The organism is Micromonospora sp. NPDC005163, assembly GCF_053599835.1.
Map to the genome: position 1 here is coordinate 1 of NZ_JBSFYP010000011.1, position 56,580 is coordinate 56,580.

50 protein-coding genes and 1 pseudogene are annotated in these 56,580 nt (G+C 71.5%); 18 read left to right on the forward strand and 33 right to left on the reverse strand.

Going from position 1 to position 56,580, the window contains the following annotated elements:
• The 8 genes from ACWD6N_RS10465 to ruvC all read right to left on the reverse strand — a co-directional run.
• The coding region (locus tag ACWD6N_RS10465; protein WP_449941798.1) for a RelA/SpoT family protein at positions 1-1,421 on the reverse strand (1,421 nt) is incomplete at its 3' end.
• Between the two features lie 170 nt (positions 1,422-1,591).
• Positions 1,592-2,158, reverse strand: coding sequence for an adenine phosphoribosyltransferase (locus tag ACWD6N_RS10470; RefSeq protein WP_354964204.1), 567 nt, complete (start codon positions 2,156-2,158; stop codon positions 1,592-1,594).
• A 106-nt stretch (positions 2,159-2,264) separates the two neighbouring features.
• A complete protein-coding gene (gene secF / locus ACWD6N_RS10475; protein ID WP_354964203.1) occupies positions 2,265-3,458 on the reverse strand; it encodes a protein translocase subunit SecF in 1,194 nt (397 codons plus the stop codon).
• Position 3,459: 1 nt separating this feature from the next.
• Positions 3,460-5,394 (reverse strand): protein translocase subunit SecD, encoded by a 1,935-nt coding sequence (gene secD, locus ACWD6N_RS10480; protein WP_450004675.1) that lies wholly within the window; start codon positions 5,392-5,394, stop codon positions 3,460-3,462.
• Between the two features lie 278 nt (positions 5,395-5,672).
• Entirely contained in the window at positions 5,673-6,029 is a 357-nt protein-coding gene (gene yajC / locus ACWD6N_RS10485; protein WP_354964201.1) for a preprotein translocase subunit YajC, read from the reverse strand.
• A 122-nt stretch (positions 6,030-6,151) separates the two neighbouring features.
• Complete coding sequence (gene ruvB, locus ACWD6N_RS10490) at positions 6,152-7,219, reverse strand: Holliday junction branch migration DNA helicase RuvB (RefSeq protein ID WP_354964200.1); 1,068 nt, start codon at positions 7,217-7,219, stop codon at positions 6,152-6,154.
• A complete protein-coding gene (ruvA, locus tag ACWD6N_RS10495; RefSeq protein ID WP_354964199.1) occupies positions 7,216-7,818 on the reverse strand; it encodes a Holliday junction branch migration protein RuvA in 603 nt (200 codons plus the stop codon). Before ruvA ends, ruvB begins: the two co-directional genes overlap by 4 nt.
• Complete coding sequence (gene ruvC, locus ACWD6N_RS10500) at positions 7,815-8,342, reverse strand: crossover junction endodeoxyribonuclease RuvC (RefSeq protein WP_354964198.1); 528 nt, start codon at positions 8,340-8,342, stop codon at positions 7,815-7,817. Before ruvC ends, ruvA begins: the two co-directional genes overlap by 4 nt.
• Positions 8,343-8,613: 271 nt before the next feature.
• Between ruvC and ACWD6N_RS10505 the strand changes: the two genes are divergently transcribed.
• Together ACWD6N_RS10505 and ACWD6N_RS10510 are read left to right on the forward strand one after the other, a co-directional pair.
• On the forward strand, positions 8,614-9,396 hold the full coding sequence (locus tag ACWD6N_RS10505; protein ID WP_354964197.1) for a 3-hydroxybutyrate dehydrogenase: 783 nt from the start codon (positions 8,614-8,616) through the stop codon (positions 9,394-9,396).
• A 14-nt stretch (positions 9,397-9,410) separates the two neighbouring features.
• The gene (locus tag ACWD6N_RS10510) at positions 9,411-11,330 is read left to right on the forward strand and encodes a helix-turn-helix domain-containing protein (protein ID WP_354964196.1); all 1,920 of its coding nucleotides are present in this window, start codon (positions 9,411-9,413) and stop codon (positions 11,328-11,330) included.
• Positions 11,331-11,348: 18 nt separating this feature from the next.
• Here ACWD6N_RS10510 and ACWD6N_RS10515 read toward each other — a convergent pair whose 3' ends face one another.
• From ACWD6N_RS10515 to ACWD6N_RS10550, 8 genes are all read right to left on the reverse strand, one after another.
• Positions 11,349-11,957, reverse strand: a complete 609-nt coding sequence (locus tag ACWD6N_RS10515; protein WP_354964195.1) for a TetR/AcrR family transcriptional regulator — start codon at positions 11,955-11,957, stop codon at positions 11,349-11,351.
• A gap of 11 nt (positions 11,958-11,968) precedes the next feature.
• Positions 11,969-13,537, reverse strand: a complete 1,569-nt coding sequence (locus ACWD6N_RS10520) for a DHA2 family efflux MFS transporter permease subunit (protein WP_354964194.1) — start codon at positions 13,535-13,537, stop codon at positions 11,969-11,971.
• A gap of 344 nt (positions 13,538-13,881) precedes the next feature.
• Positions 13,882-14,514, reverse strand: a complete 633-nt coding sequence (locus ACWD6N_RS10525; protein WP_354964193.1) for a transcriptional regulator — start codon at positions 14,512-14,514, stop codon at positions 13,882-13,884.
• 78 nt (positions 14,515-14,592) lie between these two features.
• Positions 14,593-15,606 (reverse strand): branched-chain amino acid ABC transporter permease, encoded by a 1,014-nt coding sequence (locus ACWD6N_RS10530; RefSeq protein ID WP_354964192.1) that lies wholly within the window; start codon positions 15,604-15,606, stop codon positions 14,593-14,595.
• A complete protein-coding gene (locus tag ACWD6N_RS10535; protein ID WP_121654462.1) occupies positions 15,603-16,484 on the reverse strand; it encodes a branched-chain amino acid ABC transporter permease in 882 nt (293 codons plus the stop codon). Before ACWD6N_RS10535 ends, ACWD6N_RS10530 begins: the two co-directional genes overlap by 4 nt.
• A 12-nt stretch (positions 16,485-16,496) precedes the next feature.
• The gene (locus tag ACWD6N_RS10540) at positions 16,497-17,747 is read right to left on the reverse strand and encodes an ABC transporter substrate-binding protein (protein WP_354964191.1); all 1,251 of its coding nucleotides are present in this window, start codon (positions 17,745-17,747) and stop codon (positions 16,497-16,499) included.
• Between the two features lie 53 nt (positions 17,748-17,800).
• Positions 17,801-18,493, reverse strand: coding sequence for an ABC transporter ATP-binding protein (locus ACWD6N_RS10545; protein WP_354964190.1), 693 nt, complete (start codon positions 18,491-18,493; stop codon positions 17,801-17,803).
• Positions 18,480-19,241 (reverse strand): ABC transporter ATP-binding protein, encoded by a 762-nt coding sequence (locus tag ACWD6N_RS10550; RefSeq protein WP_354964189.1) that lies wholly within the window; start codon positions 19,239-19,241, stop codon positions 18,480-18,482. Before ACWD6N_RS10550 ends, ACWD6N_RS10545 begins: the two co-directional genes overlap by 14 nt.
• Before the next feature lie 223 nt (positions 19,242-19,464).
• On the opposite strand from ACWD6N_RS10550, the gene ACWD6N_RS10555 reads away from it, so the two are divergent.
• Positions 19,465-20,322, forward strand: a complete 858-nt coding sequence (locus tag ACWD6N_RS10555; RefSeq protein WP_354964188.1) for an SPFH domain-containing protein — start codon at positions 19,465-19,467, stop codon at positions 20,320-20,322.
• Positions 20,323-20,370: 48 nt separating this feature from the next.
• On the opposite strand, the gene ACWD6N_RS10560 is transcribed toward ACWD6N_RS10555, so the two are convergent.
• A complete protein-coding gene (locus ACWD6N_RS10560; protein WP_387325716.1) occupies positions 20,371-21,570 on the reverse strand; it encodes an FAD-dependent monooxygenase in 1,200 nt (399 codons plus the stop codon).
• A 186-nt stretch (positions 21,571-21,756) separates the two neighbouring features.
• On the opposite strand from ACWD6N_RS10560, the gene ACWD6N_RS10565 reads away from it, so the two are divergent.
• Positions 21,757-22,713 carry a TetR/AcrR family transcriptional regulator C-terminal domain-containing protein gene (locus ACWD6N_RS10565; protein WP_354964186.1) on the forward strand — a complete coding sequence of 319 codons (957 nt, stop codon included), beginning with the start codon at positions 21,757-21,759 and terminating at the stop codon, positions 22,711-22,713.
• Here the strand turns inward: ACWD6N_RS10565 and ACWD6N_RS10570 are convergent.
• The 3 genes from ACWD6N_RS10570 to ACWD6N_RS10580 are packed head-to-tail and all read right to left on the reverse strand — an operon-like array spanning position 22,697 to position 25,985.
• Entirely contained in the window at positions 22,697-23,809 is a 1,113-nt protein-coding gene (locus tag ACWD6N_RS10570) for a zinc-binding dehydrogenase (protein ID WP_354964185.1), read from the reverse strand. The genes ACWD6N_RS10565 and ACWD6N_RS10570 overlap by 17 nt on opposite strands.
• Positions 23,806-25,263, reverse strand: coding sequence for an aldehyde dehydrogenase family protein (locus tag ACWD6N_RS10575; protein WP_387325719.1), 1,458 nt, complete (start codon positions 25,261-25,263; stop codon positions 23,806-23,808). The genes ACWD6N_RS10570 and ACWD6N_RS10575 overlap by 4 nt, the downstream gene beginning before the upstream one ends.
• A gap of 56 nt (positions 25,264-25,319) precedes the next feature.
• Positions 25,320-25,985, reverse strand: coding sequence for a TetR/AcrR family transcriptional regulator (locus ACWD6N_RS10580; RefSeq protein ID WP_354964183.1), 666 nt, complete (start codon positions 25,983-25,985; stop codon positions 25,320-25,322).
• 98 nt (positions 25,986-26,083) lie between these two features.
• On the opposite strand from ACWD6N_RS10580, the gene ACWD6N_RS10585 reads away from it, so the two are divergent.
• Positions 26,084-27,256, forward strand: coding sequence for an acyl-CoA dehydrogenase family protein (locus ACWD6N_RS10585; RefSeq protein ID WP_387325722.1), 1,173 nt, complete (start codon positions 26,084-26,086; stop codon positions 27,254-27,256).
• 21 nt (positions 27,257-27,277) lie between these two features.
• On the opposite strand, the gene ACWD6N_RS10590 is transcribed toward ACWD6N_RS10585, so the two are convergent.
• The 3 genes from ACWD6N_RS10590 to ACWD6N_RS10600 form a co-directional block, all read right to left on the reverse strand.
• On the reverse strand, positions 27,278-28,315 hold the full coding sequence (locus tag ACWD6N_RS10590) for an aminotransferase class V-fold PLP-dependent enzyme (protein ID WP_354964181.1): 1,038 nt from the start codon (positions 28,313-28,315) through the stop codon (positions 27,278-27,280).
• A gap of 194 nt (positions 28,316-28,509) precedes the next feature.
• On the reverse strand, positions 28,510-30,696 hold the full coding sequence (locus ACWD6N_RS10595) for an FUSC family protein (protein WP_387325725.1): 2,187 nt from the start codon (positions 30,694-30,696) through the stop codon (positions 28,510-28,512).
• Positions 30,697-30,798: 102 nt separating this feature from the next.
• Positions 30,799-32,910, reverse strand: coding sequence for a protein kinase domain-containing protein (locus ACWD6N_RS10600; RefSeq protein ID WP_387325728.1), 2,112 nt, complete (start codon positions 32,908-32,910; stop codon positions 30,799-30,801).
• A gap of 248 nt (positions 32,911-33,158) precedes the next feature.
• Between ACWD6N_RS10600 and ACWD6N_RS10605 the strand changes: the two genes are divergently transcribed.
• From ACWD6N_RS10605 to ACWD6N_RS10615, 3 genes and pseudogenes are all read left to right on the forward strand, one after another.
• Positions 33,159-33,740, forward strand: coding sequence for a hypothetical protein (locus tag ACWD6N_RS10605; RefSeq protein WP_354964179.1), 582 nt, complete (start codon positions 33,159-33,161; stop codon positions 33,738-33,740).
• A 149-nt stretch (positions 33,741-33,889) separates the two neighbouring features.
• Positions 33,890-34,981 carry a hypothetical protein gene (locus ACWD6N_RS10610; RefSeq protein WP_354964178.1) on the forward strand — a complete coding sequence of 364 codons (1,092 nt, stop codon included), beginning with the start codon at positions 33,890-33,892 and terminating at the stop codon, positions 34,979-34,981.
• A gap of 27 nt (positions 34,982-35,008) precedes the next feature.
• Positions 35,009-35,284, forward strand: a pseudogene (locus ACWD6N_RS10615) (XRE family transcriptional regulator); the annotation flags it as partial.
• A gap of 3 nt (positions 35,285-35,287) precedes the next feature.
• On the opposite strand, the gene ACWD6N_RS10620 reads toward ACWD6N_RS10615, so the two are convergent.
• Both ACWD6N_RS10620 and ACWD6N_RS10625 read right to left on the reverse strand, forming a co-directional pair.
• Positions 35,288-35,854 carry an NUDIX hydrolase gene (locus tag ACWD6N_RS10620; RefSeq protein ID WP_354964177.1) on the reverse strand — a complete coding sequence of 189 codons (567 nt, stop codon included), beginning with the start codon at positions 35,852-35,854 and terminating at the stop codon, positions 35,288-35,290.
• A gap of 112 nt (positions 35,855-35,966) precedes the next feature.
• On the reverse strand, positions 35,967-37,358 hold the full coding sequence (locus ACWD6N_RS10625; protein WP_354964176.1) for a cation:dicarboxylate symporter family transporter: 1,392 nt from the start codon (positions 37,356-37,358) through the stop codon (positions 35,967-35,969).
• A gap of 100 nt (positions 37,359-37,458) precedes the next feature.
• On the opposite strand from ACWD6N_RS10625, the gene ACWD6N_RS10630 reads away from it, so the two are divergent.
• Both ACWD6N_RS10630 and ACWD6N_RS10635 read left to right on the forward strand, forming a co-directional pair.
• On the forward strand, positions 37,459-39,045 hold the full coding sequence (locus ACWD6N_RS10630) for a sensor histidine kinase (protein ID WP_354964175.1): 1,587 nt from the start codon (positions 37,459-37,461) through the stop codon (positions 39,043-39,045).
• Positions 39,042-39,737, forward strand: coding sequence for a response regulator (locus ACWD6N_RS10635; RefSeq protein WP_354964174.1), 696 nt, complete (start codon positions 39,042-39,044; stop codon positions 39,735-39,737). The genes ACWD6N_RS10630 and ACWD6N_RS10635 overlap by 4 nt, the downstream gene beginning before the upstream one ends.
• A 168-nt stretch (positions 39,738-39,905) precedes the next feature.
• Here the strand turns inward: ACWD6N_RS10635 and ACWD6N_RS10640 are convergent, their stop codons facing one another.
• Both ACWD6N_RS10640 and ACWD6N_RS10645 read right to left on the reverse strand, forming a co-directional pair.
• A complete protein-coding gene (locus tag ACWD6N_RS10640; RefSeq protein WP_354964173.1) occupies positions 39,906-40,220 on the reverse strand; it encodes a transcriptional regulator in 315 nt (104 codons plus the stop codon).
• Positions 40,220-40,612 carry a type II toxin-antitoxin system RelE/ParE family toxin gene (locus ACWD6N_RS10645; protein WP_354964172.1) on the reverse strand — a complete coding sequence of 131 codons (393 nt, stop codon included), beginning with the start codon at positions 40,610-40,612 and terminating at the stop codon, positions 40,220-40,222. The genes ACWD6N_RS10640 and ACWD6N_RS10645 overlap by 1 nt, the downstream gene beginning before the upstream one ends.
• 267 nt (positions 40,613-40,879) lie before the next feature.
• On the opposite strand from ACWD6N_RS10645, the gene abc-f reads away from it, so the two are divergent.
• The gene (gene abc-f / locus ACWD6N_RS10650) at positions 40,880-42,517 is read left to right on the forward strand and encodes a ribosomal protection-like ABC-F family protein (RefSeq protein ID WP_354964171.1); all 1,638 of its coding nucleotides are present in this window, start codon (positions 40,880-40,882) and stop codon (positions 42,515-42,517) included.
• Positions 42,518-42,541: 24 nt separating this feature from the next.
• On the opposite strand, the gene dnaE is transcribed toward abc-f, so the two are convergent.
• On the reverse strand, positions 42,542-46,072 hold the full coding sequence (dnaE, locus tag ACWD6N_RS10655; RefSeq protein WP_354964170.1) for a DNA polymerase III subunit alpha: 3,531 nt from the start codon (positions 46,070-46,072) through the stop codon (positions 42,542-42,544).
• Between the two features lie 132 nt (positions 46,073-46,204).
• Between dnaE and ACWD6N_RS10660 the strand changes: the two genes are divergently transcribed.
• Positions 46,205-46,825: an L-threonylcarbamoyladenylate synthase gene (locus ACWD6N_RS10660; protein WP_354964169.1), complete on the forward strand. Its 621-nt coding sequence runs from the start codon at positions 46,205-46,207 to the stop codon at positions 46,823-46,825.
• 102 nt (positions 46,826-46,927) lie between these two features.
• Here ACWD6N_RS10660 and ACWD6N_RS10665 read toward each other — a convergent pair whose 3' ends face one another.
• The gene (locus ACWD6N_RS10665) at positions 46,928-47,827 is read right to left on the reverse strand and encodes a low temperature requirement protein A (RefSeq protein WP_354964168.1); all 900 of its coding nucleotides are present in this window, start codon (positions 47,825-47,827) and stop codon (positions 46,928-46,930) included.
• The gene (locus ACWD6N_RS10670) at positions 47,821-48,102 is read right to left on the reverse strand and encodes a low temperature requirement protein A (RefSeq protein WP_354964167.1); all 282 of its coding nucleotides are present in this window, start codon (positions 48,100-48,102) and stop codon (positions 47,821-47,823) included. Before ACWD6N_RS10670 ends, ACWD6N_RS10665 begins: the two co-directional genes overlap by 7 nt.
• A gap of 234 nt (positions 48,103-48,336) precedes the next feature.
• Here ACWD6N_RS10670 and ACWD6N_RS10675 point away from each other — a divergent pair, with 234 nt between their 5' ends.
• The 6 genes from ACWD6N_RS10675 (at position 48,337) to ACWD6N_RS10700 (ending at position 53,857) form a co-directional block, all read left to right on the forward strand.
• Positions 48,337-48,678 (forward strand): PadR family transcriptional regulator, encoded by a 342-nt coding sequence (locus ACWD6N_RS10675; protein ID WP_121676282.1) that lies wholly within the window; start codon positions 48,337-48,339, stop codon positions 48,676-48,678.
• Positions 48,675-49,622, forward strand: a complete 948-nt coding sequence (locus ACWD6N_RS10680) for a permease prefix domain 1-containing protein (RefSeq protein WP_354964166.1) — start codon at positions 48,675-48,677, stop codon at positions 49,620-49,622. The genes ACWD6N_RS10675 and ACWD6N_RS10680 overlap by 4 nt, the downstream gene beginning before the upstream one ends.
• A 148-nt stretch (positions 49,623-49,770) precedes the next feature.
• Positions 49,771-51,108 (forward strand): sensor histidine kinase, encoded by a 1,338-nt coding sequence (locus ACWD6N_RS10685; protein WP_354964165.1) that lies wholly within the window; start codon positions 49,771-49,773, stop codon positions 51,106-51,108.
• A complete protein-coding gene (locus ACWD6N_RS10690; RefSeq protein WP_354964164.1) occupies positions 51,105-51,824 on the forward strand; it encodes a response regulator transcription factor in 720 nt (239 codons plus the stop codon). The genes ACWD6N_RS10685 and ACWD6N_RS10690 overlap by 4 nt, the downstream gene beginning before the upstream one ends.
• An 81-nt stretch (positions 51,825-51,905) precedes the next feature.
• The gene (locus tag ACWD6N_RS10695) at positions 51,906-52,799 is read left to right on the forward strand and encodes an ABC transporter ATP-binding protein (RefSeq protein ID WP_354964163.1); all 894 of its coding nucleotides are present in this window, start codon (positions 51,906-51,908) and stop codon (positions 52,797-52,799) included.
• Positions 52,796-53,857 carry an ABC transporter permease gene (locus tag ACWD6N_RS10700; protein WP_387325744.1) on the forward strand — a complete coding sequence of 354 codons (1,062 nt, stop codon included), beginning with the start codon at positions 52,796-52,798 and terminating at the stop codon, positions 53,855-53,857. Before ACWD6N_RS10695 ends, ACWD6N_RS10700 begins: the two co-directional genes overlap by 4 nt.
• A gap of 129 nt (positions 53,858-53,986) precedes the next feature.
• On the opposite strand, the gene ACWD6N_RS10705 is transcribed toward ACWD6N_RS10700, so the two are convergent.
• The 3 genes from ACWD6N_RS10705 to pdxS all read right to left on the reverse strand — a co-directional run bounded on the left by ACWD6N_RS10705 (position 53,987) and on the right by pdxS (position 56,489).
• The gene (locus ACWD6N_RS10705) at positions 53,987-54,739 is read right to left on the reverse strand and encodes a YebC/PmpR family DNA-binding transcriptional regulator (protein ID WP_354964161.1); all 753 of its coding nucleotides are present in this window, start codon (positions 54,737-54,739) and stop codon (positions 53,987-53,989) included.
• A gap of 203 nt (positions 54,740-54,942) precedes the next feature.
• Positions 54,943-55,548: a pyridoxal 5'-phosphate synthase glutaminase subunit PdxT gene (gene pdxT, locus ACWD6N_RS10710; RefSeq protein WP_354964160.1), complete on the reverse strand. Its 606-nt coding sequence runs from the start codon at positions 55,546-55,548 to the stop codon at positions 54,943-54,945.
• Positions 55,549-55,571: 23 nt separating this feature from the next.
• On the reverse strand, positions 55,572-56,489 hold the full coding sequence (pdxS, locus tag ACWD6N_RS10715) for a pyridoxal 5'-phosphate synthase lyase subunit PdxS (RefSeq protein WP_354964159.1): 918 nt from the start codon (positions 56,487-56,489) through the stop codon (positions 55,572-55,574).
• Between the last annotated feature and the right edge of the window lie 91 nt (positions 56,490-56,580).

Genomic DNA, 56,580 nt, shown 5'->3' on the forward strand with positions numbered 1-56,580 from the left:
CGCAGCCAGGTCATCTCGTCGATGTGCGCCGGCGGGCCGACGATCTGGGTGCCCTTGTGCTCCTTGTACTTCCAGTGCGCGGCGATGCCGAACTCCGCGGTGCGGTGCATCGCGTACGTGCGGATCTGCATCTCCACCGGCTTGCCGGTAGGCCCGATGACCGTCGTGTGCAACGACTGGTACATGTTGAACTTGGGCATCGCGATGTAGTCCTTGAACCGGCCCGGCACCGGCTGCCAGTTGGCGTGGATCACGCCCAGCGCGGCGTAGCAGTCCCGAACCGTGTCGACCAGGATCCGCACGCCGACCAGGTCGTAGATGTCGTTGAAGTCGCGACCCCGCACGATCATCTTCTGGTAGATCGAGTAGAGGTGCTTCGGCCGGCCGGTGGTCTCCGCCTTGATCTTGGCGGCCTTGAGGTCGGTCTGCACCTTCTGCGTCACCTGCCGCAGCAGCGCCTCGCGCTGCGGCTGGTGCTCCCCGATCAGCCGGTTGATCTCCTCGTAGCGCTTCGGGAACAGCGTGCCGAAGGCGAGATCCTCCAGCTCCCACTTGATCGTGTTCATACCGAGCCGGTGGGCCAGCGGGGCCAGGATCTCCAGCGTCTCCTTGGCCTTCTGCTCCTGCTTAGGCCGGGGCAGGAAGGTCAGGGTGCGCATGTTGTGCAGCCGGTCGGCCAACTTGATCACCAGCACCCGCGGGTCCTTGGCCATGGCCACGACCATCTTGCGGATCGTCTCGGCCTTGGCCGCGTCGCCCAGCTTGACCTTGTCCAGCTTGGTGACGCCGTCGACCAGCAGGGCGACCTCGCCGCCGAAGTCGGCGCGCATCTGGTCGAGGGTGTATTCGGTGTCCTCGATGGTGTCGTGCAGCAGCGCGGCGACCAGCGTGGTGGTGTCCATACCGAGGTTGCCCAGGATGGTCGCCACCGCGAGCGGGTGGGTGATGTACGGGTCGCCGGACTTGCGGTACTGCCCGGAGTGCCACCGCGCGGCCGTGTCGAAGGCGCGCTGGAGCAGCCGGGCGTCGGCCTTCGGGTGGTTCTCCCGGTGGCTGGCGATGAGCGGTTCGAGCACCTCGCTGACCTGCGAGGTCTGCCACGGCGCGTTGAACCGCGCGAGCCGGGCCCGGACCCGCCGCCCGGTGGGCGCGTTGGACAGCCCGAAGCCGCCGCTGGGCAGCGGCTCGACGCCGGCGTCGGTCGGGAACGGGACCACGACCCCGTCGGCACCGGGGGACGCCTCCGCGCTCGGCACCGCCACGGTCGGACGCACCGCGCCCTCGGCCGGAGCCTTGCTGGTGCCGTTGCCGGCGCCCGTCACCCTGGTCGGCGCGTCACCGTTCCGCTCCGTCACCGAGCCGTCAGCGTCGCCTGTCGGGTGCACCGTGCCCTCCACCGGAGGGACGACATCGTGGGACACCGGCCTCCTCACCGCTCGCCGGAACGCACCGGCCGTACGTCGGCCGGCCTGGTCTCGCGCCGCCGGACGGCGTGACCGCCGGCGTCAGCAAAGGGCAATGCTACCCGCACGGACGGTCCCCTGCCGCTCCGCCGGACGGTCGGTGCCCGGTCCGTCCGACGGGCCCGGGTTCAAACGGTCAGCAGGGCATGGACGGGACGCGGGGCCAGCCGCTTGCGGGCACCCAGGAAGGCGAGCTCCAGCAGCACGGTGAAGCCGGTGACGGTCCCGCCGGCCCGCTCGACCAGATCCAGCGTCGCCTCGGCGGTGCCGCCGGTGGCCAGCACGTCGTCGACGACCAGCACCCGGTGCCCGGCGGTGAAGGCGTCCTCGTGCACTTCCAGGGTGGCTTCGCCGTACTCCAGGGCGTAGGACACCGCGTGTGCCGGGCGGGGCAACTTGCCGGCCTTGCGCACCGGCACCACGCCCACCCCGGCCGCGTACGCGACTGCCGCCGCGACGACGAACCCGCGAGCCTCGATGCCGACCACGACGTCGAAGCTGTCCCGCCCGTGGTACGCGACGATCCCGTCGGTCACCTCGCGGAACGCCTTACCGTCGGCGAACAGCGGCATCAGGTCCTTGAACATGACACCGGGCTGGGGGAAGTCGGGCACGTCCAGCACCCGGCTGGCCACCAGCCGGGCGGTCTCCGGGCCGCTGTCCCCGCGCGCCGCGGTGCTGTGGGTCTCCGTCACGGCTGTTCCGTTTCCTTCCAACGACGACGGCGTCCGGCGATGCTGCTCGCACAGCATGCCGGACGCCGTTCGGGTGTTTCCTCCCGGGTCCGCCCCGGGGCGCCGGTCAGCGCCGCTTGGCGCCACCCGGCCGGTTGCCGCCGCCACCGGGGCGACCGCCCCGGGCGCCGGTCGGCCGCTTACCCGTCGGCCGGGCGCCCACCTTGGGGGCGGCGCCGGCCAGCGCGGCGGAGTCCGGGTCGACCGGGGTCTCCGCACCGTCGGCCTGGCCCGGGCTCGGGGCACCCTTCGGCGTGATCTCGCCACGGGACAGCGCGCCCCGACGGGTCAGCACCCGCTTGTTGTGGGCCTGGATCCGCGGGTCGTAGTTCTTCAGCAGCGCCAGCAGCGGCGTGGCCACCAGGATGGAGGTCAGGAACGCCACCGCCATACCGACGAACAGCACCAGGCCGAGGTCCTTCAGCGTGCCGGCGCCGAGCAGGCCGGCGCCGATGAAGAGCAGACCACCGACGGGCAGCAGGGCGACCACCGAGGTGTTCAGCGACCGCATCAGGCTTTGGTTGACGGCCAGGTTGGCCGCCTCGCCGTACGTCTGGTTGTTGTTGGCGGTGATGCCCCGGGTGTTCTCCTGGACCTTGTCGAAGACCACCACCACGTCGTAGAGCGCGAAGCCCAGGATCGTGAGGAAACCGATGATCGTTGACGGGGTGACCTCGAAGCCGACCAGCGAGTAGATGCCGGCGGTGAGGATCAGGTTCATGAACAGCGAGGAGACGGCGGCGACCGCCATCCGCCACTCGAACCGCAGGATCAGGTAGACCATCACCAGCGCGATGAAGATGACCAGGCCGAGGACGGCCCGCTCGGTGACCTGGCTGCCCCACGCCTCGCTGACCTGGTTGCCGCTGATCTGGCCGACATCGATGCCGAGATCCTCGGCGATCTGGGCCTTGACGGCATTGGCCTGCTCGGCGGAGAGCTGCCCGGTGCGCAACTCGTAGGAGTCGCCGCCAGGGCCGCCGACCTTCTGCGCGGTGGCCACCTCGACGCCGGTGTTCTCGGCGGCGAGGGCGGAGTTGACCTCCTCCTCGGCCTGCTCCAGGGTGCCGACGCTGGCCGGCACCTGGAACGAGTTGCCGCCGGCGAACTCGATGCCGAGGCTGAACCCACGAATCGAGAAGCTGAGGATCGCGATCAGGACCAGGACCCCGGCGACGCCGAACCAGAGCTTGCGTCGACCGACGACGTTGAGACCGGCCTCGCCGTTGTAGAGGCGGCTCGCCAGACCGTTCTGAGCCATCTCAGGCCTCCTTGGCGCGCGGGTTGCGGGGTTGAGTCTGAGTCTGCTGGCTGCGGGCCGGAAGAGCCCGGCCCAGACCGCTGACCCGCGGGGACAGGAACGCCCGGGTCCGGGCGAACATCGTCATGATCGGGTGCCGGAAGAGGAAGACCACGACCAGGTCCAGCACGGTGGCCAGGCCGAGGGCGAACGCGAAGCCCTTGACCGTGCCGACCGAGACCACGTAGAGCACCACCGCGGAGAGCAGGGTGATCGCGTTGGCCGAGATGATCGTCCGGCGGGCCCGGATCCAGGCCCGGGGCACCGCGCTACGCGGACTGCGCCCCTCCCGGATCTCGTCCTTCAACCGTTCGAAGTAGATGACGAACGAGTCCGCCGCCACACCGAGCGAGACGATCATGCCGGCGATGCCGGCGAGGGTGAGCGTGAAGCCGATCTGCCGGCCGAGCACCACCAGCGCGCCGAAGACCAGCAGCGCGGAGAGGATCAGGCTCAGGAAGATCACCGAGCCGAGCAGCCGGTAGTAGAAGAACGCGTAGATGATGACCAGCAGCATGCCGATGCCGGCCGCGAGCAGACCGGCCCGCAGGTGGCTGGCACCCAGCGTGGCGGTGACGTTCTGCGACTCCTGCGGCTCGAAGGTCACCGGCAGCGCGCCGTAGCGGAGCTGGCCGGCGAGCGTGCTCGCGTCCTTCTGGGTGAAGTTGCCGGTGATCTGGGAGTTGCCGGTCAGCACGCCCTGGATCTCCGGCGAGGAGACGATCTCGTTGTCCAGCACGACGGCCACCCGGCACTTGCCGTCCTGGCCCAGCGCGGTCGCGTCGCAGGCCTGGCCCTCGTTGTTGAACGCCTCACGGGTGAGGGCGGTCCACTTGCCCTGGCCGTCGCCGGTGAAGTCCAGGCTGACCACCCAGGCGTTGGTCTGGTCGAGCACCGCGTCGGCGTCGTCCACGTCGGTGCCCAGCACCTTGGCCTGGTCGAGCAGGTACTTGGAAGCGCCGTCCTCGCAGGAGACCACCTGCTGCTTCGGGTCGGAGATCGACGCCGGCGGGCGCTTGTCGAGCTGTGCACAGCTGATCGTCGGCACGTTGAACTGTATCTGCGCCGGCAGCACCGCCACCTCCTGCGGCGACAGCGTGCCGAACGGCTTGAGCTTGTCGGCCAGCGACGGTTCGGCGGTCAGGTCGGCCGGCGCCTGCAACCCGCTGGCGGCCTGCCAGGTGGGAGCCCCGACCTTCTGCTCGACGGCCTTGCGCTGCTCCTCGATGCTGGCCGGCACCGGCTCCTCGCTGGCGCTCGGCGACGGGGTGGCGGCACTCGGCGAGGCCGAGGCCGACGGGGTCGGCGTGGCGCTGGCGCTGGCGCTGGCGCTGGGCGTCGGCGCCATCCCGCCCTGCCCGCCGCTCGGCGACGTGGTCACCTTCGGCGCGGCGCTGCCCGACGGGGTCGGCGACGCGCTGCCGGACGGGGTCGGGCTTGCGCTGCCCGAGGGGGCCGGCGTGGCGGCGGGCGGCGGCACCGCGGCCGTCCCGCTGCCGTCGGCGGCCTTGAGCACCTTGCGGAAGCGCAGCTCGGCGGCGCTGCCCACGTCGGTGAGGTCCCGGTTTTCACCGGGCAGGGAGATGACGATGTTGCGGTTGCCCTCGGTGACCACCTCGGCCTCGGCCACGCCGAACGCGTTGACCCGGCTCTCGATGATCTGGCGGGCCTCCTCGAGGTTTTCCGCCGTCGGGGGCTTGCCGTCGACGCTGTTGGTCGCCTCCAGCGTCATCCGGGTGCCGCCGATCAGGTCCAGGCCGAGCTTGGGCTCTAGCCGGTCCTTGAAGCTCCCGCTGGCGCCGCCCGCGAAGAACACCAATAGGTAGAGGACGACGAAGATGAACCCGAGCACGGCGAGCTGCCGGCCGGGCCGCATCTGTCCCTGAGGTGGTGCCACGGTTGTCCTGTCTCCCTGTACGGTCGCGCCGCTGCGCGCGGCGGCGGCGGGTGTCGGGCCGGGGGTCCCGGCCGACGGGTTTGACCTGGGCCGGCGAGGGGCCGACACGGTGGCCGTACGCGCCGGCGCGGGACGCCGACGGTCACGGGAACGTGCCGACGCCCGGCGTCGACCCAACTATCCAGTTTTCACGTCACGTCCGCTGCCCCGTCGGGCGCGGCGGCCCGAGGGCCGTGGGCCGGCCGTACGCCGGACCCGCCACCCCCGGGAGGGAGGGGTCACTCCTTGACGGTGTCCGCGTCCTCGGTGGCCGGCTCGCTCGGCAGCTCCGCGCGGGTGACCACCCGGGCGATGGCCGGCCGGGCGTACCGGGTCTGCACGCCCGGGGCGACCTCCAGCAGGACGCTGTCGTCCTCGATGCCGGTGACCGTGCCGTAGAGCCCGCCGATGGTCACGACCTCGTCGCCGGGGCCGAGGTTGGACTGCATCGACGCCGCCTCGCGGCGGCGCTTCTGCTGGGGACGGATCATCATGAAGTACATGACACCGAAGAGCAGGGCGATCATCAGGATCGGCGTGAAGCTGCCGGCCCCGCCACCCGCTGCTGCGTAATGCACGGTTACTGACCTTCCCATTGGCCACCTGCCCGGCACACGGGGTGCCGGAGCGGAGGCGGATTCTCACGTCCTGTACAGACCGCGGCGAAGTCTAATCCCTGCACCTGAGAACACCGAATGCGGTGCAGATCACGTTCACATCACGGCTGTTCGGCGTCCAACGAGAACAGATCGGGCGCCGGTGGGACATCCACCCCAAATGTACCATTCGGTGGTGTTCGGCCCAGATGCCGCCAGGCGGCCTCGGTCGCCACCCGGCCGCGCGGGGTACGGGCCAGCAGGCCGGCGCGGACCAGGAACGGCTCGCAGACCTCCTCGACCGTGTCCGGCTGCTCCCCCACCGCCACGGCGAGCGTGGACAGCCCCACCGGGCCGCCCCGGAACGAGTCGACCAGCGCGGTCAGCACCGCCCGGTCCAGCCGGTCCAGGCCGAGCGCGTCCACGTCGTACACGGTCAGCGCGGCCCGGGCCGTGCCCAGGTTGACCACGCCCTCGGCCCGCACCTCCGCGTAGTCGCGGACCCGGCGCAGCAGCCGGTTGGCGATCCGCGGGGTGCCCCGGGACCGGCCGGCGATCTCGGCCGCGCCCTCGGCGGTGATCGGCACACCGAGGATCCGCGCCGAGCGGTGCAGCAGGGTCTCCAGGTCCTTCGGGGCGTAGAAGTCCAGGTGCGCGACGAAACCGAACCGGTCCCGCATCGGCCCGGTCAACAGGCCCGACCGCGTGGTCGCCCCGACCAGCGTGAACGGCTCGACGTCCAGCGGGATGGCGGTGGCGCCCGGCCCCTTGCCGACAACCACGTCGACCCGGAAGTCCTCCATCGCGCTGTAGAGCAGCTCCTCGGCTGGCCGCGCGATCCGGTGGATCTCGTCGATGAACAGCACGTCACCCTCGGCGAGGCTGGTCAGGATGGCCGCCAGGTCGCCCGAGCGCTCGATCGCCGGGCCGCTGGTCACCCGGATGCCCGAGCCCAGCTCGGCGGCGACGATGTTGGCCAGGCTGGTCTTGCCGAGGCCGGGCGGGCCGGAAAGCAGGATGTGGTCCGGCGGGGAGCCCCGCCGCATGGCGCCCTGCAACAACAGGTCGAGCTGATCGCGGACCCGGTCCTGAGCGATGAACTCGGCCAGCCGCTTGGGCCGTACGGTGGCCTCCGCGTCCCGCTCCGCGTCGGTGACGTACGCCGAGACGAGCCCTTCGGTCTCACTCATCGGGTACGACCCAGCAGGCGGATGGCCTGCCTGAGCAGGACCGGCACGGGCGGGGTCTCGCCGTCGACGGTCTCCGCCACCGCGGCCACCGCCTGGTCGGCCTGCCCCGCCGTCCAGCCCAGCCCGACCAGCGCCTGGCGGACCTGATCGGGCCAGGCGCCGCCGGTCACCCCGCCCACGCCGTCGGCGCCGATCGACACCGGGCCGATCCGGTCGCGCAGCTCCAGCACCAGTCGCTCGGCGCCCTTCTTGCCGATCCCGGGCACCCGGGTCAGCGCGGCGGTGTCGGCGTTGGCGATCGCCTTGCGCACCGCGTCCGGGGTGTGCACGGCCAGCACCGCCTGGGCCAGCCTCGGGCCGACGCCGCTCGCGGTCTGGAGCAGCTCGAACAGCGCCTTGGCATCGTCGTCGGCGAAGCCGTAGAGGGTCAGCGAATCCTCCCGGACCACCAGGCTGGTGGCGAGCCGGGCACTCTGGCCGACCCGCAACTCGGCGATAATCCCGGGGGCGCAGTGCACGGCCAGGCCGACCCCGCCGACCTCGATCACGGCCTGGTCCGGACCCGTCGCGGTCACCGTGCCGCGCACGCTGGCGATCATCCCGCTCCTCCTCGTCGTGCCCGGTCGGCCGCCGCGGCCAGCTTGGAGCGGGTCCCGCCGCGCCACACGTGGCAGATGGCCAGGGCGAGCGCGTCGGCGGCGTCGGCCGGCTTCGGCGGCTCGGCCAGCCGCAGCAGTCGGGTCACCATGGCGGTCATCTGCGCCTTGTCGGCCTGACCGGAGCCGGTCACCGCCGCCTTCACCTCGCTCGGGGTGTACGTCTGCACCGGCAGCCCGGCGCGCGCCCCGGCCAGCACGGCGATGCCGCTGGCCTGCGCGGTGCCCATGACCGTGCGGACGTTGTGCTGGCTGAACACCCGCTCGACGGCGACGCTGTCCGGTTGATGCTCGGCCACCAACTCGGTCAGCGACCGGTCCAGGTGCAGCAGCCGCAGCGGCAGGTCGTCGGCCGGGTCGGTGTAGACCACGTAGTAGGCGATCAGGGTGCAGGGCCGGCCGGGCACGCCCTCGACCACGCCCACCCCGCACCGGGTCAACCCCGGGTCAACCCCGAGAACCCGCACGCCGCCCCCCTCCACCCGTCAGCAGTACGTGTGTTCGACACCCTACTGCCCCACCCCCAAGGGCACGGAAGAGACACGCCCGCCCCTGTCGATCATGGAGGTGTGGTGGGTCACGAAGGCCGCGAAAGCCCGCTGATCGGGCACCAGGACTCCATGATCGACGAGAGCGGCCGGGAGACCCGCCGTGCGCGGGGGGCCACACAGACTTGGTGTGGGATATGTGTTGTCGGAACATGTGCGCGGGGCCACACAGCTCGTAACTTCTTGCGCCATGACGGCAGAACCCGTGGCGGTCCCCCACGTCGTACACGTCGACCTCGCTGGTCGGACCGCCCTGGTCACCGGGGGTGGCAGCGGCATCGGGCGAGCCTGCGCCCTGCGGCTGGGCGCGGCCGGCGCCAAGGTGCTCGTGGTGGACCGCAACCTGGACGCGGCCAAGGCGGTCGCCGCCGAGGTCGGTGGCCGCGCCGAGGGCGTGGACCTGGCCGACGCCGCCGCGGTGGACCGGCTCGACGTGGACGTGGACATCGTGGTGAACAACGCCGGGCTCCAGCACGTGGCGCCCGTGCAGGACTTCCCCGTCGAGCGCTTCGAGTACATCCAGCGGGTGATGGTCGAGGCGCCGTTCCTGCTGATCCGCCGCGCGCTACCGCACATGTACGCGCGTGGCTGGGGCCGGATCGTCAACATCTCCTCCGTGCACGGGCTGCGAGCGTCGCCGTACAAGGCGGCCTACGTCTCGGCGAAGCACGCGCTGGAGGGATTGTCGAAGGTGGTGGCGCTGGAGGGTGCCGCGCACGGCGTGACCGCCAACTGCATCAACCCGGCGTACGTGCGCACCGCCCTGGTGGAGAGCCAGATCGCCGACCAGGCGGCCAGCCACGGCATCCCGGAGGCCGAGGTGATCGAGAAGATCATGTTGGCCCGGGCCGCGATCAAGCGGCTGATCGAACCGGAGGAGGTGGCGGAGCTGCTGGCGTACCTCTGCTCACCGCCGGCGGCGTTCATCACCGGCGCGTCGATCGCGCTCGACGGGGGCTGGACGGCCAACTAGTGGGCCCGAGCACAATGTCGACCATGTCGTCGCCGGTGGAGTTCCTGGAACTGCTCGCCCGTGAGGCCGCGGCGGTCGAGTTCGAGGGACCGCTGGTGGCCGCGCGGGCCGCCGGGCTGCCCGCCGACCGGCTGGCCGAGCTGGAGCAGGCGAAGACGGTGGCGCTGCGGGTCCGCGCGCTGCTGGAGCGCCGGCGCCGCCGGGAGACCGAGCTGTCCGGCCTGTACGACACGGTCAGCGACCTGGCCGGGCTGCGCGACCTGGACGACGTGCTGCGGGCGATCGTGCACCGGGCCCGCAACCTGCTCGGCGCCGACGTGGCCTACATGACGCTCAACGACGACGAGCACGGCGACACCTACATGCGGGTGACCGACGGTTCGGTCTCGGCCCGCTTCCAGCGACTGCGGCTGCCGATGGGCGCCGGCCTCGGCGGACTGGTGGCCCAGTCCGGCGCGCCGTACGTCACCGCCAACTACGGCGAGGACGAGCGCTTCCACCACACCGGGGAGATCGACGCCGGGGTCGGCGAGGAGGGCCTGGTGGCGATCCTCGGGGTGCCCCTGCGGCTCGGCTCCACCTCGATCGGGGTGCTGTACTCGGCGAACCGCTCGGCCCGGCCGTTCGCCCGGGAGGAGGTGGCGCTGCTGGTCTCCCTCGCCGCGCACGCCGCCGTGGCGATCGACACCGCTCGGCTGCTCGCCGAGACCCGCTCGGCGCTGGCGGAGCTGTCGGCGGCGAACACCACCATCCGGGCGCACAGCAGCTCGGTGGAGCGGGCCGCGGCGGCGCACGACCGGATGACCGCGCTGGTGCTGCGCGGCGGCGGGGTGGAGGACGTGGCGGCCGCGGTGACCGAGGTGCTGGACGGGGCGCTGCTGGCACTGGACGCCGAGGGGCGGCTGCTGGCCCGGGTCGGTGAGATCGAGGAGCCGGATCGCGCGGACATCGTCGAGGCGGTGGCCGCGTCCCGGACGGAGGGGCGCAGCGTGCGCCGGGGCCCGCTCTGGTACGCGGCGGTGGTGGCGGGCGCGGAGAACCTCGGCGCCCTGGTGCTGCGCCCGGACGACGAGCTGGTCGACGCCGACCAGCGGATTCTGGAGCGGGCCGCGCTGGTGACCGCTCTGCTGCTGTTGTTCCGGCGCACCGTGGCGGAGGCGGAGGGGCGGGTCCGCGGTGAGCTGCTGGATGATCTGATCGCCCGGCCGCTGCGGGACACCGACGCGCTGCGCAGTCGGGCCCGCCGCCTCGGGGTCGATTTGGACGCCCCGCACGTGCTGGTGGCGGTGGGCGACGACGCGATCGCGGCTACCGGCTCAGCCCGGCAGCGGGTGCTCTCCTGGGCCACGACGTACGCCTCGGCGCGGGGCGGGCTGGCGGCGGCGCGCGACGGTCGGGTGGTGCTGATGCTGCCCGGGCGGGACGCCGGTGGCAGCGCCCGTGCGGTGGCCCGGGACCTGTCCCGGGTGACCGGTCGGCCGGTGACCGCCGGGGCGAGCGGCCCGTCGGCCGGGCCGGCGACCCTCGCGGGCGCGTTCCACGAGGCGGATCGCTGCCTCACCGCCCTGGGCGCGTTGGGTCGCTCCGGTCAGGGGGCGAGCACGGCGGAGCTGGGCTTCGTCGGGCTGCTGTTGGGCACGGTCGGTGACCGGGGCGAGAAGGACGTGGCCCAGTTCCTCACCGCCACCGTCGGGCCGGTGCTCGACTACGACGCCCGGCGGGGCACGGCGCTGGTGAAGACGCTGGAGGCGTACTTCGGGGTGGGCGGCAGCCTGGCCCGGGCCGCCGAGCAGCTGCACGTGCACGTCAACACGGTGACCCAGCGGTTGGAGCGGGTCGGTCAGCTGCTCGGCGCCGACTGGCAGCGGCCCGAGCGGGCGCTGGAGGTGCAGTTGGCGCTGCGCCTGCACCGGCTGCGCACCCCGGCCGGCTGACCACCGGCCGGGTACGGGTCAGCGGGCGCGGATGCCCTCCAGCACCGCGTCGACGACCGGCTCCGGCAGGGCCCGCTCGTCCAGCTCCGGGTTCCAGCGCAGCACCCGTTGGATCAGCATCGGCCCGGTGAGGAGCGCCATGGTCACCTCCAGGTCGATGTCCGGCCGGAGCAGACCCTCGCTGATACCCCGCCGCAACACCTCGCGCATCAGCTGCCGGCGCGGGGCGATGATGTTCTGGTAGAGCTGGAACTGGTCGGGGCTGCGATTCACCGCGGGCACCAGGCAGGGCATGATCTTCGCCGCTCGCGGGTCGACGTTCTTCCCGATCGCGCCGACGAGCAGCACCAGGTCGTCCCGGACGGAGTGCCCCTCGGGCTGCGGCAGGATGCCCTTGAGCCGGCGCAGCGCGTCCAGCAGCAACGCGTCCTTGCCGGCCCAGCGGCGGTAGATGGTGGCCTTGCCGACCCCGGCGCGGGCGGCGATCGCCTCGATCGAGAGCGCCTCGATGGTGCTGCCCTCGGCGAGCAGGTCGAGGGTGGCCTCGATGATCGCCTCATCGGCGCGGAGGCTCCGCGGTCGCCCGGGCGACCGCGGAGCATCGGCAGTGGACGTCATGTCGGACATTGTCCCCGAACCTAGGCTGTCCCGGCCAACTCGGGCTCGGCGACCGGCGCCGCCGGCGCGTCCGCCACGGCCTCCCGGCCGGGCATCCAGCGCAGCACCACCACGATCCCGAGCGCGGCGACCACCGCGGAGAGCGCCGCCGCCCAGTGCATGGCGGTGACGAAGGCGTCGTTGGCCGCCGAGATCAGCGCCGGCCCCGCGGGCCCGAGCTGCCCGGCCGCCGCGTACGCCCCGGAGATCGACTCGTTCGCCGCGTCACGGGCCTGCGCGGGCAGGCCGGTCAGCGCGCCGTCCACGTCGGCCCGGTAGACCGCGGAGAGCACCGAGCCGAGAACCGCCACGCCGAGCGCGCCGGCCACCTGGCGGACGGTGTTGCTCACCGCGGAGCCCACGCCGGCCTTCTCCCGGGGCAGCGCCGACATGATCGACTCGGTGGCCGGCGGCATGATGTTGGCCATTCCGACGCCCTGGAAGAAGAAGACGACCAGCACGATCCAGATCGGGGTGGACGCGTCGACGAAGGCGAACGCGGCGAGCGCCGCCGTGGTCAGCGCCAGCCCGACGGTGGCGACCGCCCGGCCGCCGTAGCGGCGGACCATGGCGGCGCTGCGCGGCGCGAAGATCAGCTGGGCGCCGGCGAAGGGCAGGAAGAGCAGACCGGTCTGCAGCGGGCTGTAGTCGCGTACCAGTTGCAGGTAGAACGAGCTGAAGAACATCACGCCCATCGCGGCGAAGAACACCAGGCCGACGATGGCCACCGGCGCGGCGAACCGGGGCAGGCGGAACAGCCGGACGTCCAGCGACGGGTGGTCGCTGCGCCGCTCGTGCTCCACGAACCAGGCGAGCACCGCCAGGCCGACGACGATCGAACCCCAGGCCACCGGGCGGCCGAAGCCGTGCTCGCCGCCGTCGATGATGCCGTAGGAGAGGGCGACCAGGCCGACCACGGAGAGCAGGACGCCGAGCAGGTCGACCCGGCCCGGGCGCGGGTCGCGCGACTCGGGCACCAGCAGGGCGACCAGGATGACGCCGGCGACCACAACCGGCACGTTGATCAGGAAGACCGAGCCCCACCAGAAGTGCTCCAGCAGCGCGCCGCCGAGGATCGGACCGATCGCCACCGCGAGCCCGACCGCGCCGGCCCAGACGCCGATCGCCCGGCCACGCTCGCGCGGGTCGAAGACGTTGGAGATGATCGACAGCGTCACCGGCATGATGGCCGCGCCGCCGACCCCCATCAGGGCGCGGGCCGCGATCAGCTGTGCCGGGTCCTGGGCGTACGCGGAGAGCAGCGACGCCAGGCCGAACAGCGCCAGCCCGATCATCAGGAAGCGCTTGCGGCCGGCGCGGTCACCGAGCACCCCGAAGGTGAACAGCAGCCCGGCGAAGACCAGCGTGTAGGAGTTGATGGACCACTCCAGCTCGCCCTGGCTGGCGCCGAGGCCGTGCACCGGGTCGGCCAGGGTGCGTAGGGCGACGTTGAGGATCGTGTTGTCGAGGACGACGACGAGGAGGCTGATCACCAGCACCCCCAGGATCGCCCACCTCCTCGGATGTCCGGTGTTCTCGTGCAGCTCCATGCCCGGTTCTCCCCCCGGTTTCACCGGCCGCGCAATACGATACGGGCCAGACTCGTAACTCCGGTCAGAGTACTGGCGGCATTAACGATACGGAACCGATCCGTATCGTATGTGGCCGGCGTCACGTCGTCCCGGTCCCGGTCCCGGTCTGACCCGTGGGGCACCCCCCCCCGCCGCCTTTGCTCTGCTTCAACCCGCGCAACGGTTTCGGGCGGTGAGTGTTGCGTCGGTTGAAGCAGAGCAAAGGCGGACCCGGCACCGGTCGCCCTCGCGCCGGCCACCCCGCGGGGGCCGGCCACCCCGCGGGGGCCGGCCACACCGCGGGGGCCGGTTAGCCGCCGAGGTCAGCATGGTCGCGGGGCGGCCAGGCAGGCGGCGACGGCGGCGGGCAGCGTACGCAGGCGCGTCGCCGGCGCGGCGAGCGGCTCGATCCAACCGGGCCCGGCGCCGTACACCCGCAGCAGCGGGAAATCCCGGGCGAAGCGCACGAGGCGGTACGCGCGGCCGGTGACCGGCGTCTGCGACCAGAGCACGACGATGCTCGGGCGGGCCCGGTACACGGCGCTGGTCAGTGCGGTCCACGGCAGGGCGGGGCCGAGGTGCAGGCAGCCGCGACCGTGCTCGCGCAGCGCGGCGGCGAGCGCGTGCAGGCCGAGGCAGTGCGCCTCCCGCTCGGCCCCGGCGAGCAGCACGCCGCCGGTGGGCAGCGACCGCCCCGGCTCCCGCCGGTACACGTCCAGCCCGACCCGCACGCCCGCACAGAGGGCGTGCTCGACGGCGATCTCGGCGGCGGTACGCCCCGGCAGCCGGGCCAGCAGCGGCTGGCAGACCTGCTGCCAGAGCGCCGGTACACCCCACTCCCCGGCCAGCTCCAGCAACAACGTGGCGACCCGGTTGCCGTCCAGGTCCTCGGCCGCCAGCGTGACCCGCTTGTGCGCGGTCTCCACGGCCTCCGCCGGCATCGGATCGGTCAGCACCAGACGTACCCCCGGGTAGGTGTTCGCTACCCTGGGGTACGCCACGAGGGCGCGCGGCGGATGCGCCGGCGCGGAGATCTACCGGCGGCGCGCCATCAGCCGGCGGGCCAGCGCGGCGGCGCTGCCCCAGATGCCGCGCCGGAACAGCACCACGACGAGGACGAAGATGCCCCCGGTGACCAGGCCGATCGCCTCAAACCCGGAGAACGACAGCCAGTCCTCCAGACGGACCACGATCCCGGCGCCCAGCACCCCGCCCCAGAGGGTGCCGATCCCGCCGAGCACCACCACGATGACCGCCTTGCCGGAGGTGGTCCAGTGCAGCACGTCCAGCGAGACGAACCGGTGGCCCACCGCGAACAGTCCGCCGCCGAGGCCGGCGATGAACCCGGAGAGCACGAACGCGGTGAGCTTGTAGCGGTGCACCGGATAGCCCAGCGCCCGCGCGCGGGCCGGATTGTCGCGGATGCCGACCAGCACCCGACCGAACGGCGAGTGCACGATCCGCCAGGCCGCGGCCAGCCCGAGCAGCACGATCGGCAGGATCGCGTAATAGAAGTAGTAGTCGTCGGTGAGGTCCCAGCCGAACAGCGCGCGGGGCACCCCCTGGAGGCCGTTCTCGCCCTGCGTCACCGAGCGCCACTCGTTGGCGACGTAGTAGACCATCTGCGCGAAGGCCAGCGTCACCATGGCGAAGTAGATGCCGGTCCGCTTGACCGCCAGGTAGCCGATCGGCACCGCCAGCACGGCCGCGGCCAGCGCCCCGGCCAGCACCGCCAGGGGGAACGGCAGGCCGGCGTGGATCGCCACCAACCCGGTGACGTACGCCGAGGTGCCCCAGAACGCGGCGTGCCCGAACGACATCAGCCCGGTGAAGCCGAGCAGCAGGTCCACCGCGACGGCGAACAACGCCCAGCAGAGGATGTCCACCGCGACCGCCGGATAGAGGCCGTTGGGCAGCCACGCAGCGACGGCCAGCCCGACGGCGAGCAGCGCGTACCGCACCCAGCCGGGGGCACGGGCCACGGTGACCAGCCCGGACGGCGGCGCCGCCCGGGGCGCGTCGGCCGGAGTGTCCACGGTGCTGGTCATGCCGGCGCCTCCTCACGGCCGAACAGGCCGGCCGGGCGCCAGAGCAGCACCGCGGCCATCACGATGAAGACGATCGTCTGGGACACGATCGGGAAGTTCGACAGGTACGCCTCGCCCCACGCCTGGACCAGGCCGATGCCGAAGCCGGCGGCGACCGACCCGAAGATGGACCCCAGCCCACCGATCACCACGACCGCGAAGACCACGATGATCAGGTCGGCGCCCATCAGCGGGTTGACCGCGCGCATCGGCGCGGCCAGCACACCGGCCAGCCCGGCCAGCCCGATGCCGAAGCCGAAGACCGGGGTCACCCAGCGCCCGACGTCGATACCGAACGCGCGGGTCAGGTCGGGCCGCTCGGTGGACGCGCGGACCACCATGCCGATCCGGGTCCGGGTGAGCACCCACCACACGGCGACGCAGAGCAGCACCGCGAAGCCGAGGATGAACACCCGGTAGGTCGGGAAGTCGAACAGCCCGAAGTTGACCGTCCCGCTCAACAGCGACGGGGTTTCGTACGGGCTGGACTGCACGCCGTAGCGCAGCTTCACCAGGTCCTGCAGGATCAGCGTCAGGCCGAAGGTGAGCAGGAAGTTGTAGAGCGGGTCGAGTCGGGTCAGGCGGTGGATCACCGCCCGCTCCAGGGCCATGCCCAGCAGACCCAGCCCCACCGGCATGATCACCAGGGCCGCCCAGAACGGCACGCCCGCCTCGGTGAGCAGCACGTACGCGCCGAACGCGCCGAGCATGTAGAACGCGCCGTGGGCGAAGTTGACCACCCGCAGCATGCCGAAGATGACCGCGAGCCCGAGGGCGAGCAGGGCGTAGAACGCCCCGCTCACCAACCCGTTGAACGTGTTCTGCGCGAATCCGCTCACAGCGTCACACGCTCACAGCTTGCAGTCCGCCGACGGCGCGCGGAACGCCTCCGCGGCGGGGATCGTCTTGAGCACCTTGACGTAGTCCCACGGCTCGGTCACCTCGGACTGCGGCTTCACCTGGGCCAGGTACGCGTCGTGCACCACCCGGTGGTCCTCGGCGCGGATCTTGCCGTTGCGCAGGAAGACGTCCTCGACCGTCTTGCCCTCCAGACCCTTGACGACGGCGTCCGCGTCGTCGGTGCCGGCCGCCTGCACCGCCTCCAGGTACTGCAGGGCGGCGGAGTAGTTGGCCGCGTGCGCGAACGTCGGCCGGGTGCCGGACTTCTGCTGGAACCGGTCGGCGAACTCCCGGTTCTTCGCGTCGAAGTTCCAGTACCAGGCGTCGGTGTACGTGGTGCCGGCCAGCGCGGCCGGCGTCAGCGAGTGGATGTCGGTGAGGAACATCAGCCCCACCGCCAGGCCGACGCCCTTGTCGCGCAGCTTGAACTCGTTGTACTGCTTCACCACGTTGACCAGTTCCGCGCCGGCCTGCATGGTGCCCAGCACGTCCGGCTTCGGGTTCAGGTTCGGCGCCTTGAGCAGGAAGGTGGAGAAGTCGCCGCTGGTGTTCGGGAACGGCGCGCCGTCCTTGCCGACGACCTTCCCGCCGGCCGCGGTGATCGCGGTGGAGAAGCTCTTCTCCATGTCCTGACCGAAGGCGTAGTTCGGGTACAGGATGTACCAGTTCTTGCCGATCTGCTCGGTCGTGGTCTTCCCGGTGCCGTTGGCCAGCATGTACGTGTCGTAGGCGTAGTGGAAGGTGTACTTGTTGCAGCTCTTGCCGGTCAGGTCGGTGGTCGCCGCCCCGATGTTGAAGTAGAGCTTCTTCTTCTCCTTCGCCACGTCGGCGACCTTCAGCGCCGCCGACGAGGTGGGCACGTCCAGGATCAGGTCGACGCCCTTGCGGTCGTACATCTCCTGGGCCTTGGAGTTGGCCACGTCCGGCTTGTTCTGGTGGTCGGCGGTCTCCACGGTGATGTCCTTGGTCACCGCCTTGTCGCCGTACTTGGCGGTGAAGTCGGCGATGGCCATCTCCACCGCCGTGACCGAGTTCTTCCCGGACAACTCCGAGTACGCCCCGGACTGGTCGTTGAGCACGCCCAGCACGATCTTGTCGCCGGTCAGCTTCTGGTCGCCGCCCGACTGGGGTCCACCGCCGCCGCAACCGGCGACCAGCACCACCGCGGCCGACGCCGCAGCCACACCCACCGTCCTCCGCATGCCCACTCCATCCATTCCGCGCCTCATCGCGCGGGTCGTCGTTGAGAGAAAAATCAGATTCCGAGGTACGCCAGCAGCTCGCGTTCCCGCGAGCGCACCTCGGAGTTGTCCATCGCCTCGGCGACGCGTCCCTCGGCCAGCAGGTAGTGCCGGTCGGCGACGCCGGTGGCGAAGTGCAGGTTCTGTTCGACCAGCAGCACGGTCACCCCGTGCCGTTTGGCTTCCCGCAGCAGGTCACCGACCTGCTGCACCAACAGTGGAGAGAGCCCCTCGGTGGGCTCGTCGCAGAGCAGCAGCCGGGCGCCCATCCGCAGCACCCGGGCCAGCGCGAGCATCTGCTGCTCGCCGCCGGAGAGCATGGTGGCCGCGGAGTCACGCCGGGTGTAGAGGGCGGGGAACGCCTCGTACACCCGCTCCAGCGACCACGGGTCCGGGCCGGCCCGGGGCGGCAGGGTGAGGTTCTCGGTCACGGTCAGCGTGGCGTAGCTGCCCCGGTCGTCGGGCACCCAGCCCAGCCCGAGCCAGGCCCGCCGGTGCGCCGGCAGCTTCCCGACGTCCCGCCCGTCCAGCTCGACCGTGCCGCGCTGGCCGGAGTGCAGCCCCATCACGCAGCGCAGCAGGGTGGACTTGCCGGCGCCGTTGCGCCCGACGAGGGTGACCACCTCGCCGGCGGCGACGTCCAGGCTGACGTCCCGCAGCACCTGCGCCTCGCCGTACCAGGCGGACAGGTTCTCAATGCGCAGCATCAGCGGCTCCCAGGTAGGCGGTGATCACACGCTCGTCCGCGCGGACCTGCTCGTACGGGCCCTCGACGAGGACCTTGCCGGCCTGGAGCACGGTGACGGTGTCGGCGAGCCGGCCGACCACGCTCATGTTGTGCTCGACCATCACCACGGTCCGGCCCTGGCGGACCCGGCCGATCAGCTCGACGGTGCGGTCGACGTCTTCGAGGCCCATCCCGGCGGTCGGCTCGTCGAGCAGCAGCACCTTCGGGTCCAGCGCCAGGGCGATGGCCAGTTCCAGGGCGCGCTTGCGGCCGTACGCCAGCGCCTCGGAGGGGGCGTCCGCCAACTCGGCCAACCCCACCATGGCCAGCAGTTCGTCGGCGCGCCCGGTGTAGCGGCCCATCAGCTTCGCGGACCGCCAGAACCGCCAGCCCAACCCGCTGGACGACTGCAGCGCCAGCGCGACGTGCTCACGTGCGGACAACTGCGGGAAGAGGCTGGTGATCTGGAACGAGCGGGCCACGCCGAGCCGGGCGACCTGCTCCGGGGGCAGCCCGGTGACGTCCCGCCCGGCCAGCTCGATCCGCCCGCCGCTGGGCCGCAGGAAGCCGGTGAGCAGGTTGAACAGGGTGGTCTTGCCGGCGCCGTTGGGGCCGACCAGCGCGTGCACACTCTCCGGCGCGACGTCGAGATCGACGTCGTCGACCGCCCGGAAGCCCCGGAAGTCTCGGGTCAGCCCACGGGCCGACAGGAGCGCTTGCCCGGCCATCGCCTCATCCTCCGCAGGGTCGCGGCGACGTCCGATCGGTGACCGTGGTCACAGGGCCGTCGCGTGGAGGAAACCTACGGCCGGTCCTGCGAGTCGAGCCATGTCGATGGCATCCATATTCGGCCGGCAGGAGACGTGCTGAAACCCCACTCCCCGACGTCACCAACTTGACCGAGCCCCCTAGGTTGATGATCCACACAGCCCAGCGAAAGGCCCCCGACCCATGCCTGTCGGCTTCACCATGGCGATCGTCTTCGCCGTCGCCCTGGCGGTCTGCGCCGTCCTGGCGCTCGTCGCCCCGAGAACCGCCGTGAAGCGGACGGCCGCCCTCGCGGCGCTCGGCTGCCTCGCCCTCACGCTGCTGATCGGCGTCGCCTCCAGCGCCCACTCCGTACCGATCCGCTCGGTCGGCATCGTCACCAGCTTCGGCAAGCCCACCGGTGAGGTGACCGGCTCGGGCCTGAAGTGGGTGGCGCCCTGGCAGAAGGTCGGCGAGTGGGACGCGGGCCGGCAGAAGTACGACCACATCGGCGGCAACAACTGCGTACGGGTCCGCACCGGCACGCTCGCCGACGCCTGCGTCGAGGTGCTCATCGAGTGGCAGGTCAAGCCGGAGAACGCGCCGAAGCAGTTCATGGACTACAAGGGGGACTTCACCAGCTTCCGTGGCCAGAGGGTGGGCGTGCAGCTCGACAGCGCGGTCAACGACGCGTTCGCGGCGTACAACCCGCTGGAGAAGATCGACGCCCAGACCGGCGACCTGAACGTCGACCTGAAGCCCTTCGCGGCGAACATCAAGACCAGCGCGGAGACCCGGCTCGCCGCCGACGTCGACATCCTCTCGGTGACCATCACCCGGGTGAACCACGACGAGAAGACCGAGGGCAACATCAAGGCGTTCCAGGACAAGCTGGCCCAGACCCGCAACCTGGAGCAGGACCGCAAGAACGCCGAGATCTCCAAGCAGATCACCGAGACCAACGCGAAGGTCGACAAGGTGACCCGCTGCCTGGAGATCGCCGAGAAGAACGGGGCCAACCCGGGACTCTGCATCAACCCGGGCATCGTCACCGGCAAGTGACCGGGACCGGCCCACCCGCTCCGGGTGGGCCGGGTCACCCGGCGATCGTCACGCGGCGACGGCGTACTCCGGCAGGGTCAACCCGTCGGCCCGGCTGAAGACGAGCCTGGTCGTGAGCGCCCGCAACGGGCGGGAGGTCATCGCCCGCATGGACGCGTCGCGCAGCCGGATCGCGGTCCGTGTCGCCGGCAGGAAGCCGGAGACGCCTCCGCCTGGTAGATCCTGGCCGCGCGCCACGTGCGCCCGCAGCGTCTCCTCGTAGCGGCGGTACGCGATCACGTGGTCACCCCGGGCCGCCGCCAGCTCACCGGCGAGCACGTACGCCCCGACCAGGGACAGGCTGGTTCCCTGCCCGGTCAGCGGGGACGGGCACCAGGCGGCGTCGCCGAGCAGCGCCACCCGCCCGGTGCTCCAGGTGTCCATCCGCACCTGCCCGTAGGAGTCGAAATAGAAGTCGGGGGCGTCGGGCATCGCGGCCAGCAGTTCCCCGGTCCGCCAGCCGACGTCGGCGAAGCGCTCGGTGAGGAGTCGCTGCTGGGCGTTCCGGTCCCGGCGGTCCAGGTCGAGCGGTGGGGAGACGAAGCTGAACAGCGCGCTGGTCGTGCCGTGCCGGGTCGGACGGGTGCCCACCACCCGACCGCCCGGAGCGTTGTGCAGCTCGAACCAGCCCGTCTCGTTCCGGTACGGGGTCGTGAAGTAGGCCAGGTAGGCCCCGAGCGGCCGGACGTACGCCGACTCGGGGCCGAAGGCCAGAGCCCGGGTACGCGAGTGCGAGCCGTCCGCCCCGACGACCAGGCCCACGGTCCGCGGGGCGGATCGCGCGAAGGTGAGCCGCACCCCGTCCCCGGTCTGGGTGAGTGTCTCAATCGAGTCGTCGAAGATGTACTCCACGTCGGCGCGGGTCTCCTCGTACAGCAGACGGGCCAGGTCGCCGCGCTCGATCTCGATGTCGGCGACGATGCCCTCGCCGCCGAAGGCGTGCACCGGCATCCGGTAACGCGTCCGACCCCGCGCGTCGACGCCCGCCATGCCCTGCTCCCGGACGCACTCGGCCCGGATCCGGGCGGTGAGCCCCATCCGGTCGACGACCTCCCGGGCGGTCCCCCGCACGTCCACCGCCTGCCCGCCGGGGCGGAGCCCGGTCGCCCGCTCCACGACGGTGACGGCGAAGCCGTTCCGGCGCAGCCAGAAGGCCAGCGCGGGGCCGGCCACACCGGCGCCGGAGATGAGTACGGTCCTGTCGTCCATCGCACCGCTCCTGAGATCGAGCTTTACACCGTCAACCCAGCCGTCACCGCGGCTCGGACGGGAGGTCGTCCCGCGCAGCGAACGGTAGTTACACAGGGATCCATGCGCTCGGCCCGACCTAGTACGCTGCGCCAGGGAGAGCCGCCGGGCGCGGCACGTACTAGTACGCTGCACCGGAGGTGCGCCATGACCGGTTCCGAGCCGCCGTACCGGCTGATCGCCGCGGAGATCCGCCGCCGGGTCGACCTCGGGGAGCTGCGTCCGGGCGATCGGGTGCCGTCGGCCCGGCAGCTCACCCGCGAGCACGGGGTGGCCATCGCCACCGCCACCAAGGTCCTCGCACTGCTGCGCGACGAGGGTCTGGTGCTGACCCGACCGGGCGCGGGCACGGTGGTGGCCCCGGCCCGCGCGGCGGTGCCGCAGGTGCGCCGGAGCGGTGCCGGCGCGGAGCCGAACCTGACCCGGGAGCGGCTGATCCGGGCCGCGATCGCCTGGGCCGACGCGGACGGCCTGGCTGCCGTGTCGATGCGGCAGATCGCCGCCGAGCTGGGCGTGTCCACGATGTCGCTCTACCGGCACGTGCGCGGCCGGGACGAGCTGATCCTGACCATGGCCGACACGGTTCTGGCCAACGCGCCGCTGCCGGCCGTTCCGCCGGCCGGGTGGCGGGCCCAGCTGGAGCTGCTGGGCCGAGCGCAGTGGGCGACCTACCGGCGGCACCGCTGGCTGCCGCACGCCATCTCGATCGCCCGTCCGCAGGTGCTGCCCCACGCCATGGCGCACACCGAGTGGGGCCTGCGGGCCACCGCCGGCCTGGGCCTCGACCGGCACGTGCGCTGGCACGTCGCCATCGCCCTGTTGGCGTACGTCCGCGGAATCGCGACGAACCTGGAGATGCGGGCGCAGGCGGAGCAGGACACCGGCCTCACCGACGACGAGTGGGTGGACCGTCAGGTGGCCACGTTCCAGCACGCGATCACGAGCCGCGGCTACTCCACGATGGCCGCGCTCACGGACGAGGGCGACCTGGACCTCGACCTGGAGAGCGTCTTCGAGTTCGGCCTGCGGCGGCTCCTCGACGGCTACGCCGCGCTGATCGAGCAGCCGCCGCAGGCCGACCCTCAGCTCAGTCCGGGAAGCTGACCACCCAGCGGGCGCCCTCGCCCCGGGCGAGCCGGTCGAACGCGGCCGGCGCCTCGTCGAGGGTGACCACCCCGCTGACCAGCGGTGCCAGGTCGAGCGTGCCGTCGAGCGCGGCCCGGGCCAGCTCGGGCACCTCCCGATCCGGGTCGGACGAGCCGTACACCGAGGAGCGCAGGGTCCGGGCGGAGTGGAAGATGTCGAGCGCGCCGAGGCTGACGATGTCGTCCTTCGCGCCCATGCCGACCACGGTCACCGCTCCCCCGCGCCGGGTGAGCCGCCAGGCCGCCCGGATGGTGGCGGCGCGGCCGACGCACTCGAAGGCGTGGTCGACGCCCCGGCCCTCGGTGCGTGCCCGTACCTCCTTGGAGAGCCGGTCGTCGGAGAGCAGGAAGTCGGTCGCGCCGGCGGCGAGCGCCAGGTCGCGCTTGGCCTCGGCGATGTCGATGGCGAGGATCGACGTGGCGCCGGCCCGGCGGGCGGCGGTGAGCACGGCGAGCCCGACCCCACCGAGCCCGATCACCGCCACCGACTCGCCGGGAGCCACCCGGGCGGTGTTGCCGACCGCGCCTATGCCGGTGAGCACCGCGCAGCCGAGCAGCGCGGCCTGCTCGGGCGGCAGCCCGCCGGGGATGGCGATGACGGCGCTCTCGGGCACCACCACCGCCTCGGCGAGCGCGCCGAGGCCGAGGGTCAGGTGCAGTCCGGTGCCGTCGTCGGTCTCGCCGCGCGCCACCGTCGGGGCGGTGTTCGCGGCGCAGAGCCACGGCTCGTCGTGCTGACACCACCAGCAGGCCCGGCACGCGGGCGCCCAGTTGAGGGCCACCGGCGTGCCGACCGCCAATCGGGTGTTCGGCCCGGCCTCGGCCACCACCCCGGTCGCCTCGTGCCCGAGCACCAGCGGGAACCTCGCGGCCAGGGTGCCGTTCACCATGGACAGGTCCGAGTGGCAGACGCCGGCCGCGGTGATCGTCACCCGCAGGTCGCCGGGGCCGGGCGCGGGCAGGCGTACCCGCTCGACCCGCAGCTCGGCGCCGGCCCCTCGCGCGACCAGCGCGCGGACGGTGACCGGCCCGGCCGGGGCCGGCTCGGGGCTCATCGCTGGATCGCCTTCAGCTCGCTGAACTCGGCCAGCCCGTGCACACCCAACTCCCGGCCGAGGCCGGACTGTTTGTAACCGCCGAACGGGGCGAGCGGGTTGAACGGCGCTCCGTTGATGTCGACCGCGCCGGTACGCAGCCGCCGGGCCACTGCGAGCGCCGCGTCGGTGTCGGCGGACCACACCGCGCCGGCCAGCCCGTACTTCGAGTTGTTGGCGATGGCCACCGCCTCGTCGGTGTCGGCGAACGGGATGACGGCGAGCACCGGGCCGAAGACCTCCTCCTGGGCGAGCGCGCTGTCCGGGTGCACGTCAGCGAAGACGGTCGGGGCGACGTAGTGTCCCTGGGCCGGCACCGGGGCGTCCGGGCCACCGGCGACCAGCCGGGCCCCGTCGGCGAGAGCCCGGTCGACGTGGCCGCGGACGCGCTCGGCCTGGGCGGCGGAGACCAGCGGGCCGAGCCGGGTCGCCGGGTCGAACGGGTCGCCGAGGCGGTAGCCGGCGACGGCGGCGGCGACCAGGTCGAGGGCCTCGGCGTACCGGTCGCGGTGCACCAGCATCCGGGTCCACGCGGTGCAGGTCTGGCCGGAGTTGATCAGGGCGTTGCCGACGCCGACCTTGACCGCGGCGGCCAGGTCGGCGTCGGGGAGGATCACGTTGGCGGACTTGCCGCCCAGCTCCAGCGCGACCCGGGCGATGCGGTCGGCGGCGAGCCGCATGATCCGGGCGCCGGTGGCGGTGGAGCCGGTGAACGAGACCAGGTCGACGTCGGGGTGCCCGGCGAGCGCCTCGCCGACCACCGGGCCGGTGCCGGGGACCAGGTTGAGCACACCCGGCGGCAGCCCGGCCTCGGTGACCGCGTCGAAGAGCAGGTACGCGGTCAGCGGGGTCAGCTCGCTGGGCTTGAGCACCACCGTGCAGCCGGCGGCCAGCGCGGGTGCCAGCTTCGCCATCACCTGGTGCAGCGGGTAGTTCCACGGGGTGATGGCGCCGACGACGCCGATCGGCTCGCGGACGACGAGGGAGTTGCCGATGCTCTCCTCGATTGGTGGTCGGGCGGCGAGCGCGATGTGGTCGCGCAGCACGATCAGCGGCAGCCCGACGTGCACCCGGGTGGCGAGCTTGAGCGGGGCGCCCAGCTCCACCGCGATGGTGCGGGCGAGGTCGTCGGCGCGCGCGGCGAGCGCGGTGTGCAGCCGGTCGAGGTGAGCGGAGCGCTCGGCGGCGGTGGCGGCCGACCAGCCGGGGAAGGCGGCGCGCGCCGCGGCCACGGCCCGGTCCACATCGGCCGGCGTGCCGGCGGGCACCTGCCCGACCAGCTCGCCGGTGCTCGGGGTCTCCACTGCGATCACCTCGCCGGCGGTGGACTCGGTCCACTGGCCGGCGATGTGCAGGTGGCGCCGGAGGCGCAGGGCGTCGGGCAGCAGCTGCGACGGCGCGGCGGCGAGGTCCATGTCGTCCCTTCGGGGGTGGGCGATGGGCGATGAAACTAGCGCTGGGAGTTTCGACGCTACCCGCTGGACCGGGCGGACTCCACCGGACCGAGGGGGCCGACGGTGCGGGCGTACTCGGCGGCCAGGCCGTGCAGCAGGGCGTCCAGGCCGAGGGCGAACGCGCCCTCGTCCACGCTCTGCTGGTGCTCGGCGAGCCGGTGCGCCTGGCGCAGGTGCGGGTAGTGCGCGGCGTACAGCTCGGGGTCCTCGACGAAGCCGCGGGCGAACGAGCCGAGCGCCGACCCGGCCACGAAGTAGCGCAGCGCGGCGCCGATGTGGGTGGCCCGGGCCGGCGGCCAGCCGGCGCGCACCAGCCCGCCGTAGACCGCGTCCGCCATGGCCAGCGCGGCCGGCCGACGGCCGGGCCCCTGGGCCAGGTACGGCACGATGTTCGGGTGCGCGGTGAGCGCCCGCCGGTACGACCAGGCCCAGTCGCGCAGCGCGGTGACCCAGTCCCGGCTGGCGAAGCCACCGGTGTCCACCGCGGCGGTGACCGCGTCGGCGACCGCGTCCAGGATCTCGTCCTTGGTGGCGAAGTGGTTGTAGAGCGACGGACCACGCACGCCCAGCTCGGCGGCGAGCCGGCGGGTGGAGAACGCCGGCAGGCCCTCGGCGTCGATCACCGCGGTGGCGGTCTCGACGATGAGCTGCCGGGTGAGCCGGGGCTGGCGTGGTCGGGGCACTGCGCTCCTCGCGGGTCTCGGCCGTGGGGTCTGGACGCGGCAAAACTTACACCGCTAGTTTAAGGGTGACCGGCAGCACCGACGCCAGGAGGACCACCGTGGACTTTTCGCTGACCGACGAGGAGCGGGCGGTACGGGACACCGTCCGGTCGTTCATCCGCCGCGAGGTGATGCCGCTGGAGGAGGAGGTGCTCCGCCGGGAACGGGCGCACCAGCCGGGCCTGGACCACTCCGAGGTGCGCGAGCTGCAACTCAAGGCTCGCAAGTTCGGCTTCTGGGGCCTGGCCACCCCGGAGGAGTACGGCGGGATGGACCTGCCGGCGGTGCTCCAGTCGCTGATCTGGACCGAGCTGGGCCACACGTTCGTGCCGTTCCGTTTCGGTGGCGAGGCGGACAACATCCTGTTCCACGCCACCGAGGAGCAGAAGCGGGAGTTCCTCATCCCGACCATCGAGGGCGAGCGGCGCTCCTGCTTCGCGATCACCGAGCCGGGTGCCGGTTCGGACGCGGCGAACATTCGGCTGTCCGCCCGCCGCGACGGCGACGACTGGATCCTGGACGGCGAGAAGACGTTCATCACCGGCGGCAACGACGCCGACTTCGCCATCGTGGTGGCGGTGACCGACCGGGAGAAGGGCGCCCGCAACGGCGGCGCCACCGCGTTCCTGGTGGAGCGGGCGATGGGCTGGCGCTCGGAGTTCATCCAGACCATGGGCGAGGGCGGGCCCGCGTCGCTGATCTTCGACGGCGTACGCGTGCCGCACCGCAACATCCTCGGCGAGGTCGGGCAGGGCTTCACGCTGGGCATGGAGTGGATCGGCAAGGGCCGCTACACCATCCCCTCGCACGCCATCGGCATCGCCGAGCGGGTCCTTCAGATGGCCATCGACCACGCCAACACCCGGGAGACGTTCGGCTCGAAGATCGGCACCAACCAGGCCATCCAGTGGATGATCGCCGACTCGGAGACCGAGCTGGAGGCGGCCCGCTGGCTCGTGTTGAAGTCGGCGTGGACGGTCGACCAGGGCATGGACCCCCGGCACGCCTCGTCGATGGGCAAGCTCTACGGCGCCGGAATGGTCAACCGCGTGGTCGACCGGGTGCTCCAGATCCACGGCGGCATGGGCTACACCCGTGAGCTGCCCATCGAGCGCTGGTACCGGCAGGTCCGGCTCTACCGGATCTTCGAGGGCACCGACGAGATGCAGCGCCTGATCATCTCGCGCGACCTGCTGCGCGGGTACACGAAGATCGGCGGTCACCTGGCCTGAGCGGGGGTGGTGCTGACCAGCTCAGCTGGTCAGCGCCGTCAGGGCGGCGTCCACATCGGCCTCGGTGGAGTAGATGTGGAAGGAGGCCCGGACCCGGCCGGCGCGCACCGCTGCCCGGATGCCGGCCGCCGTCAGGCGCCGCTCCGCGTCGGGCACGTCGACGGTGACGATGGCGCTCTCCCCCGGCGGCCGGCCCAGCCCGGTCAGGAACCGGTTGGCCAGCGCCACGTCGTGTGCCCGGATCGCCGGCACGCCGATCTCGGCGACCAACTCCAGGGCGGGAGCCGCGCCGACCCAGCTGAACCAGGCCGGTGAGATGTCGAACCGGCGGGCGTCGTCGGCGAGCCGCAGCGGCGGTCCGTAGTAGGAGGCGTGCGGGTCGCGGCCCGCGTACCAGCCGGCGGCGTCGGGGCGCAGCCGGTCACGCAACGCCGGTGCCAGATAGGCGTACGCGGTGCCGCGCGGGTTCATCAGCCACTTGTAGCCGCCCACCGCCACCACGTCGGCCCGGCTCGCGTCAAACGGCAGCCAGCCGCACGCCTGGGTGGCGTCCACCACCACCAGCGCGCCGTGCGCGCGGGCCGCGGCCACGATCTCGTCGTACGCCGCGACAGCCCCGTCGGCCGACTGCACCAGGCTGAACGCGACCAGATCGGTGTCGGCGTCGATCGCGTCGACCAGCGACTCCAGCGGCACCGTCCGGACCTTGACCCCGCGATCCTCCTGGACCAGCCAGGGGAACAGGTTCGAGGTGAACTCGACCTCGGGGACCACCACCGTGGCACCGGCCGGCAGCGCCGCCGCGACCGGCGCGAGAATCTGGGACACGGCCGCACCGACCGCCACGTCACCGACCGGCACCCCGATCAGGCCGGCGATCGCGGTACGCGCCCGCTGCACGGAGTCTCCCCAGCCTTCCCACGACGTACGGCCGACCCGCCAGTCGGCCAGGGCCTCCTGCATCGCCGTCCAGGCCGGCTCGGGCGGCAGCCCGTAGGAGGCGGTGTTCAGCCAGCCGGGCTCCGGCTTCCACAACTGCTGTGCCTGCTCGATGTCCACGGGACCGACGCTAGGCGGGACGGCCCGGGTTCGGCACGGCCAATCGGCGGCCGGCGGCCTGCGGCGCATGGACGAGCCACCTGTGCGCCCTGCGCGGCGGGCCGGTCCCTGACGAGCGTGATGACTCTGAGGTATAGATATGACACTGAGGTATAACGCTCACGAACATCCTGCCGCCCCAACGGGCTGAGCCGTCACGGCTTCCCACCTCGGCCGGACACGTCACCGCCGCCCGGCGGGTGGATCCGGGAGAGGCTGTCGGCGAGACCGGCCAGCCAACGGTCGACCTCCACCAGATGCCGGATCGAGGACTGGGAGCCGACCGCACCCAGCAGGGGGCGGATCCGGTCGAGTTCGTCGACGCAGTCAGCCGGCGGGGGCACCGGGCCCGACGGCCGGCCGTGCGCGACCTCGTCGGCGAGGTCGTCGTACTCCGATCGCAGTTGACCTGCGGAGTCCCGTAGTAACGGCGCCACCGCGGGCCAGCCCGCGAGGCAGCCGGGTGGGTTGCGCCGCAGCAACGACTCGGCGGCGGGCACCGCGCGGTGCCCAGCGGCCAGGACGGCGTCCCAGTCCACGCGCCGGCTCGGCGGCTCGGGCCGCTCCGTGTGGTACTGGCAGTAGGACGAGTCGACGAGGACCATGCTCCTGCGGACCCGTTCGAAAGCCTGGTCGGGCCGAGGGCCGCCGAGCACCGCCCGGATGGTCTGGTCGACCGCGTCCGCGCTGGCCTCCAGGTAGCGGGCGGCGTTGCGCCGCAGGTCGCGGCTCGCGCCGCGCGGCCACATGGCGATGCCGGCGACCACGCCGATCACGGCGCCGAGCACGACGTCGACCAGGCGGGCCGCGGCGAGTCGCCATCCTTCGGGGGCGAGCTGGGCGAAGACGAACGTCAGCAGCACGGTGAACAGGGCCTGCTGCCAGACCGGCCCCAGCAGGCGGCCCACGCCGAAGGCCAGCATCAGGGTGAACGGCAACGCGATGGCGTACACGATGGGCTCCTGGACGAGGAGCAGGAGCCCGCCGCTGACGACGACCCCGGCGATCGTGCCGAGCACGGCGGGCCGCAGCGCCGTGCGGGTGTCCGCCGCCGAGGTGCGCAGGACGGTGAGGGTCGCCAGGAGCACCCAGAAGCCGTGGGTGAGCGACAACACCCCGGCGGCCACCCGCGCGACGGCCAGCGCCACGGCCAGCCGCAGCGAGCTGTGCAGGTAGTCGGATCGGGGCGCCAGGTGGAGGCGGAACTGTCGCCAGTACAGCGTCCACGGGCCATGCCGCGCGTACTCGAACTGCCCCGAGACCTCCTCGCCCTCGAGCCGTGACCCGTTGGCCACCCGGGCACCGACGGCGAGAACCCGTACCTGGTCGGCGAGGGCCAGCGCCGTCGCGTCCCGGCACAACCGGGGCACGTCCGGCGCGTGGCGGTCGTCGCCCTCTCCAACGGGGTACGCCCTCTCGGCCCGCCCGATCGCGGCGTCCAGGTCGCCGAGGTCGACCGGCGGTGCACCCGGCGCCAGGCTCCCGCCAGCGGCACGGGTCGTCTCGGCACACGAGCTCAGCAGCCGCGCCGCGGCTAGGTCCGGGATCGGCTCCGGCGGCGCGTCCGCCGCCAACCGGTCCGCCTCGGCGAGCACCTCCCGCAACGCCGCCGCGCAGATTCGCAACGCCCGGTCCCGAGCGCCCGCCGCGGTGGGTGCCCACTCCGGGGGATTGCGGCCCAACGCGAGGCCGGCCACCGCGTCGTACGCCCGCTCGCGCCGTGTGTCCCGACCGCCGTGACCGCCCCGCGGATCGGTCAACAGGGCGGCGGTGGCCTCCAGGAACGCCGCGACGCCACCAGTGGCCTCGACGAGACGCTGCCGGTAGGTGACCGGCACCGGATCGGGCCAGAGGAACACCTCGGCCACCGCGAGCAGCACGACGGCGAGCGTGACCCCCGCCAGCCGCTCCGGCAGGGTGTCCGGCTGGTACGGCGGGAAGGACGCCAGGATGTAGAAGAGCTGGAACGCGCTGGCCAGCCCGACCAGGCGCGGGTTGCCGACCCCGGCGAACGCCACGACGAACCCGATGACCAGCATTCCGCCGGCGGCCGCCCAGGTGCTCCACGCCAGCAGGGTGCCCGCGGCGATCAGGGCCCAGACCGCCGGCAGTGACGTGACGAGGATCCGCGCCCGCTGGGGCGCCGGACCGGGCAGCTGCGCGAACGACCCGGCGGCGACCACGCCGAACAGACCGTACGTGGCGAGCATCGGGCTGCCCGCGCCGTAGCGGCAGGCGTAGAAGACGACGGACGCGACGAGGGTCAGGCGTGCCGCGCGCCGCAGGACGGCATCCCCCGGGTCACGGCTGCGAAGCCGGCCCAGGAGGCTGGTTCCGAGCACGCCGGCTCCCCCGGGTTCGTCGCAGCGCCCTCCCCGGCCCACCATTTTCCATGGAGCCTCCCGGTGGCGGCGGGTTTCGCGCCGAATAGCCCGCGTCAGCGCTCAGCTGGCCCGCCACTTCTGGTTCGCCTGCCCGTTGCACTGCCAGAGCTGCAGGCGGGCGCCGTTGTCGGGGTTCTGGTCGAGCACGTCGACGCATCTGTCCGCCCTGGTGTTCACCAGGTCGTGGGCCTTGTTCAGGGTGAACTTCTGGGACCCCGCGCCGGTGCAGTCGGCCAGCTGGACAGCGGCCCCGTTCTCGGTGGAGTGGCCGGCGACGTCCAGGCACTTGCCCATCGAGCGGACCGTGCCGTCCGCCGGGAAGGTCCACAGCTGCTTGGCGGTCCGGCGGCAGTCCCAGATCTGGAGTCGAGCACCGGCGGTGGCGTTGCCGTCCGGGATGTCGATGCAGCGGTCACTGGCGAAGCCGACGATCTGCTTCCCGGTGGGCGTGTTGGTCGGCGTCGGCGACGGGGGCGCTGGCGGTGCCGACGGCTGCTGCGCCGGATTCCCCGGGCCGGTCGTCGCGCCGCTGCCCGGCCGCGGCGACGACTGCCCTGCGTCCCCGGACGGCGGTGGGCCGGCCGATCTCGACGGCGAGCCGCCCGTGACGGGCAGGCCCTGGAAACCATCCGTGATCAGCGCGAAGACACCCGCGCTGGCCGACCACTCGGCCGCCGAGGTGGTCCAGCCGATCGTGTACGCGTGGCCGTTGTGACCGACGAAGGCGCGGCTCACCGCGCGCATCGGCGTACCGTCCTCGGCGGTGTACGTCCACTCCCATTGCGCCGCCCGTGCCTGGTAGCGCAGCGCGGCGAGCCGGACCTGCCGGTACTTGGCGTACCGCTTGCGTTCCGCCTTCTCCCGCGCCCGTAGCTCGGCGGCCAGGTCCGCCGGGACGCGGCGGAGTTCGTCGACGACGAGCACGCGGCTGCCGTCCGGCTCGCGGAATTCGGCCCGCTCACCGTTTCGCCGCGGCTGCCAGCCGTCCGGCACCGGTACGAGGAAGCGCGGATCGTCGCGGTGGTAGTGCCAGCCGGCGGGCGGCGGTGGCAGCACCCTGGACACCGGCGTCTCGGCGATGGGCGACGGGTTCGCGGTCGGCATCGCCACCTGGCGGTCGCCCGCTCCGCCGGACATTCCGCGGTTCACCAACGCCGCACTCACCAACGACACGAGCAGCAGGGCAGCGGCGAGTGACCCGATCAGCCGACCCCGACGCCTGCGGACCGGCGTTGGAACAGGCGCGTCGGGGACGGCCGGTGACGCTGGCGGACCGGACCCGACGGTGACGAACTCGGGCACGATCTGCGGACGAGAATCGTCGCCGGTGTTGATCCGGGCGGCCGGCACATCCGGGTCGACGGCGCGGCGCAGTAGGCGATCCGCCTCCTCGGCGCTGATCCGCTGAGCCGGCTCCCGCCGCAGCAGTCCTTCGAGGAGCGGGTTCAGCAGCCCGGCTCGCTGCGGCGGTGGTGGCGCCTCGGTGGCGAGGGCGGCGAGCGTGGCGATCGGGGACGAGCGTTGATAGGGGGTACGTCCCTCCACCGCCGCGTAGAGGGTGGCGCCGAGTGACCAGAGGTTGGCGGCGGGGCCGACGTCGCCGTCGGTGGCCCGCTCCGGTGCGAGGTACGCGGGCGAGCCGAGCACCATGCCGGTCTGCGTCATGCGCGGGTCGCCGGGGAGGGTGGCCAGACCGAAGTCGGTCAGCACCACCCTGCCGTCGTCGGCGAGCAGCACATTGGCCGGCTTGACGTCGCGGTGCAGCACGCCGGCCTGGTGTGCCGCCCGCAGCGCGCCCAGCACACCCAGCCCGATCCGCGCGGCGCGGGCCACCGGCATCGGACCCTCTGATTCGAGCACCTCGTGCAGGGAACGGGACGGGACGAGCTCCATCACGATCCAGGGGTCGTCGCCGGAGTGCAGCACGTCGAAGACGCGTACCACGTTGACATGACCCAGGCGGGCGACGGCCCGAGCCTCGCGCATGGACCGTTCGCGCATCTCCCGACGCTCGTCGTCACGCAGACCGGGCGGTGCCACCAACTCCTTGATGGCCACGTCCCGCTGGAGCATCTCGTCACGGGCCTGCCACACACGGCCCATTCCGCCCTGTCCGAGCGGACGTACCAGCCGGTAGCGATTGGCAATCAACTGTCGAGGGGTGTCGGGCACGACAGGAAGGTGCCTGGCGATCATTACGTGCCCAATTCTTCCCGACAGGTGGAAAGCGACAGTTGGATATGTCACACGCGGCTTTCGGCGGCCTCCACTGGACCATTCCGACACAACTCCACTATGCACGCCCACTGTCGCCCAACGCGATGTTACCAATGCGTATATCGGCGATCTGATATGAATATCGAATGAACTCGAATCCCGTCGAGACCCGTACGGCACGGCCTCCGGCCGGACCGGGGCCCATGCAGGGCATCTGGACCAGGCCGAACCTGCTCTGGGGCCTCACGTTCCTGATGGTGACGCTGACTGCCTGCACGCCCCCGAGCGACTCCAGCCGCCCTGCCACACCGTCTGTCGATGGCGCGGCCACGGCAACGGCCGGAAGCAGTGGTGAGACGCCGTGCACGACATCGGCAGCGGCGATGCCCACGCCACCGGAGGGTTATCGGCTCGTGGGCGAGAATGCGGCGGTGCCGGGCCGCACGGTGCTGCCCGCGGAGGAATCGGGCGAGGCCGATCCAGCAGCTCGGCTATTTGCCAAATGGGGATTGGTCGTACGCGCCGGAACTGTCGTTGACCTTCAGGTGGCGCCCGGATGGGAAGACGACGCCCGGATCGGATGGGGCGCTTCGGGAACGCCCGCGGCGACCGCCCGGGTGCACGCCTGCGCGCCCACGGAGGGACAACCTCAGTGGATGGCCTTCGTCGGCGGCACGTGGGTTGCACGAGCCACCTGCCTACCGCTCATCGTCCGGTCGGACGGGCGGCAGGACCGAGTCAACCTCGGCATCGGCCGTCCCTGCGACGAAACCAACACGCCGTAGCCCCAGGCCGTCTGAAAGCAGCTGACCGATGACCACGACGCTCCGGAGCCGTGGTGGGCGGCGCATCCTGGCAGGATGTTCCGGTGCGCTTCACCCCTCACCTCGTAACGTCCTTCCGGATGCCGTCGAACGCCCCTCGCGTACCCGATATGGCCAGCACCGCCGACACTCCCGCCGTCCAGCGGTGGCCGCATCGCCGGCTCGTCGTGATCCGCCGGCACGACGAGCTGTTGGCATACGACCTCGACCGGCTCCTCAGCGGCGACGACACTCCCGCCGCGCGGTTCCCGGCGCCATGGCCGCGTGGGGCGGGCGGGGTCGATGCGGTGAGCCCTACCCTCGACCTGGCGGTCTTCAGCGGCCAGCACGCTCTGCACGCGGTCGACCAGACCGGCACGCTGCGCTGGAGTGTGCGGCACGCGTGCTGGGGCTCCCCCTGCTCGTCGCTCCACGAGTCCTACGAGGAGTACGCGGGCACCGACGAGCACCGCTATCCCGATCGGGGCTCGTGCGCGATCAGCGCGGACGGCTCGACGGCTTGGGCGCACGTACGCACCCCTCTGCCCGACGACGCGGAGGCGGAGTACGACGAGGAGTGGCTCGTGATCGACGCCACCGACGGTCGCATCCTGGGACGGGCCTCGACCGACACCGCAGCCGCCGGCTCCCACCACGTTCCCCACCCCGACCCCGGCCAGATGGGCATCAGCATCGGCGAAGGCCAGGACGGTGTCCCGCTGCGGTGGGGCCGGTGGGACGGCGTCCAACTCACCGTCACCTCGATCGGGGATGACGACCGTTCCCTCATCGACGTCAGCCCGTCCGGGAGACTGTTGCTCACGGTCGCCCACCATCAGGGAGACCTGGCGGTCCATCGGCTTCCCGACGGTGCGGTGCTGCACGAGGTTGCCGCCGACCAGCTTCAGGCCCACCCGCAACCACCGTCGGACACGGCGGAGGAGCCCTACTGGGACTACCAGTGCGGCTTCGTCGACGAGCGCACGGTGATCGCGAGCGCCGACGAGAACGATGAGGAGTACGGTCGCCCGCAGCATTGGCTCGTCGACGCGTCGCAGGGTGACGTGCTCGGTCGGGTCGAGTACTCGATGCCCATTTCAGAGAGCCCGATGGCGCTCGGCGACGGCACATGGCTCACCTGCGGCGAGGACCCGTTCCAGCTCCTGCTGTGGAGTCTTTCCCCGGTGGAACGTGTCTCGTCTACCGCAACCACTCAGCCGTGATGGAGTGACCGCTTCGGTGTGAACTCTCGGCGGGGCGGCCGGTCTCTTCGGATGGACGAGCAGTACGTCCGCGGCAAGGCCTTCAACCTCGCCCTTCTCGCCACGGCGCAGGCGCAGCCAGGGGAACCGGAGCGGGCTTGCCTCGTCGGGGCGGAAGCATTGACTCTGACCACACGGCTCCAATCGGCCAGGGCCGCCCGCTACGTACGCGACCTGCAAGCTGAACTCGTGCCCTACCGCCGACGACCCACCGTTCAACAATTCATCCGGCGGGTCGACGCGGTCCTCGGCACCCGGCGCTGACGCCTACAACTCCCCACGCGCCTGTCGGGCAACCAACTCCAGTACTGCGATCACCGTCCCGGCCCCGACGATCTCGCCTTGTGCCACGAGCTCCCGCGCCTCGGCCAGCGGGATCCAGGCGACCCGCTCGGCCTCGTTCACGTCGACCGGACCATCCGTGTGCTCCGCCGCCCGGGAGAGGAAGAGGAGGTTCTCGGCGTCCGCGGTGCCCACCCATGGTTGGAACGACAGGAGCGGCTCGACCTGGTGCGGACGCCACCCGGTCTCCTCCTCCACCTCGCGTACGGCGCACACATCGGGCTGCTCGTCACTATCGACGTAGCCGCCGGGCAACTCCCACACCCATCGGTCGAACACGAACCGGTGCCGCCGCATGAGCAGCAGGCGCTCGCGATCGTCGAGGACCGCGACCATGGCCGACCGGGGTGCTCGAATCACGTACTGCTCGAACCGTCCGCCGTCAGGCAACTCCACGTCGGCGATGCTCAGCCGCGCTCGCCGGGTATCGTCGACGCTTCGCTCACCGTGAATGGTCCACCGGGTCAGCTCCGTCGGCTGCTCGTCCGTCATCGGCTCAGTATCGACTCACTCCGCCCGCCTCGATCGGTGCCCACATCTGTTGTGAACCCGGGGTCCCGCTGCCGTTGAGCAGGCGGGACCCCGGGGTGTCTCTTCAACGAGGTCAGACCGACGCCCCGACTGGCGCGGCCGGCTCGTCGGCGGGCCGCCGCGACGCCGACTCGTCCTCGTTGTCGTGCTCGTCGAGCATTGTCGCCTCGTCGAACGGGTCGTCGCCGCGCAGCACCTCAACCGCCCGATCCCGATCAAATTCCCCGGTCCACGTCCCCACCAGCACGGTCGCGACCGCGTTGCCGGCGAAGTTCGTCAACGCCCGTGCCTCCGACATGAACCGGTCGATGCCCACGATCAAACCGACCCCGTCCACCAGGTCGGGCCGGTGCGACTGAAGCCCACCGGCCAGCGTCGCCAGCCCGGCGCCGGTGACCCCCGCCGCTCCCTTGGAAGCGATGATCATGAACAGCAGCAGCGAGATCTGCTCACCGATCGACAGCGGCTTGCCCATGGCGTCGGCGATGAACAGTGACGCCATGGTCAGGTAGATCGCCGTGCCGTCCAGGTTGAACGAGTACCCGGTCGGCACCGTGATGCCCACGACCGGCTTGCTCACCCCGAAGTGCTCCATCTTGGCGATCAGCCGCGGCAGCGCCGACTCCGACGACGAGGTCGACAGGATCAGCAGGAACTCCCGGCCGAGGTACCGCAGCAGCGAGAAGATCGAGATCCGGGCCACGAACCACAGCAGCGCGCCGAGGACGACCAGCACGAAAATCAGGCAGGTCGCGTAGAAGCCGACCATGATCTGCGCGAGGCTCTTGAGCGCGTCCACGCCGGTCGCGCCGACCACGGCGGCCATGGCACCAAACGCGCCGATCGGCGCCAGCCACATGATCATGGCGAGCACCTTGAAGACCACCCGCTGGATGACGCCAATGGCGCTCAGCACCGGCTCACCGCGCCGGCCCATCGCCTGTACGGCGAAGCCGACGAGCAGAGCGACCAGCAGCGTCTGGAGCACCTCCCCTTCGGTGAGCGCGGAGAGCAGCGTGGTCGGGATGACCCCGAGCAGGAAGTCCGCCGTACCCCCGGCCTCGTCGCCCGCGGCGGCCTTGCCCGCGCCGGCGAGGTCCTGACCCAGGTCCAGGCCGGAGCCGGGGTGGATGAGGTTGCCGACCACCAGGCCGATGGCGAGCGCGACGGTCGACATGGTCAGGAAGTAGCCGAGGGCGAGTCCGCCGACCTTGCCGACCTTCGCGGCCTGCCGGACGGAGCCGACGCCCAGCACGATGGTGCAGAAGATGACCGGGCTGATCATCATCTTGATCAGGTTGACGAAGCCGGTGCCGATCGGCTTGAGTTCCTTGCCGAAATCAGGGGCGACCAGGCCGACCACGATGCCGGCCAGCACGGCGACGATGACGGCCAGGTAGAGGTAACGGGTACGGTCCCGACGGACCGGCGGCGCCGGTGTGGTGGTGGTTGCGGTGGAGTCCATGTCGACAATGTGAAGCGCGTCTCACCCGTTGACAGCCTTGCGGTCATTCTGTTCACCGCGGAAGCAGCAACGGCACCGGCGCAACGAGGAGGTGGTGGAGGTGGCCCAGCGCCAGTGGAGCATCGCGGGGCAGCTGTTCGCCCTCCAGGCGGTGGTGGTGACGCTGCTCGTGCTCGCCGGCGCGGCGGGCGCCGTCTGGTTGGCCCGAAGCGACGCCCAGCAGGCGGCACAGGAGGAGGTGCTCGCGGTGGCGCAGACCGTGGCCCGCTCCCCCGACGTCCGCGCGGCCCTCGCGACCGCCGACCCGGCCAGCACCCTCCAGCCGTACGCCGAGTCGACCCGACTGGCGACGGGCACCGACTTCGTGGTGGTGATGGCCCCGGACCGCACCCGCTTCTCGCACCCGACCCGGGAGCTGATCGGCCAGCCGTTCGTCGGGGAGATCGCGCCGGCGCTGGCCGGCCAACCGTTCACCGTCACCAACGTCGGCACGCTCGGCGAGTCGGTGCGCGCGGTGGTTCCGGTGTACGACGACCAGCGCCGGATCGTCGGCCTGGTCTCGGTGGGCATCACCACCTCGGCGATCAACCGCAAGCTCCTCGGACAGTTGCCGGTGCTGCTGGGCGTCGCCGCGCCGGCGCTCGCCCTCGCCGCGACCGGCTCCTGGCTGCTCAGCCGCCGACTGCGCCGCCAGACGCACGGCCTGGGGCCGGCCCAGATGACCCGGATGTACGAGTACTACGACGCGGTCCTGCACTCGGTGCGCGAGGGTCTCGTCGTGCTGACCACCGACCGCCGGGTGGCACTCGTCAACGACGAGGGCCGCCGGCTGCTGGGGCTCGACGCGGACGCGGCGGTGATCGACCAGCCGGTGGCCGGGATCGACCTGCCGCCGGCGGTGGCCGAGCTGCTCGGCTCCGGGCGGGACGCCCTCGACGAGCCGGTCCTGGCCGGTGACCGGGTGCTGGTGGCCAACCAGCGGATCACCCGGTTCGAGGGCGCCGTGCTCGGCACGGTGCTGACCCTGCGCGACCAGACCGAGCTGCGGACCCTGGCCAGCGAACTGGACTCGGTACGTGCGCTCACCGAGGCGTTGCAGGCGCAGACCCACGAGTCGGCCAACCGGCTGCACACCGTGCTGACCCTCGTGGAGCTGGGCCGCCCCGACGAGGCGGTGCGGCTCGGCACCCGGGACCTGGCCCTCGCTCAGCAGCTGACCGACCGGGTGGTCGGCGCGGTGACCGAGCCGGCGCTGGCCGCGCTGCTGCTCGGCAAGTCGGCGCAGGCCAGCGAGCGCGGGGTGGACCTGGTGATCGAACCGGACTGCCGGCTCGACGACAGCCCGCTGCCGACCAACGACCTGCTCACCGTGGTCGGCAACCTTCTCGACAACGCCCTCGAAGCGGTGGCCGGTACGCCGGCGCCCCGCCGGGTGCGGGTCTTCGTCGGCGCGGTCGACGACGAACTGGTGGTACGGGTCGCCGACAGCGGCCCCGGGCTGGCGCCAGATCGGGTGGCGGACGCGTTCCGGCGCGGCTGGTCCACCAAGAGCACCGGCCGTGGCCTCGGCCTGGCCCTGATCGGTCAGGTGATCCACCGGCACGGTGGTCGTTCCGAGGTGGGCCGCTCGGACGACGGCGGCAGCCTGTTCACCGTCCGGCTGCCGATCGTCGGGGTACGCCGATGACCGACATCCGGGTGCTCGTCGTCGAGGACGAGCCGCTGCTGGCGGCGGCCCACACGGCGTACACCGAACGGGTTCCCGGCTTCGTCGTGGTCGGGGTGGCGCACACCGCGCGGGCGGCCATGGCGGCGCTGCGCGCCAACGACGGCGGCGACGTGGACCTCGTACTCCTCGATTTCCGGCTGCCTGACCTGCACGGCCTGGACGTCTGCCGGGCGCTACGCGCGGCCGGCAGCAGCGTCGACATTCTCGCGGTGACCTCGGCGCGGGACCTGGCGGTGGTACGCACCGCGGTCTCCCTCGGCGTGACCCACTACCTGCTCAAGCCGTTCACCTTCGCCGCCTTCCGCGACAAGCTGGAGCGCTACGCCGACTACCGCGCCCAGGCGCTCGCCGACGGGGAGGTGGCCGCCCAGCACGAGGTGGACCAGATGTTCGCCACCCTGCGCGGCACGACCGGGCACAGCCTGCCCAAGGGGTTGGACGCGCAGACCCTCAAGCGGGTACGCGCCGCCCTCACCGACCCGACGCGCGCGGAGGTGGGGCTGTCCGCGACCGAGGTGAGCGCGCTGACCGGCATCTCCCGGGTGACCGCCCGCCGCTACCTGGAGTACCTGGTCACCGTCGACCGGGCCGCGCGCCACCCCCGCTACGGCACCCCCGGCCGCCCCGAGGTCGAGTACCGGCCAAGGTGAGCCCCGGCCGACAAACCAATTGCGCCACCGTGACAACCGGCCGCGACGTGCGGCGTGCTGTCTGGTCGACCGGCCACCGTTGGCGACGTTCCACGGCAAGGATTACGCCGACTTCGCCGATCACGACGGCCTTCGTCTCTTCGACGTTTCCTAGCAACCGGATCAGGGTCAGGCGATCTGACGCAGGTCGTCGCCGTAGTCGAAGATGATCCGCATCCGGGCCCCGAGCGCTCGCGCGTACCGACTCAGCGTCGCAACCTCGTTGGCCTCCAGGTCGCCGTTCTCGATCTGGCTGACTCGACCAGGCGTGACGCCCATCAGCTCGGCCACCTGCCGCTGGGTCAGACCCAGCCGCTTCCGCTCCTCAGCAAGATGGAATGCACTGATCCACGCTTCGGTGCGGGCACGCTCCGCATCGAGCGCTTCATCGTCCCCGTCGTGCAGCTCAGCTCGGATGTCGTCCCAGTCATGGAATTCGCTCATCAGCCCTCCCTCCGCTTCCTCTCAAAGGCAAGCCAGCCCTCGTACGCAATCTCAGCGACCGGAACCGCTTTCTCGTACCATCGATTCCAATCTCCTGCCTTGTTGCCAGCAACCAACAGCACTGCCTGGGACCAGGGATCGAAGACGAACAGCACCCGAACGGCGACGTCCCTTCCAGATCTCGGCCGGAGTTCCTTGAGGTTGCTGATGCTCGAACCTCTGAGGGTGTCGACCAGGGGCCGCCCCAGGCCCGGACCGGTCTCCGCAAGCATGTCGATCGCCACGTTGACCGACCGGTAGGTCGCGGGGTCCGTTTGGCGCAGGGATCGCAACCAGTCGCGGACGTCCGTTGTCGTCCTGATCGCCCAACGACGTGGCGGCTCATGAGACATAGGAAAACTATAGCTCAGCCTATACATGGCGTCCTCAGACGAGCAGGTCTGATCCGTTGTTAGAATCGGCGGAGTTGGGTGTCAACGAACGACCAGGGAGACCAGACATGGCGGGTGACGACGACATCTCCGGGTGAGACCGGATGTGTTCGGCCATCGGTTCGGCGCGCGTGTGCGCGGCTGCCGTGGCCATGTCGTCGTTCCACCGGTCCCCGTTTGTCGTCGGGCGGCTCTGGCGCGCCCACCCCACCCTTTGAGGTCACTCGCATGTCTGATGCGTTCATTGTCTGCTCGAATCTGTCCTTCTCCTGGCCGGACGACACCCCGGTCTTCTCGGAGTTGTCCTTCACCGTGCCGGGCGGTCGCACCGGCCTGGTCGCGCCCAACGGCGCCGGCAAGAGCACGCTGCTGCGGCTGATCGCCGGGGAGCTGCGGCCCAGCGACGGCAGCGTCACCGTCGACGGGGTGCTCGGTTACCTCCCGCAGACGCTGCCGCTGGCCGGCGACCTGACCGTGGCCCAGGTGCTCGGCGTCGCCGAGCGGATCGCGGCGCTGCACGCCATCGAGGCCGGCGACGCCAGCGAGAAACACTTCGCCACGATCGGCGACGACTGGGACATCGAGGAGCGCACCCGCGCCGAGCTGGACCGGCTCGGCCTCGGTGACCTGGAGCTCGACCGGCGGTTGCACACCCTCAGCGGCGGCCAGGTGGTCTCCCTCGGCCTGGCGGCGCAGCTGCTGCGACGCCCGGACGTGCTGCTGCTCGACGAGCCGACCAACAACCTGGACCTGGAGGCCCGGCACAAGCTCTACGACGTCCTCTCCGACTGGGCCGGCTGCCTGCTGCTGGTCAGCCACGACCGGGAACTGCTGGACCGGATGGACCGCATCGCTGAGCTGGACCGCGGTGAGATCCGCTGGTACGGGGGCAACTTCACCGCGTACACCGAGGCGGTGCAGGCCGCCCGGGAGGTGGCCGAGAGTAACCTGCGCAACGCCGAGCAGGAGGTCAAGCGGGAGAAGCGGGAGATGCAGCAGGCCCGGGAGCGGGCCGACCGGCGGGCCAGCAACGCCTCCAAGAACCTGAAGAACGCCGGCCTGGCCCGGATCGTGGCCGGCGGGCTCAAGCGCAGTGCGCAGGAGTCGGCGGGCAAGGCACAGGAGACGCACTCCGCGCGGCTCGGTCAGGCCAAGGCCCGACTCGACGAGGCTGGGCGGGCGGTACGCGAGGAGGACCGGATCACCGTCGACCTGCCGGACACCAGCGTCCCGGGCGGGCGCACGGTCTTCTCCGGTCAGGGGATGCGGGCCCGCTTCGACGACCGGGAGCTGTTCGGTGGCGACGGCGCCGATCTGGTGATCCGGGGGCCGGAGCGGATCGCGCTCACCGGTGCCAACGGCGTCGGCAAGTCGACCCTGCTACGCCTCGTCAACGGTGACCTCGAACCGGCCGGCGGCGAGATCAAATGGGCCGACGGGCGGATCGCGTACCTGTCGCAGCGGCTGGACCTGCTGGACCTCGACCGCACGGTGGCGGAGAACTTCGCCGCGTACGCGCCGAACCTGCCGGACGCCAAGCGGATGAACCTGCTCGCCCGGTTCCTGTTCCGGGGCGCCCGGGTGAACCTGCCCGTCGGGGTGCTCTCCGGCGGCGAGCGGCTGCGCGCCACCCTCGCCTGCGTGCTCTGCGCCGAACCGGCGCCGCAACTGCTGCTGCTCGACGAGCCGACCAACAACCTGGACCTGGTCAGCGTCGCCCAACTGGAGAGCGCGTTGAGCGCGTACCAGGGCGCGTTCGTGGTGGTCAGCCACGACGAGCGGTTCCTCGCCGAGATCGGCGTGCAGCGCTGGCTGCGGCTGGCCGACGGCCAGCTGCGGGAGATCGCAGCCCCCGACCGGGGCTGAGCCCGGCGGCGTCCCGGGGCCCGGTCAGCTCACGTTGGCCGGGCCCAGGACGCTCTTCAGGTCCCCCATCAGCGCGGTCGTCGCCGCCACCCGGAACGGACCCAGCCGCAGGGTGGTGGTGCGGCCGCCGTTGAGCAGCTTGACGTGCACCTCGGTGTCGCCGGGATGCAGCACCAGGGTCTCCTTGAGTCGCTCCACCAGCGGCGGCGTGCACCGGTGCACCGGGATGGTGAGGGTGACCGGCTTGTTGGTGGCGCTGGTGCTGACGTCCGGCATGGACATGTCCATCGCCATGATCCGTGGGGTGTCGTCGCGGCGGTCCACCCGCCCCTTGACCACCACGATCGCGTCCTCGGCGATGTACTGCCCGATCACCTCGTAGGTGTTGGGGAAGAACAGCGTCTCCACCCCACCGGCCAGGTCCTCCAGGGTGGCCGAGGCCCAGGCCCGGCCCTGCTTGGTGACCCGGCGCTGCACCCCGGAGAGGATGCCGGCGAGGGTGACCACCGCGCCGTCCGGCACCGCGCCGTCCTCGGCGAGGGAGGCGATGGTGGTGTCGGCCGCCGCGCCGAGGATGTGCTCCAGGCCGAACAGCGGATGGTCCGAGACGTACAGGCCGAGCATCTCGCGCTCGAAGGCCAGCTTGTCGCGCTTGTCCCACTCGCTGTCGCCGATGGTCGGCATCACCGTCGTGCTGCCGGTGTCGGCGTCACCGAAGCCCGCGCCGAAGAGGTCGTACTGGCCGACCGCCTCCTTGCGCTTGACGTCGGCGTACGCGTCGATGGCGTCCGCGTGCACCGCGAGCAGGCCCTTGCGCGGGTGCTCCATCGAGTCGAAGGCACCCGCCTTGATCAGCGATTCGATCGTCTTCTTGTTGCAGACCACCGCGTCCACCTTGGACAGGAAGTCGTAGAAGTCGGTGTAGTCGCCCTTCTCCTGCCGGCAGCGCATGATCGAGGCGACCACGTTCGCGCCGACGTTGCGCACCGCGGCCAGGCCGAAGCGGATGTCCGTGCCGACCGGGGTGAACGGCCCGGCCGACGTGTTCACGTCCGGTGGCAGCACCTGGATACGCATCCGGCGACACTCGGACAGATAGAGGGCCATCTTGTCCTTGTCGTCACCAACCGAGGTGAGCAGCCCCGCCATGTACTCGGCGGGGTAGTGCGCCTTGAGGTACGCGGTCCAGTAGGAGACCAGGCCGTACGCGGCGGAGTGCGCCTTGTTGAAGGCGTACCCGGCGAACGGCACCAGGACGTCCCAGACCGCCTGGATAGCCTCGTCGGAGTAGCCGCGCTCGCGGCAGCCGTCCCGGAACGGGATGAACTCCTTGTCGAGGATCTCCTTCTTCTTCTTGCCCATCGCCCGGCGCAGCAGGTCCGCCTGACCGAGGGTGTAGCCGGCGAGGATCTGCGCCGCGCGCTGCACCTGCTCCTGATAGACGATCAGGCCGTGGGTGGGTGCCAGGATCTCCCGCAGCGGCTCCTCCAGCTCCGGGTGGATCGGCGTGATCTCCTGGAGGCCGTTCTTGCGCAGCGCGTAGTTGGTGTGCGAGTCGACGCCCATCGGGCCGGGCCGGTACAGCGCCAGAACGGCGGAGATGTCCTCGAAGTTGTCCGGCTTCATCAACCGCAGCAGCGAGCGCATCGGGCCACCGTCGAGCTGGAACACGCCGAGGGTGTCACCGCGGCCCAGCAGCTCGTAGGCGGCCGGGTCGTCCAGCGGCAGGCCCAGCAGGTCGAGCTTCGTGCCGTGGTTGAGCTCGATGTTCTTGACCGCGTCGTCGATGATCGTCAGGTTGCGCAGGCCGAGGAAGTCCATCTTCAGCAGCCCGAGGGACTCGCACGTCGGGTAGTCGAACTGCGTGATGATCGCCCCGTCGGCGTCGCGGCGCATCAACGGGATGTGCTCGATGATCGGCTCGGCGGACATGATGACGCCGGCGGCGTGCACGCCGGTCTGCCGGATCAGCCCCTCGATGCCCTTGGCCGTGTCGATCACCTTGCGGACGTCCGGGTCCGAGTCGTACAGGCCGCGGATCTCGCCGGCCTCGGCGTAGCGGGGGTGCTTCGCGTCGAAGATGCCGGTGAGCGGGATGTCCTTGCCCATCACGGCCGGCGGCATCGCCTTGGTGATCCGGTCGCCGACCGCGTACGGGAAACCGAGCACCCGGGCTGAGTCCTTGATCGCGGCCTTCGCCTTGATCGTGCCGAAGGTCGCGATCTGGGCGACCTTGTCCTCACCCCACTTGTCGGTGACGTACTTGATCACCTCGCCGCGCCGACGCTCGTCGAAGTCGATGTCGACATCGGGCATCGAGACGCGCTCGGGGTTGAGGAACCGCTCGAAGATCAGGCCGTGCTGGATCGGGTCCAGGTCGGTGATGCCCAGCGCGTACGCGACGAGGGAGCCGGCGGCCGAACCTCGGCCCGGACCCACCGCGATGCCCTGGTTCTTCGCCCACTGGATGAAGTCGGCGACCACGAGGAAGTACGACGGGAAGCCCATCTGGTTGATGACGCCCAGCTCGTACTCGGCCTGGACGACGTGCCCCTCGGGGATGCCGTTCGGGTAGCGGCGGGCCAGCCCGGCGAAGGTCTCCTTGCGGAACCAGGTCTCCTCGGTCTCCCCCTCCGGGACCGGGAAGCGCGGCATCAGGTTGTGGAACTCGAACATCCCGGTCGGGTCGACCTTCTCGGCGACCAGCAGGGTGTTGCGGCAGCCCTGCTGCCACAGCTCGGAGGAGTCGACCGCGCGCATCTGGTCGGCGCTCTTGATGAAGTAGCCACCGCCCTCGAGGCGGAACCGGTTCGGGTCGTCGATGTTGCTGGCCGTCTGCACGCAGAGCAGCACGTCGTGCGCGGTGGCCTGCTCCTCGACCGTGTAGTGCGAGTCGTTGGTGACCACCGGCGGGATGTTCAACTTGCGGGCGATCTCGGTGAGCCCCTCACGGACCCGACTCTCGATGGAGAGGCCGTGGTCCATGATCTCGACGAAGTAGTTGTCCTTGCCGAAGATGTCCTGGTAGCTGGCGGCGACCTTGAGGGCCTCGTCGAACTGGCCCAGCCGCAGCCGGGTCTGCACCGCGCCGGACGGGCAGCCGGTGGTGGCCATGATCCCCTCGGCGTGCTCGGCGATCAACTCCATGTCCATCCGCGGCCACTTGATGTAGTGCCCCTCCATGGACGCGCGCGAGTTGAGGGTGAACAGGTTCTTCAGGCCCTGCGCGTTCTTCGCCCACATCGTCTTGTGGGTGATCGCGCCGTTGCCGGAGACGTCGTCGCTCTTCTGCTCCGGCCGACCCCACTTGACCCGCGCCTTGTGGTAGCGCGACTCGGGCGCCACGTACGCCTCGACGCCGAGGATCGGGGTGATCCCAGCGGCCATCGCCTGCTTGTAGAAGTCGTTCGCGCCGTGCATGTTGCCGTGGTCGGTGATCGCCACCGCCGACATGCCGAGCCGGTTGGCCTCGGCGAACAGGTCCTTGAGCCGGGCCGCCCCGTCGAGCATCGAGTACTCGGTGTGCACGTGCAGATGCGCGAACGAATCGGCCATGCGTGGCGCCCCCCGGCGATTTGGATCTTGGTGGTCGGAGCCGACCGGGACCTACCCTACCGAGGTGATCTCGGCGGCTCCACCGTCCGCGCCGAGGGTGGCCCTCGTCTCCCCCACGGCTAGTCTCGGAGGATGGCGAGGTACTACGACGTGCACCCGGAGAACCCGCAGCCCCGGATCATCGGCCAGATCGCCGACCTCATCCGCGGCGGCGGGCTGGTCGCCTACCCGACGGACTCCTGCTACGCGCTCGGCATCCAGCTGGGCAACCGGGACGGGCTGGACCGGATCCGCCAGATCCGCCATCTCGACGACCGGCACCACTTCACGCTGGTCTGCCGGGACTTCGCGCAGCTCGGCCAGTTCGTCCAGATCAGCAACTCGGTCTTTCGCCTGGTGAAGGCGTCAACCCCGGGCAGCTACACCTTCATCCTGCCGGCCACCCGTGAGGTGCCCCGCCGGATGCTGCATCCCCGCAAGCGCACCGTGGGTGTCCGCGTACCCCGGCACACGGTGACCCAGGCGCTGCTGGCCGAGCTGGGCGAGCCGCTGGTGTCGAGCACCCTGACCCTGCCCGGCGACGACGAGCCGATGACCCAGGGGTGGGAGATCAAGGAGCGGCTCGACCACCAGCTCGACGCGGTCCTCGACGCCGGCGACTGCGGCAAGGAGCCGACGACCGTGGTCGACCTGTCCGGGCCGGAGCCGGAGATCCTGCGCCGGGGCGCCGGGGACCCGTCCCGCTTCGAGTAGGGCGCCCGACTCGGATCGGGTGCCGGACCGTACGCGGGTGGACGGGCGCACATCATCAGGGTGGTGGTCCGCTAGCGCGCCGGTTCGCGGTCGAGGCCAGTGTCAGGATGCCACCGCCTCCGGGGCGGATCGGCGCCGCGCGCGGAACAGTTCGCCGGCCGCCACCCCCAGCAGCACCAGGGCTGCGGCGACGCCCAGCGCCAGCCCGGGCAGGTGCGCCGCCAACGGCGCCAGGGCGATCGCCGCGACGACACCGATGACGTGGGACAGCGGCACCCGCCCGTAGACCTCGTGTTCCAGCACCGCCCGACCGCAGAGGAAGAGCCCGGCGCCACCCAGGATGAGCGCGGTCATGGGGGCGCCGGGCCGCTCCCCCGGCTGCGCGATGATTCGTTCGATGCCGGCGGCCGTGCCCACCACGCCGGCTACCTTCAACCAGTGGGCGTACGGATTGGTCTGCACCAGCCGGGCTCGGCGCGGTGACGCCTCGATGGCGGCGCGGAGGGTCGCGCCCGCTCCCTGGTCGTAGCTCCACCAGAGCACCACTGCCGTCAGGAACGCGGTGCCGAAGGCGCCGATCCGACCCGGGGTGAAGGGCTCGTGGCTCAGACTGAGAACGCTGACCAGGACGAGTTCGCCCAGGGTGAGGATGTAGATCTGCTGGTACCGCTCGGCGAGGTGCTCCGGCGCCACCTGGTACCGCGGCAGGGGCGCCCGACCGGGGATGGGGAAGCGGAACCCGAACGCGATGTAGTCCACGGCCAGCGCGGCGAGCCACACGACGAGCCGCCACCCGGGGTCGTCCACGAGGCCGCCGACCACCCAGAGGGTCCCCGAGCCGAGGCTCCAGACCAGGGCGCGGAGGGATCGCTCCTGCTCCTGCCGACCGCGCAGCGACCGGATGAGCACCAGCCCCCGGCCCAGATTTATTGCGGCCCAGGTCCCACCGAAGATCAGTCCGTGGTCACGGAACGCCGTCGGCAGCGCGGCGGACATCAGCATGACGCAATGCCCAGGATCAGGTAGGGAATTGGCCGCTTCCGCGGACTGTACGTATCAGTGATCAACGTCGTGGTCACCCACACCGCCCACAGCGTCGACAGGGCGAGCAGCGCCTGGCCAATGCCGGTCCAGGTCCCCTCGGCGGCCATCTTCTGCGATGTCAGGGTCAGGCTGGCGATGAAGGCGAGGTCGAAGAACAGCTCCAGCAGGTCCGCACGCTGCGGCCCCTCGACCATGCGGGTCAGCGGCCGACGCGGGCCGCCCGTCACCGGCATCCGCTCGGACTCCTGCCGAGCCGGCGGCGGGCGGGCGGCGCCGCGACCACGGCCTGACAGCGCTTCTCCGCCACGATGACAGCTTCACACCCGAGGGACCGCCATCGGGCGCGTTCGCCCGCACCGCGACGGCGAGCGACCGCACCCGCACCCTCCGACCACTCGAAGGGGCACCGGCAAACACGATGTTATTGCTGTGGACAACAGTGTGTGCTACACAGTATGGTGTGACACATGGTTAGCGAGGACGTTCTACGGACGCACCTACAGGAGCTGCGTCGAGGCACCGTCGTGGTAGCCAGCCTGGTCGCGCTGCGCCGACCGGACTACGGCTACGCACTGCTGCAACGGCTCACCGACCACGGCTTCCCGGTCGACGCCAACACGCTCTACCCGCTGCTGCGCCGCCTGGAGGACCAGGGCCTGCTGACCAGCGAGTGGAACACCGAGGAGAGCCGGCCGCGCAAGTTCTACCGGACCAGCGACGAGGGCGAGTCGATGCTGGGCCGACTCCTTGACGACCTCGCCGCCGTACAGACCTCCATCACCGGACTGATCCAAGGAGTGGACCGATGAACACCCTGACCGACCGCTATCTCGCCGCCACTCTGCGCTCGGTTCCCACCCCGCGCCGAGGCGAGATCGCCAGCGAGCTGCGCGCCTCGATCGAGGACATGATCGAGGACCGGACCGGCGGCGGCCAGGAACCCACCACCGCCGAGCGGGAGGTGCTCACCGAGCTGGGCAACCCGGACCTCCTGGCCGCGCAGTACGCCGACCGCCGGTTGCAGCTCATCGGCCCGACGTACTACCTGGTCTGGCTGCGGCTGCTGAAGCTGCTGCTCAGCTTCATCCCGGCGCTCGTCGGCACGGTGGTGACAGTCGTCCAGGTCACGGAGGGCAAGGGCTTCGGGGCCATCGGGACCGGCATCGTCACCGCCCTCCAGGTCGGCGTGCAGATCGGCTTCTGGCTCACCCTGACCTTCGCCCTCATCGAACGCGCCCAACCCGGCACCGGCCTGCCCGACTGGACCGTCGACCAACTTCCCGACGTCCCCGTGCACAAGGACGTCTCCCTCGTCGACACCATCGCGTCGGTGGCCATGCTGGTGCTCACCATCGGCTACCTGCCGTTCCAGCACTACCAGTCCTGGGTGCACGGCAACGACGGCGACAACATTCCGATCCTCGACCCGGCCCTGTGGTCGTTCTGGCTGCCGGCCCTGATCGGGGTACTGGCCGCCACCGCGATCTTCGAGATCGTCAAGTACCGGATCGGGCGCTGGAACTGGGCCCTGTTCGGGACCAAGGCGCTGCTCAACCTGGCGTTCACGGTGCCGGTGCTGTGGTTGGCGCTCTCTGACCGGCTGCTCAACCCGGCCCTGGCCGAGCGCCTGAGCTGGCTGGCGGAGGCGGACAACCGGAACAGCCTGGGCGCTTTCATCGCGTTGGGCGTGGCCGTGGTCCTGGTCTGGGACCTCATCGACACCGCCATCAAGACCCGCCGCCAGACGGCATGAGCAGCAGCCGACCAGGCGGCCCGGTGCGGACCCCCGCGCCGGGCCGCCGCCCGTCCGCCGTACCACGTCACCGCCGTACCACGTCACCGCCGTACGTCCGGGCGAGCGGCCGTGGCGGCCGGCGTGGCCGGCGTGGCATCGTTCCGGGATGACCGTGGCACAGCGTGACGAATGGCGCCGCCCGGGCCCGACACCGGAGCAGCGCCGAATCGATCTCTGGCTCGGGCTGGGGGTGACCCTGCTGGCGCTGGTCAGCCTCACTCTGGCCCACAGCGCCGGGGCGTTCCTGCTGGGCCCGCCGCCGTCCTGGCCGGAGCAGCTGCTCTGGACCGTCGCGGTGACCCTGCCGCTGATCTGGCGACGACGGTGGCCGGCCGCCACCCTGCTGATCGTCGCGGTGGCGTTCATCGCCGCGCAGGCCCGATCGGCCCCGGAGACCCAGTTCTCCTCCTGGGCCCTGTTCTGCGCCCTCTACACCCTCGGCGCCTGGGGGCAGGACCATCAACTGGCCCGCCGGCTGCGGATCGGCGTGATCGCCACGATGTTCGCCTGGCTGGGGATCTACTACGCGGTGACCATCGACCACATCCCGCCCGATGCCTTCGCCGACGCGGCCGGTCCGGTGCCACCGGTACTCGCCGCGATGGTCACCGGCGTACTGGTCAATGTGCTGGTCTTCGGATTCGCGTACTTCTTCGGCGAGACCGCCTGGGTGGCCGCGCGGCGCGAGCATGAGCTGCGCGCCCAGGCCGAGGACCTGCGCCGGTCCCAGGCCGAGTCCCGGGAGCGGGCGGTGCTCGGCGAACGGGTCCGGATCGCCCGGGAACTGCACGACGTGGTCGCCCACCACGTGTCGGTGATGGGGGTGCAGGCGTCCGCCTGCCGCCGGGTGTTCGACCGCGACCCGGGCAAGGCCCGCACGGCGCTGGCCGCCATCGAGCAGAGCGCCCGCACCGCCGTGGACGAGCTGCGCCGGATGCTCGGCGTGCTGCGGACCTCTGCCGGCGCCGACGCCGAGCCGCCGGCGGCCGGCGGCGTCGAACGGATCGGCGAGCTGGTCGAGCGAGCCCGGGCCGCGGGACTGACGGCCACCCTCGGGGTGTACGGCGGCCCGGTCCCGCTGCCCGAATCGGTCTCCCAGGCGGCCTACCGGGTGACGCAGGAAGCGGTGACGAACACGCTGAAGCACGCCGGAGCGGACCTGCTGGACGTGCGGGTCCGGTACCTGGCCCGGGAGATGGAGGTCGACGTGACCGACGACGGACGGGCGGGCGGCATGGCCAACGCCCTGGGGCTGGGTCTGATCGGAATGCGCGAACGGGTCGCCGCGCACGACGGCGACCTGGAGGCTGGGCCGCGTGTCGGCGGTGGCTGGCGGGTACGCGCCCGCTTCCCGCTGGCGGCGTCGGCGGACCCGCCAGTCGGCATGCAGCGGGAGCCGAGCGACGGGCACCAGCTGGCGGCCGGCGCGGAGCGCTCGGCATGAGCACCGCACCAGCCCACGAGGCACCAGACGTCGGCCGGCCGGTCCGGGTGCTGCTCGCCGACGACCAGCACCTCGTCCGCACCGGCTTCCGGGTCATCCTCGAGGTGGAGGACGACATCGAGGTCGTGGGCGAGGCCGCGGACGGCGCACGCGCCGTCACCATGGCCCGGGCCACCGGTCCCGACGTGGTGCTGATGGACGTGGAGATGCCCGGAATGGACGGGCTGGAGGCCACCCGCCTGATCACCGGAGAGGGGCCCGCAGCGCCCGCGGTGCTGATCCTCACCACCTTCGACCGCGACGACTACCTGTTCGCCGCGCTGCGGGCCGGGGCCAGCGGCTTCCTGCTCAAGAACGGCACCCCGGAGGAGCTGGTCGAGGCGATCCGGGTGCTGGCCCGGGGCGACGGCCTGCTCGCCCCGGAGATCACCCGCCGGGTGATCTCCACCTTCGCCCGCCCCGGCGATCCGACCGGCGCCGCCCGCAACGGGCCGGACGCCGAAACCGCCCTGGCCGAGCTGACCCCGCGCGAACGGGAGGCGCTGGTGCTGCTCGCCGCCGGGGCGAGCAACGCGGAGATCGCGGCGGCCATGCACCTGGGCGAGGCGACGGTGAAGACCCACGTGAGCCGGGTGCTGGCCAAGCTCGGTCTGCGCGACCGGGTGCAGGCGGTCGTCTTCGCGTACGAGAACGGGGTGGTCCGCCCCGGCGGCTGAGCGGCATCCGTCGCACGGTGGACCCGCCTGCTCAGCCGCCGGGCGGACGGCGGACCGACGTACTCGATCTAGCGTGGGTGCGTGACCAGAACACTCCGCCTGAACGGCGTCGACCGCAGCTTCGGCGATCGGCAGGTGCTCAAGAGCGTGTCCTTCGAGGTGGCCGCCGGCCGGATGACCGGCTTCGTGGGCGCCAACGGCGCCGGCAAGACCACCACCATGCGGATCATCCTGGGCGTGCTCGCCCCAGACGCCGGCGAGGTGAGTTGGGGTGGTGCGCCGCTGACCCGGGAGGGCCGGCAGCGGTTCGGCTACATGCCCGAGGAACGCGGCCTCTACCCCAAGATGACCGTACGGGAGCAGGTGACCTACCTGGGCCGGTTGCACGGCCTCGACGCCACCGCCGCCCGACGCGCCACCGACACCCTGCTGGAGCGGGTCGGGCTGGGCGAGCGCGGCGACGACCTGCTGGAGACGCTGTCGCTGGGCAACCAGCAGCGCGCCCAGATCGCGGCCGCGCTGGTGCACGACCCGGAGGTGCTGGTGCTCGACGAGCCGTTCTCCGGCCTCGACCCGCTCGCCGTGGACACCGTCGTCGCTGTGCTGCGGGAACGCGCCGCCGCCGGGGTGCCGGTGCTCTTCTCCAGCCACCAGCTCGACGTCGTGGAGCGGCTCTGCGACGACCTGGTGATCATCGGCGACGGGGTGATCCGGGCCGCCGGCAGCCGGCAGCAGCTGCGCGACTCGTACACCGTGCCCCGCTTCGAGCTGGTGGTGGCCACCGACGCCGGCTGGGTCCGAGACCACCCCGGGGTGACCCTGGTCGAGCTGGACGGCGCGCGGGTGGTCTTCGACCTGCCCGCCGGCACCGACGAACAGGCCGTGCTCCAGGCGGCCCTCGCCCGTGGCCCGGTCCGCGCCTTCCGCCCGGTCAGCCCCTCGCTCACCGAGATCTTCCGAGAGGTCACCCAGTGAACGTCACCCAGGCCACCCGGCTGGTCGCCGAACGCGAGATCCGGGTCAAGCTCCGCGACCGTACCTTCCTGTTCGGCACGCTCTTCTTCCTGCTGATCGCCGCGGCGGGCACCATCCTGCCGCCGCTGCTCTCCGGCGGGCCGGAGAGCGTCGCCGTCACCCAGGAGGCCGCCGGCCCGCTGCGGGACGCCGGCCTCGAGGTCCGCGTGGTGGCCGACGACCGGGCCGCCGAACAGGCCGTTCGCGACGGCGATGTGGACGCCGCCGTGGTCTCCGGTCCGAAGGTGCTCGCCATGGACGAGGCCCCGAACGACGTGGTCCACGCGCTGAGCAGCGCGCCGCCGGTGCAGCTCCTCGACCCCGACGCGGTCGACCCGGTGGTGGCGTTCCTGGTGCCGTTCGTCTTCGCGTTCGTCTTCTTCCTCACCTCGCAGACGTTCGGCCTGCAGATCGCGCAGAGCGTCACCGAGGAGAAGCAGACCCGCATCGTGGAGATCCTGGTCGCGGCCGTGCCGGTGCGAGCGCTGCTGGCCGGCAAGGTGATCGCCGGCGGCATCCTGGCGCTCGGGCAGATCGTGTTGATCGCCATCGTGGCGGTCGCCGGCATGCAGATCGGCGACAGCGGCGACCTGCTCACCCTGCTCGCCCCGGCGATCGGCTGGTTCGTGCCGTTCTTCCTGCTCGGCTTCGTGCTGCTGGCCGCGATGTGGGCGGCGGCCGGCGCGCTGGTCAACCGGCAGGAGGACATCGCCGCCGCGTCGACGCCGGTGCAGCTCGCCGTCATGCTGCCGTTCTTCGCGGTGATCTTCCTCAACGACAACGCCACGGCCATGCGGCTGCTGTCCTACCTGCCGTTCTCGTCGCCCACGGCGATGCCCCTGCGGCTGTTCACCGGGGACGCCGCCGTCTGGGAGCCGTTCGTCTCGCTGGCCATCCTGCTGGCCACCGCCGTGGCGTTCGTGGTCGCCGGGGCGCGGATCTACGAGGGGTCACTGCTGCGGACCAACGGGCGAACCTCGTTGCGCGCCGCCTGGCGGGAGCGGGAAACCATCGGCTGACCGCCGACGACCCGGGCGGGTGCCGCTCGTCCTCAGTGGGCGGGCGGCACCCCGTCTTAGCCGGAAAGAGGCGATTCCCGCCGGACGACCAACCGGCCCGGCGGGAATCAGCGCCCCAGTCCTACCGCGTCAGGCGTCGACCGCGGCCATCACGTCGTCGCTGACGTCGAAGTTCGCGTAGACGTTCTGCACGTCGTCGCAGTCCTCCAGGACGTCGATCAGCTTGAAGATCTTGCGCGCGCCCTCCTCGTCCAGCGGGATGTTCATGCTGGGGATGAGGGAGGACTCGGCCGACTCGTACTCGATGCCGGCGTCCTGCAGCGCGGTGCGGACCGCGATCAGGTCGGTCGGCTCGGAGACCACCTCGTACGCCTCGCCGAGGTCGTTGACCTCTTCGGCGCCGGCGTCGAGGACGGCCATCATGACGTCGTCCTCGCTGGTGCCCTCCTGGGGGACGATCACCACGCCCTTGCGGGAGAACATGTACGACACCGAGCCGGCGTCGGCGAGCGAGCCGCCGTTGCGCGTCAGCGCGGTGCGCACCTCGGTCGCCGCCCGGTTGCGGTTGTCGGTGAGGCACTCGATCAGCATCGCCACGCCGTTCGGGCCGTACCCCTCGTACATGATCGTCTGCCAGTCGGCGCCGCCGGCCTCCAGGCCGGAGCCGCGCTTGACGGCGCGGTCGATGTTGTCGTTCGGCACCGAGCTCTTCTTGGCCTTCTGGATGGCGTCGTAGAGCGTCGGGTTACCGGAGGGGTCGCCGCCGCCGGTCCGCGCGGCCACCTCGATGTTCTTGATCAGCTTGGCGAACATCTTGCCGCGCTTGGCGTCGATGACGGCCTTCTTGTGCTTGGTCGTCGCCCACTTTGAGTGGCCGGACATCTTCTACCTCCGTTGCTACCCGCCGTCTGCATCGACCGCACCGCTGACGCCCCGCTCCCGCCGGCGCACGCGGAGGTGCCGGTCGGCTCTGGTGGAAGCCGTGACGGGCAGATGGCCCTGCCGAATCTCAGCAATCCTACCGACGTCCCCCGGGCCGCTGTCATCCACCGCGCGGCGGCTCCGCCCCGGAAAGGGCCACTCCGTCAGCTGGCGGTGCGCACCAGGTCCACGAAGTACGCGTGCACGCGCAGGTCACCGGTCAACTCGGGGTGGAACGAGGTGGCCAGCAGGTTGCCCTGCCGGACCGCCACGATCCGGTCGGCGGCCGGGCCACCGGTCACCTTCCCGATCACCTCGACCCCGTCACCGACCCGCTCGACCCACGGTGCGCGGATGAACACCGCGTGGAACGGCTCACCTGGGACTCCGCTGATCTCCACGGGCGCCTCGAACGAGTCGACCTGCCGGCCGAACGCGTTGCGCCGCACCGTCATCTCGATGCCGGCGAAGCCCCGCTGGTCGGGGCGGCCGTCCAGCACCTCGGTGGCCAGCATGATCATGCCGGCGCAGGACCCGTAAACCGGCATGCCGCCGGCGATCCGCTTGTCGATCGGCTCGCGCATCTCGAAGATGTCGGCGAGCTTGCTGATCGTGGTGGACTCGCCCCCGGGGATGACCAGCCCGTCGACCGCGTCCAGCTCGGCCGGACGGCGCACCGGGCGGGCGTCCGCGCCCGCCGCGGCCAGGGCCGCGACGTGCTCGCGAACGTCCCCCTGGAGCGCGAGCACACCGATCGTTGGCCCGCTCATGCGCACCGATCGTTCCTCGCGCCTCACCAGCCGCGCTCGGCCAGGCGGTGCGGCTGGGGGATCTCGTCGACGTTGATGCCGACCATCGCCTCGCCGAGGCCGCGGGAGACCTTGGCCAGCACGTCCGGGTCGTCGTGGAAGGTGGTGGCCTTGACGATCGCGGCGGCCCGCTGGGCCGGGTTGCCGGCCTTGAAGATGCCGGAGCCGACGAAGACGCCCTCCGCGCCGAGCTGCATCATCATCGCGGCGTCGGCCGGGGTGGCGATCCCACCGGCGGTGAACAGCACCACCGGCAGCTTGCCGCTGTCGGCGACCTCCTTGACCAGCTCGTACGGGGCCTGAAGCTCCTTGGCCGCGACGTACAGCTCGTCGGCCGGCAGCGAGGACAGCCGGCGGATCTCCTGGCGGATCTTGCGCATGTGGGTGGTGGCGTTGGAGACGTCACCGGTGCCGGCCTCGCCCTTGGAGCGGATCATGGCCGCACCCTCGGTGATCCGCCGCAGCGCCTCGCCCAGGTTGGTCGCACCGCAGACGAAGGGGACCGTGAAGGCCCACTTGTCGATGTGGTTGGCGTAGTCGGCCGGGGTCAGCACCTCGGACTCGTCGACGTAGTCCACGCCCAGCGACTGGAGGATCTGCGCCTCCACGAAGTGACCGATGCGGGCCTTGGCCATCACCGGGATGGAGACCGCCTCGATGATCCCGTCGATCATGTCGGGGTCGCTCATCCGCGACACCCCGCCCTGCGCGCGGATGTCGGCGGGCACGCGCTCCAGCGCCATCACCGCGACCGCGCCGGCGTCCTCAGCGATCTTGGCCTGCTCGGCGTTGACCACATCCATGATCACGCCACCCTTGAGCATCTCGGCCATGCCACGCTTGACGCGGGCGGTGCCGACGACGGGGGTGGTACCGGCGTTCGGGGCGGTGGTTTCGGACATGGGTCATCGCTCCTTGGACGTGCTCTGGGGGTGGCAGCGAAAATGCTACGCCCGAGCCAACGCCGCACCGACAGCCAATCAGACCCCCGGT

Excerpts from the sequence above, each read along its gene's own strand:
- ACWD6N_RS10660 (WP_354964169.1), top strand. The coding sequence starts at position 46,205 with ATGGCGAGGTACTACGACGTGCACCCGGAGAACCCGCAGCCCCGGATC.
- ACWD6N_RS10555 (WP_354964188.1), top strand. The coding sequence starts at position 19,465 with ATGCCTGTCGGCTTCACCATGGCGATCGTCTTCGCCGTCGCCCTGGCG.
- abc-f (WP_354964171.1), top strand. The coding sequence starts at position 40,880 with ATGTCTGATGCGTTCATTGTCTGCTCGAATCTGTCCTTCTCCTGGCCG.
- ACWD6N_RS10690 (WP_354964164.1), top strand. The coding sequence starts at position 51,105 with ATGAGCACCGCACCAGCCCACGAGGCACCAGACGTCGGCCGGCCGGTC.
- ACWD6N_RS10560 (WP_387325716.1), bottom strand. The coding sequence starts at position 21,570 with ATGGACGACAGGACCGTACTCATCTCCGGCGCCGGTGTGGCCGGCCCC.
- ACWD6N_RS10670 (WP_354964167.1), bottom strand. The coding sequence starts at position 48,102 with ATGCCGGTGACGGGCGGCCCGCGTCGGCCGCTGACCCGCATGGTCGAG.
- ACWD6N_RS10550 (WP_354964189.1), bottom strand. The coding sequence starts at position 19,241 with ATGGCCGGGCAAGCGCTCCTGTCGGCCCGTGGGCTGACCCGAGACTTC.
- ACWD6N_RS10515 (WP_354964195.1), bottom strand. The coding sequence starts at position 11,957 with ATGTCCGACATGACGTCCACTGCCGATGCTCCGCGGTCGCCCGGGCGA.
- ACWD6N_RS10665 (WP_354964168.1), bottom strand. The coding sequence starts at position 47,827 with ATGCTGATGTCCGCCGCGCTGCCGACGGCGTTCCGTGACCACGGACTG.
- ACWD6N_RS10635 (WP_354964174.1), top strand. The coding sequence starts at position 39,042 with ATGACCGACATCCGGGTGCTCGTCGTCGAGGACGAGCCGCTGCTGGCG.
- ACWD6N_RS10545 (WP_354964190.1), bottom strand. The coding sequence starts at position 18,493 with ATGCTGCGCATTGAGAACCTGTCCGCCTGGTACGGCGAGGCGCAGGTG.
- ruvA (WP_354964199.1), bottom strand. The coding sequence starts at position 7,818 with ATGATCGCCAGCGTGCGCGGCACGGTGACCGCGACGGGTCCGGACCAG.
- ACWD6N_RS10570 (WP_354964185.1), bottom strand. The coding sequence starts at position 23,809 with ATGAGCCCCGAGCCGGCCCCGGCCGGGCCGGTCACCGTCCGCGCGCTG.
- ACWD6N_RS10510 (WP_354964196.1), top strand. The coding sequence starts at position 9,411 with ATGTCGACCATGTCGTCGCCGGTGGAGTTCCTGGAACTGCTCGCCCGT.
- ACWD6N_RS10530 (WP_354964192.1), bottom strand. The coding sequence starts at position 15,606 with ATGACCAGCACCGTGGACACTCCGGCCGACGCGCCCCGGGCGGCGCCG.
- ACWD6N_RS10505 (WP_354964197.1), top strand. The coding sequence starts at position 8,614 with ATGACGGCAGAACCCGTGGCGGTCCCCCACGTCGTACACGTCGACCTC.
- ACWD6N_RS10625 (WP_354964176.1), bottom strand. The coding sequence starts at position 37,358 with ATGGACTCCACCGCAACCACCACCACACCGGCGCCGCCGGTCCGTCGG.
- ACWD6N_RS10620 (WP_354964177.1), bottom strand. The coding sequence starts at position 35,854 with ATGACGGACGAGCAGCCGACGGAGCTGACCCGGTGGACCATTCACGGT.
- ACWD6N_RS10680 (WP_354964166.1), top strand. The coding sequence starts at position 48,675 with ATGAACACCCTGACCGACCGCTATCTCGCCGCCACTCTGCGCTCGGTT.
- ruvB (WP_354964200.1), bottom strand. The coding sequence starts at position 7,219 with ATGAGTGAGACCGAAGGGCTCGTCTCGGCGTACGTCACCGACGCGGAG.
- yajC (WP_354964201.1), bottom strand. The coding sequence starts at position 6,029 with ATGGGAAGGTCAGTAACCGTGCATTACGCAGCAGCGGGTGGCGGGGCC.
- ACWD6N_RS10520 (WP_354964194.1), bottom strand. The coding sequence starts at position 13,537 with ATGGAGCTGCACGAGAACACCGGACATCCGAGGAGGTGGGCGATCCTG.
- pdxS (WP_354964159.1), bottom strand. The coding sequence starts at position 56,489 with ATGTCCGAAACCACCGCCCCGAACGCCGGTACCACCCCCGTCGTCGGC.
- ACWD6N_RS10610 (WP_354964178.1), top strand. The coding sequence starts at position 33,890 with ATGGCCAGCACCGCCGACACTCCCGCCGTCCAGCGGTGGCCGCATCGC.
- ACWD6N_RS10565 (WP_354964186.1), top strand. The coding sequence starts at position 21,757 with ATGACCGGTTCCGAGCCGCCGTACCGGCTGATCGCCGCGGAGATCCGC.
- ACWD6N_RS10605 (WP_354964179.1), top strand. The coding sequence starts at position 33,159 with ATGCAGGGCATCTGGACCAGGCCGAACCTGCTCTGGGGCCTCACGTTC.
- ACWD6N_RS10640 (WP_354964173.1), bottom strand. The coding sequence starts at position 40,220 with ATGAGCGAATTCCATGACTGGGACGACATCCGAGCTGAGCTGCACGAC.
- dnaE (WP_354964170.1), bottom strand. The coding sequence starts at position 46,072 with ATGGCCGATTCGTTCGCGCATCTGCACGTGCACACCGAGTACTCGATG.
- ACWD6N_RS10705 (WP_354964161.1), bottom strand. The coding sequence starts at position 54,739 with ATGTCCGGCCACTCAAAGTGGGCGACGACCAAGCACAAGAAGGCCGTC.
- ACWD6N_RS10685 (WP_354964165.1), top strand. The coding sequence starts at position 49,771 with ATGACCGTGGCACAGCGTGACGAATGGCGCCGCCCGGGCCCGACACCG.
- ACWD6N_RS10675 (WP_121676282.1), top strand. The coding sequence starts at position 48,337 with ATGGTTAGCGAGGACGTTCTACGGACGCACCTACAGGAGCTGCGTCGA.
- ACWD6N_RS10645 (WP_354964172.1), bottom strand. The coding sequence starts at position 40,612 with ATGTCTCATGAGCCGCCACGTCGTTGGGCGATCAGGACGACAACGGAC.
- ACWD6N_RS10575 (WP_387325719.1), bottom strand. The coding sequence starts at position 25,263 with ATGGACCTCGCCGCCGCGCCGTCGCAGCTGCTGCCCGACGCCCTGCGC.
- pdxT (WP_354964160.1), bottom strand. The coding sequence starts at position 55,548 with ATGAGCGGGCCAACGATCGGTGTGCTCGCGCTCCAGGGGGACGTTCGC.
- secF (WP_354964203.1), bottom strand. The coding sequence starts at position 3,458 with ATGGCTCAGAACGGTCTGGCGAGCCGCCTCTACAACGGCGAGGCCGGT.
- ACWD6N_RS10540 (WP_354964191.1), bottom strand. The coding sequence starts at position 17,747 with ATGCGGAGGACGGTGGGTGTGGCTGCGGCGTCGGCCGCGGTGGTGCTG.